Here is a 56,311-nt window from a genome sequence, read left to right as displayed (position 1 = left end):
CCCCCCATTACTTGCGCTAATAGTGCGCCTTCTGCGTAGCCAAAAGACGCTGCAATCATTGCCCCCAATAACGCTAAATCTCCTATTTGCAGGTGTCCCGCCCCAGAATAGACAGCAAAACTAACTACTGTAGCGCTACCTAATATACTTGCTAACCAAAAACCTATTGAAGGGCGATCGCCTGTACGGAGTGTTCCAGAGATCGCCGTAGCTAAAGGCGCAATTCCTAAAACAATTGCTCCGTGAGAAGCGGGTAAATTTACCATTGCCCAAGCTGATAGAATTGGAAACCCAATTACTACACCCAAAGCTACAACTATTAAGCTTTTTATTTGCCTGCGACTTGGGGTTTTTTGATCACTAATTCTCAATAATATTGCCGCCAGCATCGCCGCCACCATAGATCGTCCCAGCCCAACTATAACGGGATCTAAGTCTGCTACCGCCGCCCGTGTGGCGGGTAAAGTTAGGCTAAAGCAAAGTACGCCCAAAAAACCGTAGACTAAGCCAATGGTTTCCTTATCTAAGGCAGAAAAAGGCGATCGCGCCAAAACTATCCTCCTCTAGTAAATTTGTACTAAATTAAACAAACAATCCGTCCCCTGCTCCTTTATCTTAGTAGGAGGGAATGTATTAAAACTAATGTCTTACGAGCCGCTACATCACAAATATCGACCACAAACTTTTGCTGATTTAATTGGGCAAGAGGCGATCGCAACTACGCTCACTAATGCTATCCGCAAAAGCCAAATAGCCCCGGCTTACTTGTTTACAGGCTCAAGAGGGACGGGTAAAACTTCTAGCGCCCGGATTTTATCTAAATCTCTCAATTGTCTTAGTAGCCCCGCGCCAACAGAAAAGCCTTGTGGCAAGTGCGATGCTTGTCAAGGAATTACTAAAGGTATTGCTTTAGATGTGATTGAAATTGACGCTGCTAGTAATACAGGTGTAGACAACATTCGGGAAATTATCGAACGCGCCCAATTTGCTCCCGTACAGTGTCGTTACAAAGTTTATGCGATCGATGAATGCCATATGTTATCGAGTGCGGCGTTCAATTGTCTGTTAAAAACTCTGGAAGAACCGCCGAAAAGCGTGGTATTTATCTTAGCAACCACCGATCCAGAGCGAGTTTTACCGACAATTATTTCTCGCTGTCAAAGGTTCGATTTTCGCCGCATTCCGATTCAAGCAATAGCCGATCATTTGCGCTATATTGCCACCGAAGAAGGCATTAGTATCAACGCCGAGGCTTTGCAATTAGTAGCTCAACTAGCTCAAGGCGGCTTGCGGGATGCAGAAAGTTTGCTCGATCAGTTGAGCTTGTTATCGGGGGAAATTACTATTGAGCGCGTGTGGGATTTAGCAGGCTCAGTAAGCGAAAAAGATTGCTTAGAATTGTTGAATGCGATCGCCCAAAACCACCCCGATACTATTTTAGAAAGCGCTCGAAAAATTATGGATCGAGGGCGTGAACCCGTGATAGTGCTACAAAATCTCGCTGGATTCTACCGAGACTTACTCATTGCTAAAACTGCTCCCACTCGTAGCGATTTAGTTTCTCTTACTCCCGCAACTTGGGCAAAACTAGGTGAACTAGCCCTGAAGTTAGAAATTGCTACTATTATCAACGGACAACAGCACTTAGCAAAAAGTGAAGTTCAAATCAAAAACTCTACTCAACCGCGTTTGTGGTTAGAAGTAACATTATTAGGATTATTGTCTGCTAATACTCCGCAAAAACCTGTAGTGGCAATTCCTCAGCAAATAATTAGCGCCCCAATTCCAGAAACTAAACCAACTCCAGTTATTGAGCAAATAACTAGAGTTGAACCCACACCTACGCCCATTGTACCGCCAGATATAACTTCTCAGCCTTTAGAAGCAGAACCAACCGTAGTCGCTGGAGATAGCGACTTATGGCAACAAGTAGTTAAAGAAATTCAACCTTATTCCGCCCAAGCACTTGTAAGTCAACAGTGCCGCTTGCTATCTTTTGATGGGAGTTTGGCGCGAGTGGGGATTGCCTCTCAACCATTGCTGGCTATGGTACAAAATAAAATTCCTAATATTGAGGCTGCTTTTCAAAAGTTAGGATCGCAGAAAGTAAAAGTAACTGTAGAAGTGGGGAAAGAAGCCAAAACTACACCACCGCCAAAAGCGCCTATCTCCCCTCCGCCTCCACTAGCCCCAGAATTGCCCGTCGTCACGCCACAACCAACCCCAGTAGTTGCTACACCTAGCACTGATACCACTTTTGAAATAGCTGACAATCAATTAGAACTTGCATCTCAACGTTTAGCTGAGGCTTTTAAGGGTGAAACGGTCAACTTTAACTTAAAACCACTTGTTAGCTCAAACTCTCCCCCAGTAACGCAAGCGGAAACTTTGGGGGGCGAACGCTCCGTCCCTAAAGGTTTTCAAGAAATTTCTACTTCTGCTAGTGACTGGGATGAGGAAGATGATGAGGAAATAGATTTTTAATCAATAACGCCTTCGTGTACTGTCTTTACCCACTTCAGCCGCTTTTGCCTAACCGATATTCGTGCAGTGGTGCTAACCATAACAACTACCCAGTGGAGCATATAAATAGTACCCCGGAGAGTTTGCAAGGCGATCGCCAAAAATGCCGATGGGTTCAACGATTCTTGTTTGCCTACCCTTTTCAAACCCATAAACATTGATACTACTGACAAACTTAGAGTGATACCAGTTAAGGGAGCCATTACTGGCGCTCGATTACGGGCTAAAGACATCATCAAATCGGGTACAGAAGCGATCGGTAAAATTTGCTGTATTAACAAAAACATCGCCAAATCAAAGGTTTTTGCCCTTCCCAACCGATTGCTAAAAATTGCTTTCCAGTAATCTAAATAGCGCTGAGATTGTCCTTCAGCCCAGCGATTGCGCTGATGCCATAAAGAAATTGCTGTAGTTACGCCTTCTTCCATCACTGCGGGAAAGCTCAAAAACTCAATATCCCACTGGTCTAGGTGCAAGCGTAAAGCCAAGTCCAAGTCATCGGTAATTGTCTCCTCATTCCAGCCTCCGCAGCGCACTAAAGCCTCTCGGCGCACAAATTGACCGTTACCACGCAAATCACCGATCCCGCCCCTAGCAATGCGCTGTTGCTGCATATAGCTATCTAAAGCCATTTCTGTACTTTGCCCTTTTGTCCAGAAATTAATCCCAGCATTGGCGATTACTTTCCGTACCTGTACAGCCCCTACAGTTTCTCGATCAAATAAAGGCAATACTTGACGAAGCAAATCGGGCGACACTTGAGCATCGGCATCAAATACCCCTAAAAATGCCCCTTTTGTCAATGGCAATACGTCATTTAACGCCCCAGATTTACCGCCACTGGTTTCGGTGCGCCGCAATACTTTTAGCTGAGAATATTTTTGCGCCAGATTTGCCAGCAATTCCGGCGTTTTGTCGGTGCTATGATCGTCAACTACCCAGATTTCGTATTTACTTAACGGGTAATTGATACTACAAAGCATTTTGACCAAATTGCTAATTACCGCTTCTTCGTTTTTAGCAGCAACTAGCAAGGAAACTGTGGGACAACTTGCTAAGTCCCCCGATAATGGTGCTGGTGCTAGGCGGGGACGAGTAAAAACAAGTCCCAAAGCATGAATCCCAAAAATTGTTGTCATGCCTAAAACAAACCACGAACCCCAGGAAACCAAGTTTAGGGCGATCGTACCGCCCCAAACTATTGTCAAAACTACCGCCGCTTTGCGTCTGCGTCCTTGGTAGTCAAAAGTTAGAGATGTTGCTGATACCTCTAACATTGACTCCTCAACACTTTCTTCTGATTCCTCTGGTTCAGAGAACTCAGACAACAACGAATTAAGCGCTTCAAGCTCGTTGTAAGAATCGTTTTCTTGCCAAAAATTCGCTGGCATAAGTTACTGTATTTAGCCACCAGTATTTGTCTACACCCATATTGAAGCTGGGGATCAAATAACACCATACTGTACAGCCTTCACAGACTGATAGCTTTCCTTGAGAAGCGCGATACTTCTCCACTTCTTCCGATTCACGGTAAAGCTCGTAAAGCTTACCGTTAATGGGTACGCCTGATTGGGCAAAGTGGTAACAAGGCAACAGCAGTTGGTCGTCAGGAGAAATTGCAATTACCGCATCTACCGCTTTACAACGGGGGTTTTTGGTATCATTGCCGCCAGCTTCAATAAAAGCCAATGCAGCTTTATTGTATCCGACATTCTTATACTTCTTCCCGCTAGCTTGAATTGCCGCCACCATGTCAGGAGTGGGGTTTTTTTGGGAATTATAGTTGTCATAGGCGGTAAAAGCTGGGTTTAGCCACACTCTCGCCCCTAAACGCAATCCTAATTCGCCAATTTCGTCAATTCGCTCGTAGTTTTGGGCTGTAACGGTGTGGTTGAGTACGGGGTATTCGCCTAAAGATTGGGCAAGTTTTACCGATTCTACCAAGTTGTCAAAAAGTCTTACTCCTCGTGATCTGTCATGAGTTTCAGCATCCGCACCATCTAAGGAAAAATTTAAAAAGTCTACAAGTCCTTGAACTTCTTTCGCTTTTTTGGGATACAAAATCGTGTTTGTCGTCATGCTAGTCATAAACCCAAGGCGTTTTGCCTCTTGGTATATTTGACCAACATCGGCGCGTAACAATGGTTCGCCCCCAGTAAAATCAATGTAATTTACACCTAGCTTGCGTAAATCAACCAAATTGTGCGCGATCGTTTGATAATCGGCTTCCTTTGGCGGTTCCAATGCCCAAATGTTACAAAAGTGACAGCGAGCATTGCAGCGATAGGTCAAGTAATAGTTGGCAACCAGTGGAGCCATAGAATTTGCTCACCAGAATTTTCTTAAGACATCTTCAGCCCATAATAAACCGTGAGTCAATCATTTTGACTTTGAGTAAAAAGAATTATGCAGCAAATTACTTTATTTCTGTGTAATAAGTAGGTCGTTTTTGGGAATATTATGGTCAGCAGCCTAGATTAGCCATCATTTTACGTAAATTTAAGGAATATTTAATCATGTCTCTCGCTCAACTACAGCCCGCCAATCCTCAAGATGTCCGAGTGTATATGCCCTATTTTCAGGGAAACAAGCGTAATATTCTGCCTTTAGCTATTAGTTTGTATAAAAAAGGAGTGCTACAAGGACAGCGTAAAATTGAGGGGGGAGAAAGTATTCCTTTTGTTGCTACTTGGAACGTTTCGACGTTACCTGCCGATTTAGTCCGGTGTCGGATGCAGTTTGACGGGAACGCCGAGCTAAGTTACGAAATTATGATGGCAAGTTCGGTATTAGTAGATTTTTTAATTGATGTAGTCGTTACTTTTCAACTAGCGCAAACTACTGATTTTCCTAAAGGGTTTTATCGTAAACTTCTGCGTAAAGACGACTAATCTTTAAACCTAGTCTAAAAATTTTCCTGGGATTGGCAATATTATTGTTAGCCTGTAAAACTAAATTTCGACTTAAGATAAACAAAAAGTTGCGCTTAAGTAACGAACCAGTGGAGACTCCTGGGTCTACTGCCAAAGATAAAATAAGGAGCAAAGCGTGCCAATATCGGCTAAATATTTACTAATTGGGTCAACAGAGGCTTACAGTGGTAAGTCTGCTACTGTAATAGGTCTAGCTGATCAACTGCAAAAAAAAGGCTTAGATATTGCTTACGGCAAGCCCGTAGGGAGTAATTTTAGTGAAGACCAAGGAAAAGTAGGGGAAGCAGATGTTGAATTTATTAAGCAAATACTTGCTCTGTCTCCTCAGCGATTATTACCAACACTACTAAATTTGAATGGTACTACGGTAAAAAAACGTCTAAGCGGTGAAGATAAAACTGATTATCAACAGGAAGCTAGGCAATACCTGCAAACTTCTAGCGGCGATTTAGTATTGCTAGAAGGCGCTGGGAATTTAGCAGAAGGAATGTTATTTGACCTCAGTTTGCCCCAAGTAGCACAAGCTGTTGGTGCGTCTGTATTGTTGGTAGTGCGCTACCAATCGGTTTTGTCAATGGAGGCATTGTTAGCCGCAAAGTTTAGCTTGGGTGAATCTTTAGTTGGCGTTCTGATCAATGATATTCCCGCCGATGAATTAGAATTTGCCCGTAACCAAATTTGTCCATTTTTAGAGCAGCAAAATATCCCCGTACTTGGAATGCTACCAAAAAATGCTTTGCTGCGTAGTGTCAGCGTTGCAGAACTTGTTAAGCAATTGCAAGCAGAAGTGCTTTGCCGGGGCGATCGCCTTAACCTAATGGTAGAAAGTCTCGCTATTGGGGCTATGAATGTCAATTCGGCGCTTAAATACTTTCGCAAACGGCGCAATATGGCAGTAGTAACCGGAGGCGATCGCGTAGAAATTCAATTAGCAGCATTGGAAAGTTCTACTCAATGTCTGATTCTCACTGGACAAGTACCACCACCGGATTTTATTCTCAATAAAGCAGAGGAATTAGAAATTCCGATTTTATCGGTTGATCTCGATACCCTTTCTACAGTGGAAATTGTTGATCGCGCTTTTGGACAAGTCCGCCTGCACGAACCAATCAAGGTAGATTGTATCCGTCAATTAATGCAAGAGCATTTTGATATTGACCGTTTGTTGTCTATATTGGGCATTGAAGCGGCGGTGGCTTTGCCTTAAACAGCTAAGAGGAAGTTGATCTCAAAACGATATCTTTGAGGATTTACTAAAAATCGGTGATCGCATTCAATAGCGGTACTCTCTGCTAAAATAACGAGGTTGTTTTGAAAAACGCGATCGCGCCAATTTGAGTCAGTCCATAGACATACCCAAAATCGATACATTAGCGCAAGAATTAGCAACAATCCAGCAAACAGGCTCTAAACGGATTGCTTTACTAGGTTCGCGCCATGTCCCCCTTACTCATCAACACTTAATCGAGATGATGAGTTATGCCTTAGTTTTATCAGGAAATCGGTTGCTAACTTCTGGTGCTGCTGGTACTAATGCGGCAGCAATTCGCGGCGCAATGCGTGCCGATCCCAACTTATTAACGGTAATTTTGCCGCAAAGTTTGGAACGTCAACCCCAAGAATCTCGCCAGCAGTTAGAACAAGTCATGCACTTAGTTGAAAATCCTGGCAATGATCGCCTATCTTTAGCTGAAGCTAGTTCATTGTGCAATCAAGAAATTGTTTCCCGTTGTCAGCAACTCATCTGTTTTGCCTTTCATGACAGCCGCACTTTGTTACAAACTTGCCAAGAAGCCGAAGATCAAAGAAAAGTGGTTACATTATTCTACTTTGATTAAAATATGACATCGCTATTCACCGCGCCGACAGTTTTTTTAACTAGCATTGTGGCGGCAGCAGTCTTAATTTATATTCCCTATTTAGCGGTCGCTTACGGGCGATTCCAGGTAGGTTATGACATGGCTGCGCCGCGTGCGATGTTTGATAAGTTACCGTCCTATGCTCAACGGGCTAATTGGGCGCATCAAAATACTTTAGAAGCCTTCCCCATTTTTGCCGCCGCCGCTTTAATGGCTTACATTACAGGACAAAATTCCCAGACAGCAGAAATTGCGGCAATTACCTTTGTAGTAGCAAGGTTGCTGTATTCAGGGTTTTATATTGCTAACATACCGCTAGGACGGAGTTTGATGTTTGCTATTGGTAATATTTGTGCGGGTACGCTGTTTGTTTTGAGCGTTTCACATGGCTAATAGCTACTAAGCTTGAATATACTATTTACCTTTTAAGTTTTATGGCCTCTAACTATTCTTTCGATATTGTCAGCGACTTTGACCACCAAGAATTAGTCAATGCGATCGATCAAACTGTGCGAGAAATCAAAAGCCGCTACGATCTCAAAGATACTCAAACAACAGTAGAATTGGGCGCTGAAGCAATTGATATCAGCACCGATAGCGAATTTACTTTAGATGCTGTTCACTCTATCCTTCAGCAAAAAGCCGCTAAACGTAACCTTTCTCTAAAAATATTTGATTACGGCAAAATTGAATCTGCAAGCGGTAATCGCATCCGTCAAGAAGTTAAGCTAAAAAAAGGTATTAGTCAAGAAATAGCTAAACAGATTAGTAAGCTAATTCGAGATGAGTTTAAAAAAGTACAGCCGTCAATTCAAGGCGACACAGTAAGAGTTTCTAGTAAAGATAAAGACGATTTGCAAGTAGTAATTCAGCGCTTGAAGCAAGAAGAATTGCCTGTAGCATTGCAGTTTACCAACTATCGCTAGTAAACTGCAAAAAATAAGCATAATAAAAATTTATTTATAGTAATTTTACAAGTTACTAACTATTTATAATTACCTGCAAAAAGTTAATTTCTGGCGATCGCATTAGTCAAAACTCGACAATTACTGGTGCATGATCGCTAGGTTGGGTAAGTTTTCGCACGGTAGTATCAATAATGCAGCTAGTCGCCTGTTTGTAAAGGTCAGAAGTTAAATAATGATGATCGATTCGCCAACCTAAATTACGCCGAAAAGCCGCCGCGCGATAGTCCCACCAGCTATAATTTCCGCCTTCAGTAGTAAACTTGCGAAAGGCATCAGCAAAACCCAAATCGATAATCTCTCGCAAAGCTTGACGTTCTAATTCTGTTGCCATAGTCTGACCTGTTAGTAAGGCGGGAGCGTGAATATCTTTGTCTTCTAAGGCAATATTAAAGTCGCCGCAAATACAAATATTAGAGATTTCATACAAAGCAAAGCGCAAGTATTCTCGTAATGCTTTTAACCACTGCAATTTGTAGAGGTACTTCTCACTCTCTATCGCGCCACCATTAGGAACGTATACGCAGACAATCTTCACGTCGTCAAGAGTCCCCGTAATTAATCGTTTTTGCTCGTCTAGGTCATTTAAGCCAATTAGCGGCGCAAAACCTGTACTAACGTTCTCTAAAGGCTGTTTGCTAATAATTGCTACGCCGTTGTAAGATTTTTGACCAAAAGCATAGATGTGATAACCTAGGTCTGTAAAGAGCGATTGCGGAAAATCTGTATCTACAACTTTAGTTTCTTGCAAACACAATACATCTACCGGATTCTCCTTTAGCCAATTTATTACCGCATCTTCGCGAATCCGAATCGAATTTACATTCCAAGTAGCAACAATCATTGACTATAGTTGATTAATTTGTTAGAAATAGCTGTAGCGAAAATGATTGTACTAATTAATTCTTTATGATCCTAAATATTTAAGTTATTTTGAATAAGAATAGTTGTATTTATACTTAAAGGTTATTACTTAGAACTTAAATGTTGATATTGTTTAAATTTACTTTTGAAGCAAAGGAATAATTATTTATTCTATCTAAGGGAAGATAATAGTTATTGTATTTGAATAACGACTCTGGTAATATAGGCTTTTTGCTGCTACTCTTTATGCCCTACTACATACATGATTAAACAGTTAATTATAGGCTTCATACAGGGATTTAATACATCTTGGTGGATAGAGATTACAACTGTTAAGCCCCGTTGCGTGTATTACTTCGGCCCATTTAAAACCTCTGCTGAAGCCAAGGCTGCCTATCCAGGTTATGTTGAAGATTTGAATAATGAAGGAGCGGAAGGAGTTGTAGTAGTTATTAAACGTTCCAATCCAAAAGAACTAACTATTTACGATGAGTAGTTAATTAAGATTATCTTAAATAGTCCAGATATATAAAAGATTGAGCAAGAAAAAGTAATCTTTGATTGGATTATCTTATTGCCCAATCCAAACATTTATAATTAGAGCTTATTTGAGCATAAGCTTACAATTTACAATTTAAGTCGCCAGATTTTTGTGTAAATCGAGAGTTTTCGCGGTAATCTACCGGGCAATCAATAACTGCTGGAACATCTTGGGCTAAAGCAGTTTTCAAGATGGGAATAAAATCTGTAGCCGATTCTACGCGATAGCCTTTCAAACCCATACTCTCAGCTAGTTTGACAAAATCTGGGTTGCCAAAATGGACATAGGAGGAGCTACCAAATTGATTTTGCTGCTTCCATTCAATTAAGCCGTAACCGCCATCATTGAAAATTAAAGTTACAAAGGGCGTACCTACTCGCAAGGCAGTTTCTAATTCTTGGCAATTCATCATAAAACCGCCGTCTCCGGTTGCTGCAACAACTTTACGGTTAGGATGAACGACTTTTGCTGCTACTGCGCCAGGAATTGCGATCCCCATCGCTGCAAAGCCATTAGAAATTAGGCAAGTGTTCGGGCGATCACAATGATAATGACGAGCAATCCACATTTTATGAGCGCCGACATCAGAAATTACAATGTCTTCAGGCCCCATTACCTGACGCAGATCGTAAATTAGTTTTTGAGGTTTAATCGGAAACCCGCTATCGTTGGCGTATTCCTCGTAATCTGCCCGAATTTCGGCGCGTAATTGTAAGGCGTAGGGTTCGGGTTTGCCAACCCTTTGCGATCGCCCTAAAATCTCCTCCAAGGAATCAGAGATATCGCCGACAACTTCTACTATTGGCACGTAACTACTGTCAATCTCGGCGGACATCGCATTGATATGGATGATTGGAATATTGGCACTAGGATTCCAATTTTTGGGCGAATACTCAATTAAGTCGTAGCCGATCGCAATTACCAAATCTGTATTATCAAACCCGCAATTGATATAGTCTCGCTGCTGCAATCCCATCGTCCACAAAGCCAAAGGATGAGTATAAGGAATCACCCCCTTACCCATAAAAGTATTAACTACAGGAATATTTAACTCTGTGGCAAATTTGGTCAAGATATCGCTGGCATTAGCTCTAATCGCCCCATTGCCGACTAAAATTAGCGGGTTATTAGCTTCAGAGATAGCGGCGGCGGCGGCGCTAATACTTTGAAAACCCGCATAGGTTTTTTGCAAAGCCCTGTTATTTAAAGGTTTCCCCACCGCAGGCATAGCGGCAATATTTTCGGGTAAATCGATATGTACTGCCCCAGGTTTCTCACTTTGGGCAGTTTTGAACGCCCGTCGGACAATTTCGGGGGTATTGCTGGGACGAACTATTTGGCTATTCCACTTAGTTACAGGCGCAAACATCGCCACTAAATCAAGATATTGGTGCGCCTCAATGTGCATCCGATCAGTTCCTACTTGCCCAGTAATGGCAACTAAAGGAGCGCCGTCTAAATTCGCGTCAGCAACTCCCGTCATTAAATTAGTTGCCCCAGGCCCTAACGTAGACAGACATACCCCAGACTTGCCCGTCAAGCGCCCGTAAACGTCTGCCATAAACGCTGCGCCTTGTTCGTGCCGAGTAGTGACAAATTGGATGGAAGATTTTTTGATCGCCTCCAAAACGTGCAGGTTTTCTTCTCCAGGTAAGCCAAAAATGTAACGTACACCTTCATTTTCTAGACACTGAATTAATAATTCTGCTGTATTCATCGATTTACGTCCTCCACACTCTATCTAAGGGGGATATTTGCGCTTTTCAGGTTAGGCATTGCGCCTTTACCTAATTAACTGTGACTTTAGCTTACCCAAACAGTTTTAATATTCATAAACTCATGAATGCCCTGGCTACCTAATTCTCGACCATAACCCGACTTTTTGATGCCACCGAAGGGCATTCGCACGTCAGATTTGACCATGCTATTGATAAATACCGCTCCCGCTTCGAGTTCGTCAATCAGGCGATCGCTCTCTTCGCCATTATTTGTCCATGCACTAGCACCCAAGCCAAAGGGCGTATCGTTGGCTAACTTAATCGCTTCATCAATATTTGCTACTTTAAACAACAATGCCACTGGCCCAAAAAATTCTTCTTTTTCTGCGGGGCTTCCGGGGGGAATGTCCGTTAATATTGTTGCCTCGTAGTAGTTTCCAGGGCGATCTAACTTTTGTCCACCTATCAGTACCTTTGCGCCGTCTTTTACCGCTTGACTAACTTGATAGTCTAAGTCTTTGAGAATATTCGGCGTTGCCAAGGGGCCCAAATCTGTATCTAGCTGCGTGGGATCGCCAACTTTTAAAGCGGCAAATTTTTCTACTAACTTTTGCCCGAACCCGTCAGCAATTTCTGCAACCACTATAAAGCGTTTTGCAGCGATGCAAGATTGACCATTATTGAGCATCCGCGCCTTTACGGCGGTAGTTACGGCGGTTTCCAAATCGGCGCTACTCAAAACTATAAACGGATCGCTGCCTCCCAATTCTAAAACTACTTTTTTAATTTGTTTTCCGGCGGCGGCAGCTAAACTTGCTCCCGCAGCTTCACTTCCGGTTAAAGTTGCTGCCGCAATGCGATCATCGTTAATTAAATCGCTAACTTTGTCAGCGCCTACTAGCAAAGTTTGAAATACTCCAGGAGGAAAACCCGCTTGCGTAAAAATATCTTCAATTGCTAAGGCGCACTGCGGTACATTAGAAGCGTGTTTGAGTAAACCGACATTTCCCGCCATCAATGCAGGTGCAGCAAAGCGAAATACTTGCCAAAAGGGAAAATTCCAGGGCATTACTGCTAAAATTGCTCCCAAGGGTTGATAGCGAATAAAACTAGAACTCGCGTCTGTAAATGTGGGTACATCAGCGAGAAATTTGGCAGCGTTTTCGGCGTAGTAACGACATACTACAGCACATTTTTCCACTTCTGCAATCGCGCCTTGAATTGGTTTACCCATTTCTAAAGTCATAATTTGCGCGTATTGAGCTTTATTTTGCTCTAATAGCGCGGCGGCGGCTTGCATCCATTCCGCACGTTTGCTTAGAGATGTTTTACGTCCTTTTTCAAAGGCTTGCTTTGATAATTCAAGTTTAGTTTCAATTTCGCTATCTGTTAGTGCAGTGAAGGTTTTGAGCGTTTCTCCGGTAGCGGGATTGATTGACGAAATCGCCATTACTTTTCTCCATCTAGTCAACGCAGGTGATCGCATTAATCGCCCATTTTCTTCTATTCTCTCGCTACAATACTGCTTTTGGGCGATCGCACTTTTATTTACCTACTCAGAAACTTAACAAAACTCCTTACTTTGTTAACCTAACTACAGCTTTTCCCCGAAAGTTGAGCTATTGTTAAAAAAGTATTAAATTTATTAAGACTGCACTCGGTTCAATTTGAGAGTATTGTATTTTTTGCTACCAGTGATTACAACAATAATACTTAAGTAGCTTTTTGCTTTGACATTTTTCGTCAGCCAAGTTAGAGCCAGTCCAAACAAGCGCCGGATGCGCCGCTTAAGGAATGCCTCAATTACGATTTAGGGCAAAAATGCTTTTGTCTATTGATGGATTCCTAAGAATGGAGGGAAAAATTGGAAGTTTTAGCCAAAAGTGTAGCAACCACCGCTAAACAAACACGAATCTTAGCAGTAGATGACAATGAAGATAATTTGCTGCTACTGAGTGAAGTATTAAATGTCTTTGATTGTTCGTTACTTACTGCAACTAGCGGACAAATAGCCTTAATTATCGCCCAAATTTACAACCCAGACTTAATTTTGTTAGATGTAATGCTGCCAGACCTAAACGGTATAGAAGTTGTTTTTCATTTGAAACACAACCCAACTACAGAGAACATTCCTGTAATTGCTGTAACAGCCTTAGCTAGACAAGAAGACCGCGATCGCTTATTAGCCGCAGGTTGTAGTGATTATATCAGCAAGCCTTACATGATTGAAGACTTAGAAGCAATTGTGCGTCGGGCATTGGGGCAAATTTGAGGAGGCAATTACTTATCCTTCTGAAAGTTAGGATGCAATCTAATTGAAGTTGTTAATAAATCCTTCAACAGCCGTTAAATCATGCCTCCAGACAATGTGTCTACGTTGAAATAAGTTGTTTATAGCAGTTATGCTAAGTTTTATCAAGCATAATAATTACTAAAACACTATGAGTCTGGAAATTCCCACAGAAATCAAACCTTGGCTAAATATTTTTCACCCGCTTTTAATGTTTGCTTTGCTAGGAGTTTCAGTTTACGCACTCTACCTAGGCGTAAAAGTGCGACAGACAAGGTATGCAGTAGGTGAAGTTAAAAAAGAGCTAATTAAAGGCAAATTTAACAATAGACATTATCAAATCGGTTCAATACTTTTAGGCTTAATGGTGGTAGGTACGTTAATCGGGATGGGCGCTACCTATATCAACAACCAAAAGCTATTTCTCGGCCCACATTTGTTAGCGGGATTAGGGATGACAGGGATGATTGCTGTTTCTGCTAGTTTGTCGCCCTATATGCAAAAAGGGCTTGATTGGGCAAGATATACGCATATTGTGTTAAATTCGACGCTTTTAGCTTTGTTTGCGTGGCAAGCTGTAAGCGGAATCCAAATTATTTTAAATATTCTCAGTAAGCTGTAGTTAGCTTGATCCGCCTTGCCCTTCTCAGTCGCTAGTGGCATTTAGACTTAGGGGGTAAGGGCAAACCCAAAGACTTGTAAAAATCTGCCTGTACCTTGGCGGTTAGACGGCGAGATACTTGGCGGACAATTTGGTCAAGCAAGCGATCGCCTGTATTCTTAATTACAGATTTAGGTAAGCGATAAATAAACTTAGGAAACTGGACATCAACGTTCAAGTCTAGCGTCCACTCTACTTTTGTGACTAATTTGCCTTGACTATCGGCGGGGATTTCTACTAACTCCATTACCGCCTTAAAATCTACATCGTAACCTGGGGCAACATAACTTGGAATAGCGATCGTTTTGATGCGATATACGCCATTATCGGGGGGTAAAAGCTCTAAACCAATTTTTGGCTCAACATCATAACCAAAAGCGCCAAAGCGACCAATTGCCAACGCATAACCATTGACAGACAGTGATTCTACCTTCATAGGTTGAGCGCAACGACAAAACCACTCTTGATGAGTATTGAGATATTCCGCCACTATGGGAGCAGGGGCATACATTTCCATGCACTCAGCAAATTGACCGGAAAAACGCATTGAAGTTGGCGCTAATACCTCCGTATCCCCTTGTGACATTGCTCCTTCCCAAACTGTAACGGATTCTCTAGATTGAAATTCGTGTTGCGACAACATAAGCTTGATTATTGTGTAACGGTGCTTGGCTCTAAATTTAGGATTCCCACAATTGAAGGCAATGTTTCACTAGAAGCTAACATCTTCATGAAATCTAAAAACTTTAAGGTTTTATTCAGTAAATCTACAATAGGGAAATAGAAAGGTTGAAAATTTATTTATAGTGTAGGCATTTTGAGATGAAAGCATTTGTAGCAGGGGCAACAGGCGAAACTGGGCGGCGGATAGTTAAGGAATTAGTAGAACGAAATATTCCTGTCCGGGCTATGGTTAGGGACTTAGAGCAAGCTAAGGCTATTTTGCCAGATTCTGTCCAGTTGGTGGTTGGCGATGTGTTAAAACCAGAGACTTTGCGCGAAGCTATAGGTGATAGTACGGTAATTTTGTGTGCGACAGGTGCTAAACCAAGTTTCAACCCCTCCAGTCCTTATAAAGTGGATTATGAAGGAACTAAAAATTTGGTCGATGTAGCTAAAACTAAAGGAATTGAGCATTTTGTGTTTGTATCTTCTTTATGTGTATCTAAGCTACTTCATCCGCTAAATTTGTTTTGGTTGATTTTGGTGTGGAAGAAGCAGGCTGAGGAGTATATTCAAAAAAGCGGACTTGTTTACACCATTGTGCGTCCTGGTGGTTTGAAAAATGAAGACAATAATAGTTCCGTTGTCATGTCTTCAGCAGATACGCTGTTTGAGGGCAGCATTCCTCGTACTAAAGTAGCGCAAGTCTGTGTCGAAGCGCTATCGCAATCGACTTCACGCAATAAAATCGTGGAAATTGTGGCGAAGGAAGAAGCAGCAAAACAGAGTTTTGAGCAGCTATTTATAGGTGTAGCTTAGTTACAATCTTGAGGATGGCAAATTGGCTCGTTTTTCACTCCCAAAGGCTACTTTTAGTAAGCAAGTTCCGGCAATTGCTCTAAAAAAGATTACTCCAGTTAGCATCGCTTTAATGGTGTTAACTTTGTTATTGCATAATTTGCCTCCACAACCAGAAAAATCGCGCCTCCATCCCAATCTTGGATACTTACCCCCTTTAAAAATGAAAGGGGGCGATCCTTATATTCGAGCCTTAATGCGGACGATTTCAGCCAGTGAGGCAAACGATCCCAAACCTTACTCAATTTTGTATGGGGGCGGACAAATTGACGACTTGAGCCGTCATCCAGAGCGATGTATTACGATTGTTTCTGGCCCGAATAAAGACAACTGCTCGACGGCGGCGGGACGCTATCAGATGATTAATATTACTTGGTACGAAAAGGCGGCGTTATACCATCCCCAGCCACCAGGAATCATGTTTTGGAAATCTTATAGCTTTGAGCCAGAGTATCAAGATGCGGTAGTTTATGCTTGGTTGAGCGATCGCCAATTTTGGGGTGAAGACTTGTCGCAGTTATTACAGCAAGGTAAACTAAATAGAGTACAAAAGCTACTTTCGGGAACTTGGACAAGTTTAGGCTACGGGATAGAAAACAATTCTCTAACTGGACGTTTGCCCAAAGTTTATCAAAAAATGCTCAAAGAAGAATTAAAAAACGCCGCCTAATATTAGGCGGTTAAAGGAATATGGCGTTGCTCAATTGGATAAAGACGTTGCAATGCAACGTCTCTACACGCAATTATTTTTAGCAATGCAACGTCTCGTTGCCGCAATTACTTTTTAGCAATCGTAATACAGCGAAAACTCGTAGGGGTGAGGACGCAAGCGCATTGGATTAACTTCTTTATCAAGCTTGTAAGTAATCCAATTTTGAATAAAGTCTTTCGAGAAAACGCCACTTTCTGTTAAAAAGTCGTGATTATGCTCCAAGCTTTCTAAGGCCGCTTCCAAAGATCCAGGCGTAGAAGGTACTTTACTTAATTCTTCAGGACTAAGTTCGTAAATATCTACATCCAATGGTTCCCCCGGATCGATTTGATTTTTGATCCCATTTATACCCGCACACAACATCGCTGAAAACGCTAAGTAGGGGTTGCAGCTAGGATCGGGACAACGAAATTCTAAGCGCTTTGCTTTAGGATTGTCGCCCGATAGGGGAATCCGAATCGAAGCGGAACGATTACCTTGAGAATAAGCTAGGTTTACTGGAGCTTCGTAACCCGGTACTAATCGCTTGTAAGAGTTGATACTAGGGTTAGTAAAAGCCAGGATTGAAGGCGCGTGCTTAATTAATCCACCAATAAAATACAACGCCATTTGACTTAATTGGGCGTACTTGTCGCCGCCAAATAAAGGTTGTCCATCTTTCCAAATAGACATATGGGTGTGCATTCCTGTACCGTTGTCGCCATACAGGGGTTTGGGCATGAATGTTGCCGTTTTGCCATATTTTTTAGCAACGTTTTTGACAATGTACTTGTACGTCATTACATAGTCAGCCGCAGCAACTAAGGGCGCAAACCGAATCCCTAGTTCGCACTGTCCGCCAGAGGCTACTTCGTGGTGATGTTTTTCAATTGGTACGCCGCACTTGCCCATTGTTAGCAACATTTCTGAACGAATGTCTTGCAAGGTGTCGGTGGGCGAAACGGGGAAGTATCCGCCTTTGTTGGCGATTTTGTAACCTAAGTTGCCGCCGGGTTCTTTTCTCCCAGCATTCCAGCCGCCTTCTACCGAATCTATAAAGTAATAGCCTTCGTGTCCGGTTTGATCGAAACGGGCATCGTCAAAGATAAAAAACTCTGGCTCTGGGCCGCAAAAAACTGTATCGCCAATGCCCGTGGAGATGAGATAATCAATTGCTTTTTGAGCAATAGAGCGAGGATCGCGATCATATAATTCCCCGGTACGAGGTTCTACAATCGTACAAATCATGCTTAAAGTTGGCACTTCCATAAATGGATCGATCCAAGCTGTGGTTGGGTCGGGTCGCATTGCCATGTCCGAATTGTTGATTGCTTTCCAACCCCGAATACTAGAGCCATCGAAAGCAACACCATCGGTAAAAGAGTCCTCATCAATTAGGCTGCGATGGAAAGTGCAGTGCTGCCAAATACCCAGCATATCAACAAATTTTAGATCGATTAGCTCGATGTTATGATCTTGAATCATCTTCAAGACTTCTTGGGGGGTTTCAGCCATTGATAACTCCTTGTTTAGCCAATGCACTCAAATTTATAATGGTATTTCTCTTTGCTGCTGTTGCAGACAATAATTAATTATGCCACCTCTAGATCATCCTCAAGATATTGGGGCAGTTTTGTAGCTTATTATACAAAATTTTGTTTTGATTGGTTAGACTTGGGATTAAATGTCGCTTGCTTATGTTTAACCAGGCGACGAGCGAGCGCGTTTTTGGCTTAAGATCGGTAGAGAAGGGCGAAATAAAGCCTCAACGTTACACAAATTTATAACAAGTGCGATCGCACCCCTGTTAAAAATATTAAATATCAGAAAAAAAACTTGGGAGAACAATTTTATGCGGGATGCAATCACAAGCTTAATTGGTACTTATGACGTGGCTGGTCGCTATTTTGACCGCAATGCCATCGACACTCTCAAGTCTTACTTTGAGACGGGAACTTCTAGAATCCAGGCTGCCGCCGCAATTAATGGCAATGCGGCTGCTATAGTCAAGCGTGCTGGCTCTCAGTTGTTTGAAAATTTGCCTGAATTAATCCGTCCGGGTGGCAATGCTTACACCACAAGGCGTTATGCAGCTTGTTTGCGGGATATGGACTATTACTTGCGTTATGCTACTTACGCGCTAGTTGCTGGCAATATGAACGTGCTAGACGAGCGCGTATTGCAAGGCTTGCGCGAAACTTACAATTCTTTGGGTGTACCTATTGGGCCGACAATCCAAGGTATCCAAATTATGAAGGATATTGTTAAGCAGGAAGTAGCGGCGGCGGGTGTAGCGGATACAACTTTTGTCGATGAGCCTTTTGATTACATGACGCGAGAATTGAGCGAAAAAGATATTTAGTTAATTATCCACAAAAAGAAGCGGGAAGACAGAATCATCTCCCCGCTTTTTATTATTGCTATGAGCTTCTTCGAGCTTTTGCCGCATCATCTGCGTTTGTTTTTTCAACTGCCTAGCTCTAGCGCTACCTTTATGGTTTCTGCCCTCTTTGCGCGGCGATTGCTATCGCTTTAAGTGCTGCATAACCAATATCTCAACAATCAGATGTTTCAGTGGGCAGGAGGAGACTCGAACTCCTACGGGTTTCCCCGCTGCATTTTGAGTGCAGTGCGTCTACCAATTCCGCCATCCGCCCGAACCTGAAGCTTTGCTAGTATAACCTGTAGTCCGCTCTTTTAGCAAGGATTGATATTCTTGACTTGTTGCCCATAGATCGATCTCTTTAGCTCGTAATACAGGTACAGGATGGCTTAACTGCGCTGTCCGGGCTGTAACCAGCATTTCTCCTAATTCAGTCTTGCTGATGTCGTTGTAGGCGCGCGCTTGATCGATAAATGCCTCAAGGTTTAGTTGGGGTGCAAGAATTGGCGAACCTCCAGCTAGTTTCATTAATAGAGACATGACGACTTTGGGGTTTTGGGTCGCAAGTAACGCCGCGCGATCGCACGTAAACTCAGCACAGCGTACCCATTGCAATAATTGCGTTTGTATGCTTTGCGCCAAAACTTCGCCCCAAGTCGGTATTTGACTGGCGGCGAGGATAAGTAAATTTATCGGTGTGAGATAAACGCTGTGATCGCACTTGAGATGTCCTAATTCGTGAGCAATTACTGCTTGAATTTCCTCTGGTGTGAGTAAGTCAATCAGGGAAGTATGCATCACTACAAAGGGTTGTTTCCCGCGCATGGCGAAGGTGTAGGCGTTAGGAACAGGATGCTGGCGGATATATAGCTGGGGTGGCTCCAAATCCAAGATTGCACAGGCTTCTAGCAGCAACTGGTGGTATTGTGGTAACTGATGCTTGCCTACTAAAACACTGGACGCTATATTTTCTACATAAAAAAACTGCTCGGCTAAGGGCCCTAGCAGATTCCGCACCATTATATCTATCCCAGGTATCTGTTTAATCGCCTTGGTTGCTTCTAAGTCTAGGGGGTGACGAAATTCGTCAGCTTTCAAACCAATTAAAGAATTTTTAGATAAAGACATAAAATCGCAGCTATAAAACAGACGGGTTTCTCTAAAAGCCATGATAGCGAATCTGTTGCCCTTGCCACGCGCTGACGTTTGCCGATAAGTTAGAATAAAGTTGTAATGAGTTTACTTTAAACAAATAACCAGCGCGTAAGTTTAGCTTACAGACAGATTTAGCAAGCAAGTCTAAAGCATAACCGCGCCTAAACCCACGTTTTAATTACTAAAATGGTTGATAAATTATAATTATGCAAAAAGAGGCGGCAACAATAAAACCAATTCGCTCCCTTGAAGATGCTGTAAATCGGTGTCAAAATTTGGGTATGCGTTTGAGCCGTCAACGTCGCTTTATTTTAGAGCTACTTTGGCAAGCAAAAGAACACTTATCAGCAAGAGAAATTTATGATCGCCTAAATCACCAAGGTAAAGAAATCGGTCATACATCAGTTTACCAAAACCTAGAAGCGCTTTCTAGTCAAAATATTATTGAGTGTATTGAACGCTCAGATGGTAGATTGTATGGAAACATCAGCGATTCTCACAGTCATGTAAATTGTTTGGACACTAAGCAAATTTTAGATATTGAGGTTGAGTTACCCGCAGATTTATTAGCGCAAATTGAGTTACAAACAGGCGTAAAAATTACTGATTACAATATAAACTTTTACGGCTACAGACAAAAACAAGATAACTAAAAGTTGGAGAATTGGAGTAAGAAAATTGAACAGTTGTAAGTTTTTGCTCCAATTTTTTCTCAAGGGTTAATTGCCGTATGAGCAATGCTATCCTCAAACTACTGTTAATTGACCCGGACGCGATTTATCGAACTGGACTGCGCGTACTACTTGAAGAATTTGCTGATATAGCAGTAGTTGCAGAAGCTGACAACGAAACCGTTGCACTTCAAATATTAGAAACGAGCGATCGCACATCGGTAGATTTAGTAATTTTGGCATTAAATACGCCTAGTAGCCAAACTAATCAAATCTTAGCTTTAGAACTAGGTAAGCAAATAAAATTTTTGTATCCTAGCTTACCTGTATTACTAATTAGCACAGTTAGAGAACCTACGCAGTTATCTATAGGAAAAGCCGTAGGTATTGATGGTTATTGTTTTAAAGACACATCTATTTCTGAGCTAATAGTCATTATTAGACAAGTAGCAAATAGACAATTTTCTTGGTCAATAGAGCCAACCTTTAACATCTTCAGTACAGTTAAAGAAAAGCTGCGCTTGTCTGGATTGCAGCAAATTGACGGGACTTTACAGGAAGTAAACACGCAGTTACAATTTCCCGGATTAACAATATTAGAAAAAGCTATATTTGCCGGACATAGGAGAGAATTATTAGTTTCTCGTTGGTTGGTTAATCGGCTGTTAAAGCCACGAGCAACTATTATTAATAATGGGGCTTATCCTCAAGTTATTGAGAGTGGGAAGTTACAAGTTAAACAAAGTTATTTAGTATCAAACAATCAAAGTCTACTCGAATATTCGTCACCTACTATCTTTGTTTCAGTCCGGGATAAATTGCAATTTAGCTTAGATAATTTAACTGATGTACCGCTAGAAATCGATGTTTTAAGAGCAGATAAAAAGCGAGAATTGCTAGAGATAGTTTTAGGAAAAATTGAAGGGATTATTATTCAACTAAGCACGGCTCAAGTACAGATAGAGCAATTACCAAAAATGCGAGAGGTAATTTTAATAGATTTATGGCAAGCTGCAATAATAGGCTTTTTTGGCAAGTATTCGACTATTCAGTCAGAGGAGCAAAATATAGAAATTGCTAACTTTTTGTTGGAAGACGCGGAAGTTGTAAAGACTGAAATATTGCCGAAAATTCCTTTGGTGCGAAGTCTTTTTTCTTACTGTTTGTTTTCTACACCTTTAGTTGTTGACAATGTTCCTTATTCTGCTCCTACTCCTGAAGCAATGGCAAGAGCAGAAATTCTCTTGCAAAACTTACTAATTCACTTAGCTAATGCTGTAATTCAACCGTTACTAAATAAGTTAGGAGATGTAGAAGTAATTAAACAAAGCTTTTACGATACTAACTTAATTTCTACTCGTGAAATAGAGCGATTTAGAAATAATTTATCTTGGAAATATCGCCTAAAAAAATATATTATTGAGCCAAAATTAATGTTTGAAAGTCGTTATGAGTTATTTGTACTTGCTAGTAGAGGAATTGCCAAAGTATCAATTTATGCACCGCGAAACCAAGAATTAAAGCAGCTTACTGGTATTCGTTTAGTAGTGACATTAGCTCTAGAATTTAGAGATGCGATTTCTCCACGATTGCGAGGAGCCGTAGCATTTTTAGGTAGCAGCGTTGTTTACGTGCTTACACAAGTAGTCGGTAGAGCTATAGGCTTGATTGGACGCGGCGTTTTACAAGGTATTGGCGGCTCGGTTACAGCTAATAAATTTGGCAAAGATAGCGAGAAATTTAAGTGAATATTTATACATAAGCTTCTAAGTTTTTTAGCAAGCTTACTTAGATTTTAAACTAAGTTTAACGGCTATGCTTTGCAGGTTGACTGCTACGCATATTTTGCCTTAATTAACGGAGTTTAGCTATATAAATCTTTTATTGGGCGCATAATCATTACCTTATAAATCAAGATTTGGAAAACAAAAATTAAAAAGCTTTACAAAAATTATTAGTTAGGATACATTCATTTACATAGCTGGCGCGAAGCCCTGCGTGCGTGCTTGCGCTATCGCGCTTTCTACGTTTAGCAAACACCTTTGCTGTAAGCTACAAATCAACAGACTTTTTAGCCGCAAAACGACAGGTTGAGAAGTCCAAATTTGACACGAATTTTAAGTCAAACAGCTTTCCTTGTAAACTTTCAAAGTAGTTAGTAATTCTGGAGTTCCAATCATGACTTATACAATTGAGTCCGCTCAAAATATATTTTCAAGCACTCAAGTTCCCAGTCAAATTCCAGCTATTATCGCTCTATTCGACCAACTGAGCGTAGATGATCGCCTAGCATTGTTGTGGTACGCTTATACCGAAATGGGCAAAACCATTACTCCCGCCGCTCCTGGAGCCGCCCGTCTGCAATTTGCCGAGCGGATGCTTAAAGATATTCAGGAAAAGTCTAACGAAGATCAAATGCAGGTAATGCGCGAACTAGCTACACGCGCTGATACGGCTATTAGCCGTACCTATGGCTACTTTAGCGTCAATACTAAGTTGGCTTTTTGGTACGAATTAGGGGAATTGATGAAGCAAGGGTTAGTAACCCCTGTACCTACAGGCTACCAAATGTCTCCCGGCGTGCAGATAGTGCTAGATGCTATCAAAAAAATTGATGCTGGACAGCAAATTACTGTACTTCGCAATACCGTGGTAGATATGGGATTTGATACAACAGTAGCTTCTAGCAGTGAACCAAGAGCCGCCGAGCCGATGTTTGAACGCGATGCTCCCGCACCTACGGCAATTAAAATTGATGGTATTAACGAGCCTGCGGTATCGAGCTACGTTACTGCAATGAACGCTGACGACTTTAAGAGCGCTGTGGAATTGTTTACACCCGATGGTGCATTGCAGCCACCTTTCCAAAAGCCAATTGTAGGACGTGAGGCGATCGCAAAATATATGCGTGAAGAAGCTCAAGGACTCAATATGATGCCCCAACAAGGTATCTCAGAAAAAACCCCAGATGGCTCTAAGCAAGTCAAGGTAACGGGTGTAGTTCAAACTCCTTGGTTTGGTGTCAATGTCGGGATGAATATTTCTTGGCGGTTTTTAATCAATCCTGAAAACAAAATTTTCTTTGTGGCGATTGATATGTTGGCTTCTCCTCAAGAGTTGCTCAACTTACGTCCTACTAAGTAAAAATAAGGTAGGAGCGATGGCATACATCGCTCCTATAAGTTTTGAATCTGCTCCCGGATCTTTTGCCGAAACTCAATAACTGCATCCATTGGTTCGGAAAATATTACATATTCAGCTAATAAACTTAAATCTAGTCGTGGCAACAACTTACTTCTAGCTACAATTTGATAATTTTCGTCATCTAAGCAATATAAAGTAAAACTATTACTTTCCCAAAACCATACTTCCGGGACTTGTAAACCTCTATAAATCTCTAGTGAATTTATCCCGCCACTGGTAACAACTACCTCAATGGCAATATCTGGGACTGGTTTTTCGGAATTAATGCAATAACACTCATCAGGCTCAATTCCTCTGGCTACAGTTTCTTGACGAAAAGTTGTTGAACCTAAACCATAAAAACGGGTTCGTGTTTCTTCAAGGTAAACTTCTAGAAGTCTGCCTATGTTAGTTTTAATGAACTCGTGGCGACGGCTGGGCGACATTATTTCTAAAATTCGCTCTAAATAAGCAATTCTCAAATGGGAATTATCTTCTAAATCAGCTAGTAAACTTTCGTACATCTGCCAGCTAATATCATTAATAATTAGCAGTTGCTCGGAATCGGTGGTATGTCGCTGCAAATCGTCAATTTTTTCAGCAATAGATAACATATTTCCTACCTAATAATAAATATTTTTCCCCTTTTTTAAGGGGGGATATATGGTGTTGAAAGTTACACTTTAATTACTTGCACTGCGAAGCTCGTCTATTTTTGCCTTAACTAATTGAATATCTTGCCACATTAACCATTTAGGACTACCTTGTTCGCGGGAGGCATTTCTTAATAAATAGGCTGGGTGCAAAATTGGCATACATAAACGCCCTTCCCACTCAATCCAAGTACCGCGAATCTTAGTAATCCCGGTTTTATTTCCCGTTAATCCTTTTACCGCCGTCGCCCCAGTTAATAAAATAACTTGGGGATCTACTAACCGAATTTGCTCTAATATGTATGGCTTGCAAGCTGCTACTTCCTCTGTAGTCGGGACGCGGTTACTAGGCGGACGGCATTTGATAATATTGCATACATACGCATCTTCTTTAGCATTTAAACCTACTGAAGCAAGGATTTTATCTAATAATTGTCCGGCTTTACCAACAAAAGGCAATCCCGTTTCGTCTTCATTTTGCCCTGGCGCTTCGCCGACAATCATAATCGGCGCTTTTAAGTCTCCTTTTCCCACCACTGCATGATTGCGAGTTGCACCCAAAGGACAGCGATAACAATGATTGCAATGCTGCGCTAACTCTGTCATGTCAGAATACGTACCGGGAAGAATCGGAATTTTGGCATCAGTAGGAATTAAATCGGGCTGAGATACTGGCGCGGTTGGGTTGTCAAAAAGGCTGAGTTGTTCTTCGCTATTCATGGAGATTGATTTGCTTACGTAGCGCGATCGCATCCTACTTTAGTGTGCTTTAATTTTAAACTCATTGCGTTCCCCGCACTCTGTCGAGCAAACTATGTCAAAAGTAGCAATTCTGCTAACTTTTCTCCCAAATCCGTCAATATCAAAAGTAAGTCCGCTACATTTATTTAGGCGCACTTAATTTATGTCAACTCCACTTTTTAGCGATCGCACCGATGCCGGAATTCAGTTAGCTAGAGCAATCTATACTACTATTACCGAAATGTCGGCATACACAATTATGCCGCCCCAAGTAGTCTATGGCTTACCACGAGGGGGATTACCTGTAGCTTTACCTGTCGCTCGTTTGCTAAAATGCCCAATGAGCGCGATTGTTGCTAAAAAAATTACTCGTCCCAAAAATCCCGAACTTGCTATTGGTGCGGTAACTGCCTTTGGAGATGTCTTATGGGAGCAAAGCCAAGTACCTAGAAAGCCTCAACATAGACAAGCTGTACTAGATACGGCTTTAACTACAGCTAAGGCGCAAAACGAGCAATTCAGCCCCGCTTGTCCTGATGTTAATTTAACTGGTGCGATCGCTATTATTGTTGATGATGGCATTGCTACTGGGCTAACTATAGCTGTTGCAGCCCAATCGTTAAAAATCTACCAACCTGCGGCAATTTGGCTGTGTGCGCCCGTTGCTCCCTTTTCCTTGCTCCCTTGGTTACAAAGTCGCGGCGATGTCTTGATTACACTCCACACCCCCGAACCTTTTTTTAGTGTTAGTAATTTTTACGAGCGCTTTGAACAAGTCCCTACCGATGAGGCTATTGCTTGTTTGCATCAACAAAATGAATGGTTAAGTCATTAAAATTAACAAAAACTTTACAAAAAACCTACTTTATGCGTTAGCAATTTTGTGATAAAAAATGCTATGGTAGATTGCAAGTACAAAGAAGTATTCTGTTTGATACAGATTAACTAAAACCGGAGTGCAACTTTTTTTAGGCTATCAAAGTTTGAAAGAAGTATACTGCCAATGGTTAATTTTTTCCGAGCTTGAATTGAAGCTAGGTCATTAACAAACAGTTGCTATTAAATCTTAACACCAGTGATAGAAAAAAGAAGAACACGCGATTTACCCCAAATAAACGAAAGAATCCGCTTCCCGGAAATTCGAGTAATCGACAGTGACGGGGCGCAGCTAGGAATTATTACCCCCACCGAGGCGATGACTATAGCCGAAGAAAGAGGGCTAGACTTAGTATTGTTGAGCGATAAAGCCGAACCGCCAGTTTGCCGAATTATGGACTACGGCAAATATAAATTTGAGCAAGAAAAGAAAGCGCGAGAGGCGAGGAAAAAGCAACACACCGCCGACGTAAAGGAAGTAAAAATGCGCTACAAAATTGAGGAGCATGATTACAAGGTGCGGATAAATCAAGCCGAGCGTTTTCTTAAAGACGGCGACAAAGTAAAAGCAACAGTCATGTTTCGCGGTCGAGAAATTCAGCATAGTGACTTAGCCGAAACGTTGCTAAAGCGCATGGCGACAGATTTACAGACTTTTGGAGAAGTGCAGCAAGCACCCAAAAAAGAAGGGCGCAATATGATGATGCTAATTTCTCCGAAGAAATAGAATAATTAAATAATTTATAAAGAGACGTTTGTAGAAGCGTCTCTTTATTTTATGGAGAAAAGTTAGCCTTACTGGTAGCCTTCAACAGTGAAACCAGCCGCGACAATAGCTTGCTTAATAGTTTCTTCGGAGGCGGCAGATTCTACGGTAACAGTTTTTGCTTGAACATCTACTTCAATTTTGGCATCGGGTTCCATTGTGTGAATAGAGTCAGTAATTGTTTCGCCACAACCATCACACATGATATTGGGGACTTTGAGTTTAAGCGCCATAGTAAACCATTAAATATATTTCAGGCTTTAATTCTAAGGCTTAGAGAGGCGATTGCTCATTACCCTACAGTTGGATAATGGAAAATCTGGCAAAATGCGAAAATAGTAGTTACAAAATGTCACCATTGTAGAAACGAGACATTTTGTTATGCACCGTAAAAGCAAAACTTTTTGTCAAATACACACAAAAATATTGATTCACGTTCAAACCTAATTAAATTATTATGGCTGCACTTCTCCAGTATCTTAGCGGTAACGACATTCGGACAAAATTTCTTGAGTTTTACGCCCAAAAGCAGCATCAAATTTTACCTAGTGCGTCTCTCGTACCAGAAGATCCGACTGTACTGCTAACGATCGCCGGAATGTTGCCATTTAAACCAATTTTTTTAGGACAAAGGCAGCCGGAATATAAACGGGCGACTACTTCTCAAAAGTGCATCCGTACCAATGATATTGAAAATGTAGGACGTACAGCAAGGCATCACACGTTTTTTGAGATGTTGGGCAACTTTAGCTTTGGAGACTATTTTAAGGAACAAGCGATCGCCTGGGGATGGGAATTATCAACACAAGTATTTGGACTCAAACCCGAAAACTTAGTTGTCAGCGTCTTTGAAGATGATGATGAAGCTTATGCTATTTGGCGCGACAAAATCGGCGTTGTAGAAGCGCGAATCAAGCGGATGGGTGAAGATGATAACTTTTGGGTATCTGGCCCTACAGGCCCTTGCGGCCCTTGTTCAGAGATATATTACGACTTTCACCCCGAACGCGGCGAAGATAATATTGATTTAGAAGACGATACACGGTTTATTGAGTTTTACAACCTAGTATTTATGCAATACAACCGGGATGTAGAAGGCAATCTAACACCGCTATTAAACAAAAATATTGATACGGGTATGGGACTAGAAAGGATGGCGCAAATCCTTCAGCAAGTCCCGAATAACTACGAAACTGATCTAATTAAGCCAATTGTTAAAACTGCGGCGGAAATTGCCGGGATTGATTACGTTCAAAGTGACGAACAAACTAAGATATCTCTTAAAGTAATTGGCGATCATATCCGCGCTGTAGTTCATATGATAGCTGATGGAATTACAGCTTCTAATGTTGGACGTGGTTATATATTGCGCCGCTTGATTCGTCGGGTAGTACGTCACGGGCGATTGATGGGGATACAAGGAGAGTTTACAACTCAAGTAGCTGAAAGTGCGATCGCACTCTCTGAAGTTGCTTACCCCAATGTCCGCACCAAAGCCACTGTAATTAAAAATGAATTGCAACGAGAAGAAGCTAACTTTCTTAAAACTCTAACTAAAGGGGAAAAGTTATTAGCCGATATATTGGCTAAGTCGCCTACAGAGATTTCTGGTAAAGATGCTTTTATTCTCTACGATACGCACGGTTTTCCTTTAGAACTAACTCAAGAAATTGCTCTTGAACACAATGTACCCGTTGATGTACAGGGCTTTGAGGATGAGATGGAAATTCAAATCGGCACTTCTAAGGGAGCGCACGAAACTATCGATTTGACTGCAAATTCGCTCAATCAACTAGCATCGGGAATCAATGCTACTCAGTTTCTCGGTTATACTCAGCCTTCAACTCCTGCTCAAGTTATGACATTAATTGCGGGCGGTCAGCAAGTAGAAGTCGCAGAATCAGGAAGTGAAGTACAAGTATTGTTAGATCAAACCCCATTTTATGCGGAGTCTGGCGGACAAATAGGCGATCGAGGTTACTTATCTGGAGATAGTGTAGTCGTTGTTATTAATGACGTTAAGCAGCAATTGGGTATTTACATTCATTACGGACGCATTGAACGCGGTACGCTTAAAATAGGCGATCCTGTGATGGCGCAAATTGATCGCACTTGTCGTCTTCGCGCTCAAGCAAATCATACCGCTACTCACCTATTACAAGCAGCTTTAAAAAAGATTGTCGATCCTTCTATTTCGCAAGCGGGATCGTTGGTGGATTTTGATAGACTGCGTTTTGACTTTAATTGTCCACGTCTGATTACCCTAGATGAGTTGCAGCAAATAGAAGCCCAAGTAAATACATGGATAGCTGAAGCGCATCATGCAGACATAGAGATAATGCCCATAGCAGAGGCTAAAGCCAAGGGTGCGATCGCTATGTTTGGGGAAAAGTACGGCGATGTCGTGCGAGTAATTGATTTTCCTGGCGTATCGATGGAATTATGTGGCGGTACTCACGTGCGAAATACGGCGGAAATAGGCGTATTTAAAATAGTTTCTGAAACCGGGATTTCGTCAGGAGTTAGGAGAATTGAAGCTGTTGCAGGGGCGGCGGTGTTGGATTATTTAAACGTCCGCGATAAAGTAGTTAGGGAACTAAGCGGATTCTTTAAGGTAAAACCAGAAGAATTGCCAATGCGAGTCACAGTTTTACAAACAGAACTTAAAACCGCCCAAAAGCAACTAGAATCACTCAAAGCCGAACTTACCCTACATAAATCGGAAACTTTACTAACTGAAGCGCAAACCATTGGCGACTACAAAATTATTGTTGCCCAAATAGGAGAAGTTGAGCCAGACTCTTTAAAAATTGCGGCGGAAAGGTTGCTGCAAAAAATCGGCAAAGGCGCAGTAATATTAGGTTCTGTTCCGGAAATTGACAAAGTTAGCTTAGTTGCAGCGTTTAGTCCTGATGTGAATAAAAAAGGCTTGCAAGCAGGTAAATTTGTGGGAGAAATCGCTAAAATTTGTGGCGGTGGCGGTGGTGGAAGACCAAATTTAGCCCAAGCTGGAGGAAAGGACGCAAGTAAATTACCCGAAGCCCTAGAATACGCTCGTACTCAGTTGAAAGCTACGCTAAGTCAAGCTTAAGTCATAGACCAATTACTTAACTTTAAGGAGTAAGGCAATGGTTACACAAATACAATCTACCCATCAAACTGAGATAGTTTATCCAGATTGCGACGGCGAACCAATGTCAGATAATACTAAACAGTTTCGCTGGATAGTTACGATTAAAGAAGGTTTGGAATGGCTGTTTAAAAACGATGAAAATGTATTTATCGCTGGGGATTTGTTGTGGTATCCCGTAGAAGGTAACAATGTTATCCGCGCCGCACCAGACGCTATGGTAATTATGGGTAGACCAAAAGGTGATCGCGGTTCTTATCAGCAGTGGAAAGAAGGAAATATTGCACCACAGGTGGTATTTGAAGTTCGTTCCCCCGGAAATACGCAAACAGGATTAGACAAAAAGCTCGTATTTTACGATCGCTACGGTGTGGAAGAATATTATCTATACGACCCCGCTAAGGGCGATTTAAGCGGTTGGTTGCGTCGTGACGGACGATTAGACGTAATCGAGGAAATGCTAGATTGGGTTAGCCCTAGATTAGGAATCAAATTTAATATGTTGGGTACAGAGTTGCAATTGTACGGACCCAATGGCGAAAAATTTGCGACTTATGTAGAATTAGCAACTTCTAGAGAACAAGAAAAACTCGCCAAAGAACAAGCACAGCAGGAGTTAGAACAGTCGCAGCAAGAGTTAGAACAATCGCAGCAGGAGTTAGAACAAGAAAAAGTGCGATCGCAGCAATTAGCAGCTAAACTCCGAGAATTAGGCATCGATCCCAACTAACTTTAGAGGAAATTATGGGTAGATTAAATCCTTACACGCTCCAAATGCAGATTACCCGAATGTTTGAACAAGGGCAATCATTATTTGCCACTACAAAGGTACAAGATTGGCTCAAGGAGCGCAATCACAACCCGGCGGATTACAATGTTAAATTTCTGCAAAAACCCGCGCCTCCAGGCTCCAAAGAGGTGATGGTAGTAGAAGTCCAATTGAGTCGCCGCGATGGAGAACCCGTCGATCCTTGGTTGCAGGAACAAGCAAATCTTCACGCTTGATATTTGTCATTCACATAGAAAAGAATTTTGTGCGATCTAAAAACTAATGCTAGAGACGTTGCATTGCAACGTCTCTACACCTAAGAATATAAATATGGTTAGTGAAAAGTCTTCAGCCCAAAATAGCATTAATACTCACTGGTACAAAAAGATATTTGCTTGGTTAATGGCGAATGGAACGGTGGAATATGAAAAAAAGATCCGCGATCGCAAATTAGCTCTATTTACAAACTTACAAGGCACTATATTAGAAATTGGCGCTGGTACAGGTGCTAACGCTCCTTACTATCCGACTGATATTCGCTGGATTGGAGTTGAACCTAATCCGTTTATGCACTCTTACTTGCAAAAAACCGCCGAAAAATTAGGCTTGAGTGTTGAAATTCAAACAAACTCCGCCGAAAACATAAACGCACTCGATAATAGTATCGATACTGTTGTCAGTACATTAGTTTTGTGTTCTGTACCTAGCTTAGATAAGACGTTGCAGGAAGTTTTAAGAGTGCTAAAACCCGGTGGACGTTTTTTATTTATTGAACACATTGCTGCGCCAAAAGGTACTTTTTTGCGCCAGGTACAAAATACAGTTAAGCCAGTTTGGAATATAATCGGCGATGGTTGCAATCCCAATCGAGAAACAGGGTTAGCTATCAAAAATGCTGGTTTTGCTAAGGTTGATTATCAAGATTTTCAAGCGCCAGTTCCCCTTGTCACCCCGCATATTATTGGCGTAGCAACAAAAGCTAGTTAAAAAGATTTGCTTAATTACCAATTCCCCATTACCAATTACCAATTACCAATTCCCCACGTTAAAAAGACTTACTCATTTGCAACCCTACTATTGTTCCCCCTTCGTTATCGCTACCAATAATCGGAAACAAAAGTAGTCCGTTAGGTTGACTCAGTTCTAATTTAGCAATGCCGTAACCAATAGCTGCACCCGCTAATACTTCCGTCCAACGGTGGCGATTAAGATTTACTCTTGAATAGGCGATCACACTTGCCCCCGCATACCAAAGCAACGTATATTTAGGCTGAAACTCACTTTGCATGGTCGCCACCGTAAAAGCTAAGGTCGCATGACAGCTAGGAAAACTATCGCGCTCGTCAGAATCAGGACGTTGAACATCAGTTACAGCCTTTAATCCTTCGCACACAAGTAAGCTCGTACCAAGGGAATCTACCACCCTTAAAGACTGGTTTTTACCATTTTTGCCATCTAAGAGCAAAGGTAAAACTATCCCCGTTCCTAAGTAGATAATCGTACCTTCATCAGAAATAAATTGCGATACATCTTGGTCAAAAGAATCAGCGCTTGCAGTATTAGCTATAGTTGTACAACAGAGCATCGTAAGGACGGGTACGAGATTTTTTACCCAGGACATGAGAAACCTTTGTTAACTTGTATAGATGTACAGCTTTAGTAGCGCAAAGCGCAAGCGCGCTCGCAGAGCTTCGCAAGCAAAAAATGTAATTATTCCCTATAAAGCCTAATTGTCGCTCTCGCGTTCAATCTAAAATAGAAATATGACTACAGATACTCCTGTTAAAACTCAATATGAAGCTGTAATTGGTTTAGAAACCCACTGTCAGCTAAAAACAAACACTAAGATTTTTTGTAACTGCTCAACCGAATTTGGTACACCGCCAAATACGAATATTTGTCCTGTCTGTATGGGTTATCCCGGCGTTTTACCCGTTTTAAATGAGCGCGTACTCGAATACGCCGTTAAAGCGGGACTGGCTTTAAATAGCCAAATTGCCCCCTATAGCAAATTCGACCGCAAACAGTATTTTTACCCCGATTCCCCCAAAAACTACCAAATTTCTCAATTCGACTTGCCTATTGTCGAGCATGGCTATCTGGAGATTGAATTAATTGATGCTGATGGCAATCCTGTAAGGAAAAAAATTGGCATTACTCGCTTGCATATGGAAGAAGATGCAGGCAAGCTAGTACATGGAGGAAGCGATCGCTTATCCGGTTCTACTTACTCCTTAGTAGACTTTAATCGCACTGGTGTACCTCTAGTCGAAATTGTCTCCGAACCAGATATGACAACAGGTGTAGAAGCGGCAGAATACGCCCAAGAATTGCGCCGGGTAATGCTGTACTTGGGTGTCAGCGATGGCAATATGCAAGAAGGATCTCTGCGTTGCGATGTCAATATCTCCGTGCGTCCGGTGGGACAAAAAGAGTTTGGCACAAAAGTAGAAATTAAAAACATGAACTCGTTTAATGCCATTCAACGAGCTATTGAGTACGAAATCGAGCGCCAAACCAAAGCAATTGAAGCCGGAAGCCCCATTATTATGGAAACGAGGCTGTGGGAAGAAGGCAGCCAACGTACTATTAGTATGCGTGTCAAAGAAGGTTCTAGCGATTATCGTTATTTTCCCGAACCAGATTTAGCACCAATTGAAGTCGCGAAAGCCACCTTAGAAAAATGGCGCTCCGAATTACCCGAACTTCCCGCCGCCAAACGCCGCCGATACGAAAATGATTTTCAACTTTCCGCTTACGATGCACGGGTTTTGACCGATGAAAGAGCCGTTGCTGAGTATTTTGAAAGTACAATTAATGCGGGTGCTAACGCTAAACAAGCTGTTAACTGGATTATGGGCGATATTGCGGGTTATTTGAATCAAAATAAACTCAATATTACCCAAATTGCTCTTAAACCGCCAATTTTAGCCGAATTAATTAATTTGATTGAATCAGGGACAATTAGTGGCAAAATTGCTAAAGATATTCTGCCAGAATTGCTAACTAAAGGCGGTTCAGCAAAAGAATTAGTAGAAAGCAAAGGTTTAATCCAAATTTCTGATACTGGGGAATTAGAGGTAATTATTGAGCAGGTGGTCGCTGCAAATCCCAAGGAATTAGAACAGTATCGCAATGGCAAAACTAAGCTAATTGGCTTCTTTGTAGGACAAGTGATTAAACAAACTGGAGGACGCGCCGATCCAAAGTTGACTAATCAATTAATGGCTAAGAAGTTGAATAGTTAACGGTAATCTGCCGTAAGAGATCCCCCCAAGAACACGTCAACAAAGCGGGAAGCCAAGCTACACCGCTTTTTGACTCCCCTTGAAAAAGGGGGGAAAATATGATAATTCTCCTGTTTTTGAGAGAAATAGAGATGGGTGGCTACCTAGTGAGAGATGTCAAATATGCTCTTAAAGCAACCTTTAAAATCTGTAATTATTGTGGGTAGAAATGCGTGAAAGTACAGTTAAAGCCCGGATCTCAAGGGCAGGAAAAGAAGCTACATTTACAGCAAAATTGCCTCTAATCGCCGCGACTAGAAAAATCAAAATTAACTGACAAAAGGTCGATACCGCGCTATGGCTAAACCCGTAATCATGACCGTTGACGATGATCCAGAAGTCTTGAGAGCAATTTCGCGTGACTTACAAAAAGAATATGGAGACAAATTTCGCGTCTTGCGTGCCGATTCTGGGGCAACAGCACTGGTCGCATTGCAGCAAGTCAAACTCCGCAACCAGTCTGTAGCCTTGTTTTTAGTCGATCAACGCATGCCGCAAATGTCGGGGGTAGAATTTCTCGAACAAGCACTAGAACTTTTCCCCAACACGAAACGCGCTCTACTTACAGCTTATGCCGATACTGATGCAGCGATTCGCGCCATCAACAGTACCCAAATTGATTACTACTTGATGAAACCTTGGGATCCCCCCGAAGAAAAGTTGTTTCCCGTTTTAAATGATTTGCTCGACGATTGGTTAGCAAATTTTTATCCTCCCTTTGAGGGCATCCGCATCATTGGCAATCGCTGGTCGCCGCGCTCTCACGAGATTAAAGACTTTTTAGCTCGTAACCAAGTACCCTATCAATGGTTAGATATAGAGTCTTCAGAGGAAGCCCAACAGCTAGTTAGTTATGCTGAGTGCGATCGCCTACAACTGCCTTTGGTACTATTTACTGATGGCTCTAGTATGTCGCAACCTACAAACATTCAAGTAGCCGAAAAAATTGGCTTGCAAACTAAAGCCGGAAATCCCTTTTATGACCTAATTATTGTTGGGGGTGGGCCAGCGGGTTTAGCGGCGGCTGTCTACGGGGCATCCGAAGGACTAGATACAGTCATGATTGAACGAGAGGCTCCAGGGGGTCAAGCGGGGACAAGTTCGCGCATTGAGAACTATTTGGGGTTTCCAGTGGGTTTAAGCGGGGCAGATTTGGCACGACGGGCGGTAACTCAAGCTCGGCGCTTTGGGGTAGAAATTCTCACGCCTCAAGAAGTAAAAGGAATTCGCGTAGAAGATCCTTATCGCTTTGTCCAACTAGCCGATGGTAGTGAAATTAGCTGCCACTCCTTAATTTTGGCTCTTGGGGTGTCTTGGAAACGCTTAGATGTACCAGGACTTGAAAAATTAACGGGCGCTGGGGTGTACTATGGTGCAGCCCAAACTGAAGCAATATCTTGTCAAGGAGAAGAAGTTTATATTATTGGTGGAGCAAATTCTGCCGGACAAGCGGCAATGTATTTTTCTAAGTACGCCAGCCAAGTAACAATTTTAGTCCGGGGTGAGTCTTTGACTAAAAGTATGTCTCAGTACCTAACTGCCCAAATTAATGAGACACCAAACATTAAAGTCATGGTGCATTCTAGCGTGATTGAGGCAAAAGGGGAAACAAGCTTAGAAGCTATTTCTATTGCTAATTCTCAAACGGGCGAAACCCTAACTGTGAGCGCTACTTCGCTATTTATCTTTATCGGCGCAGTCCCGCGTACAGATTGGCTAGAGGGTGTTTTAGAAAGAGACAATCGCGGTTTTATTTTAACAGGACAAGACTTGAAACCTAACGGAACTCGCCCGAAAGGATGGACTTTAGAGCGCGACCCATTTTTATTAGAAACTAATATTCCTGGAGTTTTTGCGGTGGGCGATGTTCGGCATAATTCTATTAAGCGCGTAGCCTCTGGTGTGGGCGAAGGTTCAATTTGCGTTCAATTTGTGCATCAATATCTCAGCAAAGTTTTGTGATACGTTAGACACTAAATAAACTTGTAAGACTAAGTAAATCAAACTAAGGCTATAACCATGCAGAAAACAGTTATCACATAATAAAATCAATCCTGCCATAGGTTTTTAAACCTATATCTAAAAGAGTAATAAAAATAAAAAGCTCATATTGAATAAGTTTTTTATTTTAAACGAACTAAAGTCTAGAACTTATCTTAAACTGTCGTAAGAATAACCAAGATTATTATAATTTAATATTTGATTAGGAGTAATATCCCAAGGAAGCATAGGGTCATTTAGATTATGTCTAAAAGGTCCACCACTATTAGGAGCATAAGCAGTTAAGCCATTACCAGATTGCCAACGACACCACATTCTATCAATCATTGAATGATGTAAATAAAATAAAGGATCATTAGGCGCACCAGAAGTTCTCATTGTTTGACCAACCCAACGATGAACTCTATTATGCAATTGAGTATTAATAAATCCTTCAATAGCATTACGCGCTGAATTATTACTTGTTCTGTCGTAAGGACTGTCATCATAATTACGAATCCAAACAGCATTATTTACTTCAGTAATTGTGGGAAGACTGCCAATGTCATTACCAAACCTACGTTTAAGTCCACCAGTAAATCTATTATCAGGATAAGTAACAGGATTGCCCGCTTCATTTATAATTGTCCACTGAGAAAATCTAAATGGTCCTGTTTTTACAACATAAGAACTATCACTTGTATCTCCATTACCACCCATTAAATCATCACTCCATAAAGGAGCGTTGAAAGGATTGGTTGTATCTTGCGTCCAGTCCCAATAAGGAACCCCTATATTTGAGTTGCCTGAGACTTGTTGTAAGGCTAATTCAAGTAGGTGTAGGTGGTACCTATGCCAAGCTAAGAAAGCAGGTCCTCCGTGAGGCTGCGTTCTACTAGAATTAGATGGCGTAAAAATTGTAGAAGTTTGTGAATGAATTAAAACAAACTCATTCCACTTATTACCAGCTTTATTGTTATCTTTTAAAGCTAAGCAAGCGTTAACAAAGTTTGCTTTTTCTGTAGTAGTTAAAGAACGTATATTTTTGCGGATAGCCATATAATCTCCTATTAATCTAAATCTAGTTGACCTGATTCTATTACTTCAGCAGTTAATTCCTCTAATGAAGTAAACTCATCTCCAAAAGGGAAATAACCTGTAACAAATTTGTTGTTTTTCTTCTTAATTTGAAAAGAGCGGTCAAATTTCTTGCCTTTAACCTTCACTTGCGTTGTGTTAGGTTCATCACTATCTTCAACAAACTCTATAGACTTATTTTTAATAAAAGCTTTTTTTACTTTTCTAGTTGCACCGGAAGCTTTGGGTACCAACAAAGCTACTCCACTTAAAGGGATGGCAAAGCCTAGAATACGAAGTAGATTTCTACGTTTCATTTTAATAGTATTAAACTCCTCAGTTAACTACTTATGACTATTTTACACATACAAAACACAAACAATCAAAATAAGTAGAGTAGCTATTTCTAGCACGTTTTCTACCTCTATAACTATAGAATATACCTTTATTTGTATTTATTGAATCAAATACATAATTTCTTTATTTAAACTTTATTGAGTCTTTACAAAACCTCCGAAGAAGATAATTCCCCAAGAGTGTGGGAGGACTTGTTTAATAAGTCCATCAATATCAGAAACAATAAACTGTGCCAAAATTAGCCAACTCAATTGGCGGTATTTTGCGTTCAGCCTAGCTACCTGCTTCACTGCTAAGACAGCCACCAATCCAGTATTTGAACCATTGGCGACTCCAACTAACATTTCACCAGTTGCAAAGCACAGACGAGTCCATAGGCAAAATTGCTGGCTAAGTAGGCTAGGAGTCAGAAGCCGCATTTAAAGCCTTTAAGCGGTATGTGGGTAGCCTCTTGATGTTTGGCGCAATCGTCGGGGATAGATTTATTTCTATTTAACGCTTTGTTGATTCCATTCAAGCTACACACTGGTGCATCATTACTGTATCCCCGTGGTAGCGCCGATTGTGCCTTTGATGACTATCAAATTCAACGATTATTTTAAGTAACTTGCAACAAGTATTAAAGTGCGATAATTTTTTATATTTGAATACAAAAGATTGTCTTCGCTAACAGTCTTTTATTAGATTTAGGTTTTGCCATGCTACATGATCCAAACCAAACTACACTATTTCCTAAGTTACCGGATGAAGCTTTGCAGCAAATGCGATCGCATGGGACAGAAATTCAGTTGGCGGCGGGGGAGATTTTATTTACTGAAGGTGAGGAAAATTACGGCTTTCACGTTGTTTTAGCAGGGGAAATTCAAATTACAAAAGTAGTAAGTAACGAAAAAAGATTGCTTGCTATTCACCATCAGGGCGAATTTATGGGCGAAATCTCAATGTTGAATCACTCAGCATCAATTGCCAGCGCTCATGCTACGATTGCAAGCCGCGTCCTTCGGATTGAAATAGCAGCTTTTAAACGACTATTGATTGAATGCGCTTCTGTAGGCGATACAATTTTGGCGGCAATGGTGGGAAGAACTATCGATGTTGAAGGACAGCTAAGACAGCAAGAAAAACTAGCAGCCTTGGGTAAAATGTCCGCAGGTTTAGCCCATGAATTGAACAATCCCGCCGCCGCCGGAAAACGGGCAGCTAATGCTTTGAAAGAGCGCTTTACTAGCCTGCAAAGGTTGACAGTACAGCTAAATCAGCATTGTTTGACTACCGAACAATTAAAGTTTTTAGCAAAGGTGCAAATAGACGCAATTTCGTACTGTGCTAATTCTCCTCAGTACGATACTTTAACTCAAAGCGATCAAGAAGACGAAGTTACAGACTGGCTAGAAAACCATGATGTAAGCAAAGCTTGGCAACTTGCGCCTACCCTCGTAAACTTCGGTATAGATTCGCAAAAATTAGCGGAGATTAAGAACAATTTAGACAGTCAATCTCTAAATGATGCCCTAATTTGGTTAGAGGCAAACTTAGCCACTTCAGGATTAATTAACGAAGTTGAACAAAGTACAACGCGAATTTCTGAATTAGTCAAAGCTGTAAAAGGCTATACCTATATGGATACCGCGCCTTTACAAGAAATAGATATTCATGAGGGAATTGATAATACTTTACTAATACTCGGTCATAAACTTAAACAGGGGATTGTTGTAACGAAGAACTACGATCGCACTATTCCCTTAATTAACGCCTACGGCAACGAACTTAATCAAGTGTGGACGAATTTAATTGATAATGCCATCCATGCTATGGGTAGTAAGGGCGAACTAAAAATTCGCACCTTTCAAGATAATAACTGTGCGATCGCCGAAATTGTTGATAATGGTACAGCTATTCCCCCTGCTATTCAATCGCGGATTTTTGAACCATTTTTTACAACTAAAGGTGTGGGGGAAGGGACGGGTTTAGGCTTAGAAATTGCTTACCGCATAGTTGTAAATAGACATGGCGGCAATATTTACTTTGAATCTCAACCGGGAAAAACTTGTTTTAGAGTGCATTTACCTTTAGCAAAAAGCTAAATTAACGTACTGATTCCATCCAAGTTACACATTGTTGCATTTGCTGGTGCATTGTTGCTGTATCTGCATGGTAGCGCCTGCCGTGACCAGGCAAAACCCACTCAAAAGAGTAATCGAGTAATTGACGCATTGATTCAACTTGCTTTGACCACGAATACCAACAAACATCGGGAAAGCCTCCTAATTGCTGTAAGCCTTCTGACCATGCTAAATGATCTCCGGTAAATAGGAAGTTTTTGTACAGCAAAACTGTATGGCCTTTACTATGTCCGGGTACGGGGATGATTAACGAATCGCTATCTAAGGCAAAAGGTTCTAAACCAGTTAGCTGAATTTCAACATTGCGAGTATCTGTTGTAATATCATCGCTGTGGAGAATGCGATCGCATAAAAAATGTTCATGAAACTTTTGATGATCGGCGACATCATCTCTATGGGTTAAATATAAGTAACGAATACCGCCCATTTCCTCTAAACGTTTAACTAATGGTGGTGCAAATCGAGGCGAATCTACTAAAACATTACCTTCTGGACGCACAATTAAATAACTCGCCGCGCCATAGGAGTTTTTAGAGTGATAGCCGCAATGGTAGACATTTTCTGAGACGGGAATCGGGAAAGATGCGATCGCACCAGTAATATCTACAGGCTTTTCAACTGTCCCAATAGAACTTGTCGGACAAGCTAAGAGCGCTTGCAAGCTTCTTAATCTTTCTGTTTCATTTGTTGGCTGATGATACACTACCGACTGTCCCCCAGCGCGATTAAATACTGATGGAGTCATCCAACGGCAAGTATCGCAGTCAATACAACTACTATCAACATAAAAATCGCCGCTAATATTTTCAGCTAGGCGGAGGCTTGATTTAGCCATAATTCCAGATCCTCCAAAGTATAGATATCTTTTGATATTAATTAACTAAGTCTGGGAACACCTCTCGCACCGCCGGATGTACCAATTGATGCTTAGTTACATTTACTCCCAACGCCAAAGCTGAGTTGATTTCTAAAGCTTTCTCTCCGAGATTAGCTAATTGCAAAACATAGGGTAATGTACTATTATTTAGCGCCTGGGTTGCTGTCCAAGGAACTGCACCGGGCATATTAGCAACTCCATAATGTACTACTCCTTCATCTACATAGGTAGGCTGCGTATGCGATGTTGGGTGCATGGTTTCGACACAACCCCCTTGATCGACGGCAACATCAACAATAACTGAACGCGATCGCATTTGTTTAACTAAGCTGCGAGATACAAGAATCGGTGCTTTACGCCCCGGTACTAAAACCGCCCCAATGAGCAAATCGGCATCCCTTACCGCCGCTTCAATCTGGGCAGAATTGCTGTAAAGTAGCTCTACTCTAAAACCAAATATAGTTTCAAGATATGCCAAACGCTCGACATTTACATCAATGATTTGTACCGCCGCACCCATTCCTACAGCAATTCTCGCCGCTTCTGTACCGACAATTCCGCCACCTAAAATTACTACTTTCCCTGGTTTAACACCTGGTACGCCCCCTAAAAGAATCCCTCTACCGCCTTGTTGACGTTCGAGATACCGCGCCCCAAATTGCACCGCCAAACGTCCCGCAATGATGCTCATGGGCGTAAGCAGAGGTAGTTTATTAGCGCCAGAAAGTTCTACAGTTTCATAGGCGATCGCAGTTATCCCCGAATCAATCAATTGTTCGGTCAAGGGGCGGTTTGCGGCTAAATGCAAATAGGTAAACAACAACTGCTCTTTAGCTAAAAAATCGTACTCTGCGGCTACGGGTTCTTTAACTTTGATTACTAGCTGACGATTCCAAGCATTTACAGCATTAACAATTTGCGCCCCAGCTTGCTGATACTCCTCGTCTGTAAAACCTGAACCCATACCTGCAAGACTTTCTACAGCTATATTGTGACCGTTTTCTTTGAGTACGCGGACGCTACTAGGACTTAAACCTACGCGAAACTCTTGGTCTTTTGTCTCTTTGGGAACGCCTATTTCCATGTTTTTTCTCTTATTTCTATCTTTAGCTTAAGCCCCAAATTGAGTAAGAAAGCGGACGGCTTTCACGACTAACACCGCACATTCTCTAGGAGAAGTGTTGTAAAAAGACTTCCACGCGGCGGCTTTATATTCATCATAGCGATCGCCTTTTTCAGCATTATTGTCTAGCCATCCTAAACGCACCGCATGACCTACCAATACATCTAGTACAATATATTCCTCAATTTGTAATTTTGGGTTGCGCTGGGCAATTTCTGCAAGTTCCATTAAGGCTTCTACATTCACTTGTCTATACTCTGGCGCTTCAATTTTGTTTAGCAAATGCTCGACTTGCAGGGCAAAATTTTTCTCTCCCGGTGTCATTGCTAAAATTAAATCGCTATCTAAACGATTGCGTCGCTCTAATTTATCGCCAATAACTACACCTTTACAGTGGTGCAATAATTGCCATACACCTTGATAAAAATCCTTTGGTACGCGGTTTGTAGAACCGTCCCATTGCCTTTGTTGATGCCAACTTTCTGTAGGCATTTGATTGTCTGGCGCTGGCACAACTACCCACTCTATATCGCTTTCTTGTTGCTTGACGTGCAGAGATTCTTGCTGGCGCAATAGTTGATTCATACCTTCATAACCAACTAATACTTGACGCAATCGCAACTTGACTTCAAAGGGTGAAAGCTGCATTAAATGCTCGTAAGCTTCATCTTGAGTCACGCCCAATTCACGGGCAAGATCGCTAGTCATTAGTAAAATTAGATAGCCTACCTTTAAAGTTAGTAAACCGCTAAACAGTTGGGGTTCTGCTCGAATTAGTAAACCGCAATAGATAAGGATTTCTTGAGTCAAAACGCGATCGCGTATATCTTCCCCACAAAAGCGATCAATTTTTGAGGCAATCTCGTTACTAGATACCGGACGCGAAATTAGCGAATCTATACTATAAGACTTGCCTACAGCGATTTGCTTGCCCCGTACTAGCATTTTCGTCACTTGGTCGGATAAACCAATATCTACCATTTGCCGCAAACCCGCCGCTCTGCGTACTACTGCCCAAATTCCGGCTTTTCCTGCTTGGGTATAAACTTCATCTAATAAGTTGGCGATTGCTACCTTTTGTCCCTCACCGCCAAAACCTGTATCAAATTCTATTCCCTGCAAGCGTTTTAATGTCTGCAATAACTCAATTTGCTCGTAAATATTATGAGAATCACGCAAACAATCTAATAAAAAGTTTAGGTTAGTTTCCCGCTCTATCTGAAATTCTTGAACTTTACCTAGGGGCTGATTTTTTTCTGGGAGACAAGCTAAATAATATTTTTTCGGGGTAGCGTCGGTAAGTGGTGATTGGGCAAAATTAAAGTCATGGATAAAATCTATCCGCTCGGTAGTCGCCGTTAGCATCAACTGATTTAACCGCCCCAACTTTACTTTTACACCATTACAAAGTCCGGCTTGGAGTTCCTGCATGAGGGCTAGAATTGCCTCGCTACCTGTTTCAAACATAGTATGAGTCAGCTTCCAAGTCAGAGTCGGACGACCCAATTCGCGCCAATGCTGCTGGATGTAAGCTAATTCATTTTTAAACTCATCTACCAAAAAATGATAGTCAAGGGTTAAATAAAACTGTTGCACGTCTAAAAATGAAGGTAAAAATACAATCGTTTCGCCGCGAATACGAAAGATTCTAGACGCAATCAAACTCCTCAATCGCCGCACCGGACGACCTGTTAAGCCTAATTTATCGTTGCGTCCAATTTGGGTAAAAATTGCCGAAAGATCCCCCGCGAATCTCACCTGAATCGGCTCTAATTGCTGGGGTGTCTGGGTTTGAATCCCATAGACTTCTAACTGGGCTTGCAAGTCTTCATCCTCCGCTAAGAGGGCAATTTGTACTAGGGCTTGGCGATCGCGTCCCAATCGTAAATGCTGCCCCAAGGGGTCAATATCTCCCACTGACAACAATTTTTCACTCAGCATTTGACCGAGTAAATATAAGCCTTGCGCCCAAACTAAGGGGACATTCTCGTTAGGTAAACGTCTTTGAGAGTGGGGGGCTTTTTTCTCCGCTTCAACGTTTTCTTGGGGAACATAATAGAGTTCTGGTAACAACTGCAATCCATCTTGCTCAATTAGTAAAGGTTGTAAAAGCTGCTGATATTCTTTAACTTGCTCCGTATCTCCCCGAAAAATGCCATCCAACAGTAAATAAGTGAAAAATAATGGCCATTCTGACTCTATATGCTCAAACTGTTTGAGTTCCCAAGGTTCGTAATGCAAGCGATGGCTGTCTTCTAAAACGGTTTGATGACCATCGCGTAAAAAGCGCTTGCAGCCATACTTTCCTTGTAACTTATTAATAATGTCGTTTCTGGTGCGATCTACTAATAAAACATCTTCCACCGCAAACGCCGGAAAGCTAATTATACTTAGCAGTGCAGCGTCAATTTCTTTTGAGCCAGATTCTCGCGGTAACAGGTTTTCTAAAGTAATTCGGGCGCGGGCAATTTCATCGGGTAAAACGTGAATTACTGATGCTTGGCTACCCCGTACCCCAAATAAATCTAGTCCTGCGATCGCTTCTAAGGCTGCTTTAGACATTCCCACAGAACTTGCATTTAATTCCGAATTGCCGTGATTAATCTTATTTCCCCGCTCCCAAATGCCGTAATCAGGAGTACGGTAGGCTCTCCCAATGTAATAAACCAGGTTTTGAATAAAATTAACTTCGTCCAGGCTAAAGACAATTTGCAACCCCGAAGCGGTCATTTGCGCCAGCATCAGGATAAAAATTGAAGTAGCGTCTAGTTGCAAGTGTCCCCAATCGCCATCACCGACAACAATATCGCCCGTCTGCGTGTTGTATTTGGCGTGCAAAGCATCAATTGAAGCTTGACTGTGTTTGAATTGCTCAACTTTACTTGCTTGGCGCATCATGGCAAACAATAGCCCACGCATTAACTTAATTACGCTATGTTCTAGTTCGTAGGTGCGCCCTTGATCTTCATCTATTTTGCGATAGGCGATCGCTAATCCCCACACGGCTAAAATACTATAAACATTATCTCTAACCCAAGCATCAGTATAATCGCCGTGAGCAGTAACCGCCGTACTAGCTGGGAGCAAGCCTGTAATCGGATTTTGCCGAGCCAGAATAATAGTTTTAATTTGGGTGTAGTAGTAATTTAGGCAGGAAGGGGCGGCGGGTTTATTCATATTTTTAACTATTAAAACATTCAATTAGATAATGACAGATGAGACAGGAGTGTTTCTGTAGTCCAAGTTGGTAAACCACAGCCCAAAAAATCACCATCATTCGTCCAAATTCCTGTGGGTAAAACTAACGCTAAAGCGACAGTAAACCAATCATTGGGATCGCGAGGAATACGAAGTCTAGCTATAGTTTCCCATGAAGCGTAAATTTCATGAGGTACTATAATTAATTTAGTCTCAGCAAGAGTAATTGCATCACTCAATAAATTTTGCCCAGCTTCCTGAGAAAATACTTCCTTGCGTACCATCTTCTCGATGCGTTTACCCAACTCATGACAAGTTTCTTCCCAAGCCATCTGTGCTATGTATAGTTCTAAACTTGGATGAATAATTAACTCTCGTCCCCGTTTGCGCGTCAACTCAGAAACCAAAATATTTGTATCGACAACTAAGCGCATACTATTCAGGTTGGGACAAGTCTAAGGCAATACTTAGTTTTTCCTCATCCCAACCGCTCTGTGTCAATACTTCATTCACTGATTGAGAAAGGCGTGTCAATGCTGCTTGAACTTCTGTTTCATCTGACTCTTTAACTGGAACGTAAAAGCCGACTATCTTACCGTGACGTTTGACGGAGATCGTTTCACGACTTTTTAGATAGTAAGCAGCCTTATCTCTAAATTCATGTATGCTTATACTTTTCATCTTTAACTCCAAATATGCGATCGCACTTTGCCGTCATAAGTTTATTATGGCTTTGTAGTCGTAAGGACAGTACAACCCTAGATCGCCCAATGACTCAAATAAACAACATTATCAAACTCGACCAATTCTTGAAATGGGTGGGAGTAGCACCCACTGGCGGACAAGCCAAGCTGATGATACTTGACGGCAATGTTTTAGTTAATGGCGAAATTGAAACTCGGCGGGGACGAAAATTAGTTACAGGCGATCGCGTTACCGTAGGTAATGAAACTTTTACGGTTGAATTAGATAAGCCTTGAATATTTCCAGACTAATACCTAATTTAGCAATGGCTAGTTGGGTACTCTAAATGTAAAGCCTACTAAAAAATTATCATGGCTACATTAGAAGAACTCCAGCACATTGCGTCAAAACTATCGCTAACTCTCGATAATCCTAAATCCGTCAAGCTACAGATTAAGCAAATTAACTTACTCCAAAAGCAACTAAGAGCTATTAAAAAAGAATTAAGTGTAACTATAAGCAGTATTAATCAGGATGCAGCCCAATCTAGCCCTGATAGTCTGGTTTCATTTGGTTTGGATATTTTCGGGAAACATAAGTGGGCGGGGAGACTTAGGGCAGAAACTCGACGAGAAACCGAACGAGAAAAGAAGTTGGCTAGACAGCCTTACATGGAAATTAAGCAAGAAATTGATAATTTGATTTTGGAAGGCGATCGCCTTAAGTTAAGAGCAGAGGAGTATCTTCTTAGCTATCAAATTTAGATTTTTAACAAGATTTTCCTAGGTTTATAACAATTATTTGAAATAGACCTAGACTTCGATATCAGCTTTAATATCTTTGGTTCGCGGATCTCCGTAAGTCCTCTACTGCTCCCTGATAGTCTCCCAAAGCAGAACTAGCTTTACTACGTCTGTGGTAAACTTCAACATCGTTAGGGTTGATGCGTAGTATTTGAGTATAATCATCAATTGCGCCTCGCTTATCTCCTAATTCAGCACGAGCAATAGCTCGTTTTTTGTAAGTATTCGCATCGTTAGGATTGATTCGTAGTATTTGGGTATAGTCATTAATTACGCCCTGCTGATCTCCTAATTTATAATGAGCAATAGCTCGGTTTTTGTAAATATCGACATTGTTAGGATTGATTTGCAGGGCTTGATTATAGTCATCAATTGCGCCTTGCTTATCTCCTAATTTATAACGCGCATTACCTCGGTTGTAGTAACCCTCAAAATAGTTAGGATTAACCCGTAGGGCTTGGGTATAGTCGTCAACTGCGCCTTGGTAGTCTCCTAATTCGTAGTAAGCATTACCTCGTTTGTTATGAGCATCGGCATCGTTAGAATTAATTTGCAAAGCTTGGGTATAGTCATAAATTGCGCCTTGATAGTCTCCTAATTCAAAACGAGCTTTACCTCGGAGGTGGTAACCGTCACGTCTTAAGGAGTTATCTATAGACATAATGGAGTCATTAGGAGGACAAACCCGTCGTAGTATTTGGGTACAGTCATCAATTGTGCCTTGTCTGTCTCCTAATTTGTAAAGAACCTCACCTCGGCTTTGGTAACTCCAACAATAGTCAGGATCAATTCGCAGTGATTGGGTATAGTCATCGATTGCGCTTTTGTGGTTTCCTAATTTAGCACTAAGCTCACCTCGGCTGTGGTAACTTGATGCGTCGTTAGGATCAATCCGCAGTGATTGGGTGTGGTCATCGATTGCGCCTTGGTAGTCTTCTAAATTCTCACGAGCATTACCTCGCTGGTGGTAACTTGATGCGTCGTTAGGATCAATCCGTAATGCTTGGGTGTAATCATCAATTGCACTTTGCAGATTGTCCTCTACACACTCACGAGCAATACCTCTCATATAATAAGCTTCGGCATAGTCAGGAGCAATTCGTAGTGCTTGCGTATAGTAAAATATTGCGCCTTGATAATCGTCTTTACAGAATTTCTCATACCCACAATTCAATAATTCCTTAGCCTCCACTTGAATAATAGGCGCTTGCGGTGGCTGTGAGGCTTTGCTATTAACAGCTTGGCTTTTATTTGCTAAATCCAATCCTCTTTTAATCAAATCTGACGAATATCTTGATAGTTCCGGCTTCTCTGATGGAACAATGTTTTTGTCGCTATCGTTGCTCATTTCTATAAACCTAATTTAGTTTTCAATTCTTTTAACTGTTCTTTTGCAGTAGTAATCTGCTCATCTACCTGCAATGCCATTTCTGCTAGTAAGTCGCTTCCTGCTTCTTGGGCGGTAATAACTTGGTTTCTCAACTGATAAAGGTCAGTCTGTTCTAAAGCCTCAATTTCCTCCCCAATTGCCTTTAAGCGCATCTGGCTTTGAGCAATTTGGCGAATAGTGCGAATGAGTTTAGCCACAACTCCCTCACCTTGAATAGACTCCGGGCTTGTTTCCCAACCGTGTAAAATCGCCTTTAGTCGCTCCTCATCCTGATTTTCATAAGCAAGATTTGCTTCAATCATGAGATTTTGCCTGCGTAGACGCTCGTTATCATCGGTTGCCAAATCCGGGTGAATCAGTTTTGCTACTTGTCGATAAAGTTTTTTCAAGCTGTCTGAGGGCTTAAAGTCTTTAGCTGATTCCAAATAAGTCATATACTCAGCAATTTGAGCCTCTAGCCGATCAATTTCGGTGTATCGACTCCCGACAATTCGCAGATATTCCCGCTCGAAAGCGTGTAACTAGGCTTGATTTGTTGCCAAATCTAACTCACGCCCTGCTAGTGCGGTTTCTAGTGCAGCTAATTCGGCTAACTTCTTTTCTAATTCTTGTTCTTCAGGGGTTTGGGTAAAAGCGATCGCATTTTCCATTTCTGACGCTGTAACTTTAATTGTCATAACTTCAGGATTCCCCAAAAACCCCCAAGAATCTCTATTAGCTACCTTGGGCGATCGCAATCGTATAAATTATCATCAAAATAATATTATTTTCCGACTCATGACTCAACCCGTTAGCAAACAACGAATCTCAATTACTGTTGATGCTAAACTGCTTCAAGATATTGATCGCATAACAGAAAATCCTTCTGCGGCGGTGGAAGCAGGCTTGCGATTGTGGTATCGACAGCAGATAGAAAATCAGTTACGCGCCTTCTACCAAACTCAAAAACCAACAGATAGGCAATTTGACCGAGACTGGGGAGAATTTGCTCAAACCCAAATGACAGAAATTTTAGACTCCGAAGGACTCCAATAGTTACCCCGCCAAGGAGAAATCTATTTAATATGGCGCAATTTTCCCGGAATTTTTACAACTAATCCAACAGGGCATTCAAATTGCGATCGCACTTATTTTAATCGGCTAAAAAAGTTAAACGATTAGCAGACTAAGCATAATAGCAAATAGAGACTGCAAATCCTAGTGCGATCGCCTATCACCAAATTATGCCAATTATCGAGGCTGAAAACCTCAGCAAAGTATACCCTGTCGCCATCAAAGAACCCGGACTGCAAGGAACCATTAACCACTTTTTCCACCGTACCTATCGCTCTGTAGACGCTGTAAAACAAGTTTCCTTTCAAATTGAGTCGGGGGAAGTAGTAGGCTTTTTGGGGGCAAATGGAGCCGGGAAAACCACTACATTAAAAATGCTCACTGGGCTAATTCATCCCTCATCCGGCAAAGTACAAGTTGCTGGATATACCCCCTTTGGGCGCAAAACTGCCTTTTTGCAGAAAATTACCCTAGTTATGGGGCAAAAACAACAGTTAATCTGGGATTTACCCGCTTTAGACTCCCTAAAAATCAACGCTGCTATTTATGGCATTTCTGACCGAGAATATAAAATGCGTGTAGGAGAGCTTACAGAAATGTTATCTCTGCAAGATAAGCTCAAGCAACCCGTGCGTAAACTTTCTTTGGGCGAACGCATGAAAGCCGAATTTCTCGCCGCCTTGTTGCACCGTCCCCAAGTGTTATTTTTAGATGAACCCACTTTAGGGCTTGATGTCAATGCTCAAGTAGGAGTAAGGGATTTTTTGCGCGACTACAATAGCAAATATGGGGCAACAATCCTTTTAACCAGCCACTATATGGCAGATATTACCGCTTTGTGCGATCGCGTCCTCGTTATTCATCAAGGACAATTAGTATACGACGGCGGCTTAAAGAAATTAATTGATAACTTTGCTCCTTGTCGGGAAGTAAAAATAGAACTTGCTCATCCAATACCAGAAGCCAAACTATTACCCTACGGTGAAATCAAAGCTTTAGACGGGCAATCGGTAAGATTTTTAGTAGAGCGTGACGAACTAACTCGCAGTGTAGCTAAGATGTTAGCCGAATTAGAAGTAGTAGACTTAACCGTAACCGATCCCCCAGTGGAGGAAATCATCGGGCGAGTTTTCAACGCTGGGGGTGTGTCATGAAGGCAGTTTTGCGAAAAGCAAAGGTTTTATCTTTGGTTTACTACGCCTACATGATGGAATATCGCGCCGAGCTATTTTTATGGGCATTATCTGGTAGTTTGCCGTTAATTTTGATGGGCGTGTGGTATCAAGCAGCCCAAGGCGGACAATTTGGGCTAACTCCTGTAGACTTTACTCGTTACTTTCTCGCCGTGTTTGTAATTAGGCAATTTACAGTTGTTTGGGTAATTTGGGAATTTGAAAAAGAAGTCATTGAAGGGCGACTGTCACCACGCTTATTACAGCCGATAGATCCCGTATGGCATCACGTCGCGGGGCATTTTTCCGAAAGGTTTGCCCGTTTACCCTTTGCTTTAGCACTGATAGCCCTATTTTTCGCTGTCTATCCTCAAGCTTTTTGGATTCCCAGCTTAAGTAATATTCTGCTTTTTGCTTTAGCGGCAATTTTTGCTTTTGCCTTGCGCTTTATAATTCAGTATACCTTTGCTTTATTTGCTTTTTGGACGGAAAGAGCTAGTGCAATCGAAAGCGTGTGGTTTTTGCTGTATTTGTTTCTTTCGGGGCTAATTGCGCCCTTAGAGATGTTTCCCCAAGGCGTGCGCGAAGTATTACTGTGGACACCATTCCCTTACTTAGTCCATTTTCCCGCCGCGCTGCTAATTGGCTTAAAAGATGTAAATATAATCCAAGGATTTTTAGTAATGCTTGGCTGGGGCGGATTCTTCTTCCTTTGGAATCGCTGGTTATGGCGCAAAGGACTTAAGCAATACTCAGGAATGGGAGCTTAGTTTAGATAATTTGCTGCAATTGCTCTAAAGTATTTGCAGTCATTACTTCTCGTTGAATTGCTTTTAATCGCTCTAGAGCGGAAATTTGGGCTATTTCGGGTAATAATGCTAAACCTTCAGCCCCAAATTTAAGTTCTAAACCCGTTTCAATACTTAATAGTATTCCCCGTTATAGCCCTCTTTGCTCTCCTTGTTGGATACCTCTTTGTTCGCCCTCTTGTATGCCTTGCTGAATGCCTTGTTGGATACCTCTTTGTTCTCCTTCTTTCAAAATTTGTTGATACCAGGGCGACTCGCTAATTATTGCCATATCCCACCTCATTATTTGCTGAATTAACGCGCTATCTAGTACAAAACTAGCAAAAAAAGCCATAACTGTCTCAAGTTCGCTCAATTGGCGATCGCTGCGTAAAATTTGCAAGGCTCTTTGCACTACTGATTCTTCTGCGCCACCTTTAAGTATAGGAACAAACGGAATTAGAGCCGAAATTGGTTCTTGAAAGGCGATTTCTACATCAACCTCCCATAAATTAATTACGCGATAATCTTGACGGGCTTTTAACCCTGCAAAGTCTGACTGATAGCAAGTTGGAATCTCAGTATTACCTGCTTTTAAAATATTAATTAATACAGGATAGGTAGGCAGATTGTACTTTTCTTCGGCTAAAGCGGACTTTGAGCGCGAACTAAAACATCGCTTTCTCGGCTCACCCACTGAAATTGTGGATCGAGAATATCAGAGGTAACAATATCAGGTATTTGCGTTACCCACTTTACCCAATTGTTAGGAGCCAAACTAATTAAACGTTTAGTACCAATGTCGGCGGGTTTGGGCATGGATTACAGCGATTTAATGGATAAATCATTTTAGGGCTTTTTGAGTTATAAAGCGATCGCTCCTAGCTCTACCCCCTGGGTAATCGCACCTCAAATGCCAACCCAAACGCTTATTTAGGGCGATCGCGCCTTAACTTATAATTTACCCAATTGTGGCTCTATAGGCTTAGTAGTATCCAATGTCTGCACGTAGGGCTGCTCTTGGGGCGTAAAGGCTTCAGCAAGTGCTATTTGAGACTCTAACAAGTCGGCGGTGGCATCGGCAATATCACCCTGACGAGCCGCCAAGCGATCGCGCAATACCTCTACAGGAGCCGTACAGTGGATAATTTGCAACGGTAATTGTTGAGAAATAGCAGTTTCAACAGCATTAGTTCTTAAAGCCGCGCGATCGTATTTGGCATCTAAAATCACTGTAAAACCTTGATTAGCCAGCATTACCCCTAATTCCAACAAGCGATCGTAGGTTTTTTTGGTCATTTCGGGGCTATAAAGCTCCTCGCCGCCACGCTCTGATAAAGGAATATTACCTAAATGTTTGCGTACCGCATCCGATCGCAGATGAATAGCATCTAATTTCCGCGCTAAAAGCTTTGCAGTGGTACTTTTACCCGCTCCCGACAAGCCCGACATCAAAATTAACTTGCCTTGACGGGGTTTAGTATACTCCCAAGCCAATTTGTAATAACCACTAGCTGTCGCCGCCGCTTCTACTTTTGCCGCCTCTGGTATCCCCGGATCGTCTAGTAAAAAAGATGTTACTTTGGCTCTGACGTAAGCTTGACGGCTCAAATACAAAGGCAATACTTGCAATCCTTCCCAATCGCCCGTTTGCTCGGCGTAAGTGTTTAAAAAAGCATTGCCAAAATCTGGGCGCTGTCTTGCTTGCAAATCCATGACTGTAAACGCTACATCGTACATGACATCGACAAAGCGAAACGGCTCGTTAAATTCAATGCAGTCAAATAAGAGAATTTTGTCATTCCACAAACAAATATTTCTCAAGTGCAAATCGCCGTGACACTCCCGAATTTTATTGTTTTCAATGCGACTACTAAATAATTCACTCCGTCCGACAAAGAAATTATCTGTATATTCCTTTGTTTGCGCGTACTGCGCCTCAGTTTGCGGATTGCCAATATAGTTTTTGGTTTGTTCGTAATTCTCATCAATGGCTTGGCGCACTTGAGCAACTTCACCAAAAGTCCGAATGCGATCGCTACTTTGCGATTGCTCGTGGTATTTTGCCACTACCCGCCCTAAGTCTTCCATATGCGACTGGGTTAGCGTCCCATTTTCAAACATCTCGCTGAGTAACGCCCCTTGAGGAAACTGGCGCATTTTTAGCACGGATTCTACCGCTTCCCCGGTTCCACTCAAGTTAAACTTATCCCCAGTTTGAGTTATAGGCAATACCTCTAAATAAAGCTCCGGTGCGCCGCGCTTATTCATCTCCAACTCTTGAAGGCAAAAATGCGATCGCAAGTCCAACGTTGAATAATCCAAAAACCCAAAATTTACAGATTTTTTCACCTTATAGGCATAATCCCCAGTCAAAAACACATAAGAAACATGAGTTTGAATTAGTGTTATTGGCTCAATAACTTCATGGGGATAGAACCCCGGCTCTAACATCTGCTCAATTAATGTCATTATTTCTCTCACTTTATAAACAAAAAACCAGGAGTTAGACTCCTGGTAGTAAAATACGGCAAATCTAATTATTTAAACTGATGGAGTAGGAGCCGAAGATCCAGACTCTGCTACTGCTTCTTCGATAATTGCTTCTGCTTCGGCGCTAACTGTAGACTGCATTACACTAGCAACCGCACGTCCTGGATCGCCTACAACAACAATTCCTGCGGGTAAAACAAGTTCGCTGACATACAAAATATCTTTGAGATGAAGCCCAGAAATATCAACTTCAATCGCATCGGGGATATTGTCAGGGGCGCATTTGATTTCAAGCTGCATCAACACCAAGTCTAAAACGCCACCTTCTACCTTTACTCCCGGAGCTTCGCCCACAAAGTGAACAGGTACTTCTACTTCTACACTTGCTTGCTCCGACAAAGCAAAAAAGCTGACATGATAAGCCCATCTTTTAACTGGATGAATCTGCACTTCGCGCAACAAAGTTTTACCACGCCAAGACAAATCGGGAATATTTAGATCGACGACGGTACTATTTACCCCAGCCTGTTTTAACAATTTTTCTAGGGTTTTCGCTTTTACTGTCAACATCATTGACTCTGTACCTTTATGCCCGTACAAAGAAGCGGGAATTAAACCCTCGCGGCGTAAAGCTCTAGGTTTGCTGCCTTCAGCGCGTTTTTGACACTCAACTGTAATTTCCATGATCCACAACTAAAATAAACGATTTGACTAACTAAATTTAAGATGCTACGGGAGTACCATTAACATCTAATAACGCTCGTTTGGGCCCGTGAATCGGATCTTCAACAATAATTGTTTGATCTCGACTAGCTCCCAACGAGACGATCGCAATTGGCACATCCATCAATTCGGCTAAGAATTTGAGATAGTCCAAAGCTTGACGGGGCAAGTCTTCTAAAGTGCGACAATCCTCTGTAGATTGTTTCCATCCGGGGAGAACTTTGTAGATGGGGCGACACTCGGCAAAACGGCGGGAGTTGCGGGGAAAGTCTTTAAACTCTACTCCATCAATTTCGTAGGCAATACATACTTTGATTTCCTCTAATTCATCAAGGATATCTAACTTTGTAATTGCCAAACAATCCATGCCGTTGATGCGGACGGCGTAACGCCCTATTACCGCATCAAACCACCCGCAACGGCGCTTGCGTCCGGTGGTAGTGCCAAATTCTGCCCCGCGATCGCATAGTTGTTCGCCGATTTCGCCTTTAAGTTCGGTGGGAAATGGCCCTTCGCCGACGCGAGTTGTATAAGCTTTGGCTACTCCAATTACCCGATCTATGGCTGTCGGCCCTACTCCCGTACCGATACAAGCTCCCCCAGCTACGGGATTTGAAGAAGTAACGTAAGGATACGTCCCATGATCTAAATCTAACAGCGTTCCTTGGGCCCCTTCAAATAAAATATTGCGGCGGCGTTTAATTGCATCGTAAATTTTTAAAGAAGTATCGACAACGTAAGGGCGCAACACTTCTGCATACTGCAAATACTGCTCAATTACAGCTTCTGGATCTAAAGGTGCTATTTCGTACAGCTTCTCTAAAATGACGTTTTTATATTCAATCGCCCACTTTAGCTGTTTGCGTAATCCTTTTTCGTCCATCAAGTCTAAAACTCTAATCCCTGTACGTTCCGACTTGTCGGCGTAGGTTGGGCCAATTCCCCGCCCCGTTGTGCCAATTTTATGTTCTCCTCGCCTTTGTTCGGCGGCTACATCTATGAGCCGATGGTAGGGCATGGTAACGTGAGCGGTTTCCGAAATTTGCAGATTTTTGGTAGAAATGTTTAGTTTTGCTAATTGCTCTAGTTCGCCGATTAATACTTGAGGGTCAATAACCGTGCCGCAACCAATAATACAATCGGTATCAGGATATAAAATACCTGAAGGAATTAAATGCAGTTTAAAGGTCTGCCCCTCTACTACAATCGTGTGTCCGGCATTTACACCCCCTTGGTAGCGTACAACAATATCTGCTGACTTACTTAGCAAATCGGTGATTTTGCCTTTTCCTTCATCGCCCCATTGGGCCCCAATTACTATGACGTTAGCCAAGGGTTTTTCTTAGATGTAATGTTTTCACAAACTATAATTATCAGCACATAAAGTTAGGCTTGTCAAGAATATAAAAAAGTGCGATTACCCAGGAGATAGCGCTGGCAGCGATCGCGCGTATAGTAAGGTACAGTTCACCCTTTTGTCTATTTCACACTCCAAATTTTAATAGTTTTATCTCTACTACCACTCCCCAAAGCTTGGTCATTAGGACTAAAAGCTACGGAGGTAATACCATCTAAATTATCTTTTAAAGTGCGGATAAGTTCGCCTTTATTTGGATTCCAGAGCTTGATAGTGCGATCGTCACTACCACTTGCAAGGGTTTGACTATTGGCACTAAAGGCGATCGCATTTACCGCGCGAGTATGCCCTAAAAGTGTGTGGCGTAACTTGCCATTTTTGGGGTTCCATAGTCTAATTTCTCCCTGATTGCTGCTACTGGCAATAGTTTTGCCATCGGGGCTAAAAACTACTGCATAAATTGGTCGCAAGTGTCCAGAAAGAGTATGCAACAATTTACCATTACTTTGCTCCCACAGCTTAACAGTGTTGCGATAACTGCCACTTGCAATAGTTTTACCATCAGGACTAATAGCTACAGAAGTAACCCCCCCTTGATCTAGTAGTGTGCGAATAAGTTGCCCATTTTGGGCATTCCATACTCTAATAGTTTTATCGCCACTACCACTAACAATAGTTTTACCATCGGGGCTAAAAACTACCGAGCTTACCCAGTCTGAGTGTCCCGAAATAGTCCGAATTAGTCGCCCATTTTGTAAATTCCAGAGCTTGAGAGTGCGATCTCCACTACCGCTTGCTAACATTTTGCCATCGGGGCTAAAAGTTACAGAATTTACCCACTTAGAATGTCCCGTCAAAGTGTAAACCAGTTTTTTTTGATTCAGGCTCCAAACTTTGATTGTTTTGTCGCCGCTTCCACTGGCGATCGTTTGA

59 protein-coding genes and 1 tRNA gene (2 of these 60 only partly in view) are annotated in these 56,311 nt (G+C 41.8%); 29 read left to right on the top strand and 31 right to left on the bottom strand.

The genetic code is table 11. The annotated features are described in order from the left end of the window. Window positions 1-551 carry the 5' portion of a DMT family transporter gene (locus C7B70_RS01080; protein ID WP_106367211.1) on the bottom strand. The gene continues 349 nt to the left of window position 1, outside the view, so 551 of the gene's 900 nt are visible here — the first part of the coding sequence; its start codon is at window positions 549-551; its stop codon lies beyond the left edge, outside the window. A 91-nt stretch (window positions 552-642) separates the two neighbouring features. On the opposite strand from C7B70_RS01080, the gene C7B70_RS01075 reads away from it, so the two are divergent. After that, window positions 643-2,484 carry a DNA polymerase III subunit gamma/tau gene (locus C7B70_RS01075; RefSeq protein ID WP_106367210.1) on the top strand — a complete coding sequence of 614 codons (1,842 nt, stop codon included), beginning with the start codon at window positions 643-645 and terminating at the stop codon, window positions 2,482-2,484. Here C7B70_RS01075 and C7B70_RS01070 read toward each other — a convergent pair. After that, a complete protein-coding gene (locus C7B70_RS01070) occupies window positions 2,481-3,914 on the bottom strand; it encodes a glycosyltransferase family 2 protein (protein WP_106367209.1) in 1,434 nt (477 codons plus the stop codon). The two genes, C7B70_RS01075 and C7B70_RS01070, sit on opposite strands and share 4 nt — an antisense overlap. After that, window positions 3,868-4,842 (bottom strand): radical SAM protein, encoded by a 975-nt coding sequence (locus C7B70_RS01065; protein WP_106367208.1) that lies wholly within the window; start codon window positions 4,840-4,842, stop codon window positions 3,868-3,870. Before C7B70_RS01065 ends, C7B70_RS01070 begins: the two co-directional genes overlap by 47 nt. A 197-nt stretch (window positions 4,843-5,039) precedes the next feature. On the opposite strand from C7B70_RS01065, the gene ebsA reads away from it, so the two are divergent. The 5 genes from ebsA to C7B70_RS01040 all read left to right on the top strand — a co-directional run bounded on the left by ebsA (window position 5,040) and on the right by C7B70_RS01040 (window position 8,241). Beyond that, window positions 5,040-5,414 (top strand): type IV pilus biogenesis protein EbsA, encoded by a 375-nt coding sequence (gene ebsA, locus C7B70_RS01060; RefSeq protein ID WP_106367207.1) that lies wholly within the window; start codon window positions 5,040-5,042, stop codon window positions 5,412-5,414. Window positions 5,415-5,571: 157 nt separating this feature from the next. Continuing rightward, a complete protein-coding gene (locus C7B70_RS01055; RefSeq protein ID WP_106367206.1) occupies window positions 5,572-6,663 on the top strand; it encodes a phosphotransacetylase family protein in 1,092 nt (363 codons plus the stop codon). A gap of 127 nt (window positions 6,664-6,790) precedes the next feature. After that, window positions 6,791-7,294 (top strand): DNA recombination-mediator protein A, encoded by a 504-nt coding sequence (locus C7B70_RS01050; RefSeq protein WP_106367205.1) that lies wholly within the window; start codon window positions 6,791-6,793, stop codon window positions 7,292-7,294. Between the two features lie 3 nt (window positions 7,295-7,297). Beyond that, entirely contained in the window at window positions 7,298-7,708 is a 411-nt protein-coding gene (locus tag C7B70_RS01045) for an MAPEG family protein (protein WP_106367204.1), read from the top strand. A gap of 41 nt (window positions 7,709-7,749) precedes the next feature. Continuing rightward, entirely contained in the window at window positions 7,750-8,241 is a 492-nt protein-coding gene (locus C7B70_RS01040) for a YajQ family cyclic di-GMP-binding protein (RefSeq protein WP_106367203.1), read from the top strand. 106 nt (window positions 8,242-8,347) lie between these two features. Here the strand turns inward: C7B70_RS01040 and xth are convergent, their stop codons facing one another. Next, on the bottom strand, window positions 8,348-9,124 hold the full coding sequence (gene xth, locus C7B70_RS01035; protein ID WP_106367202.1) for an exodeoxyribonuclease III: 777 nt from the start codon (window positions 9,122-9,124) through the stop codon (window positions 8,348-8,350). A gap of 282 nt (window positions 9,125-9,406) precedes the next feature. Between xth and C7B70_RS01030 the strand changes: the two genes are divergently transcribed. Then, window positions 9,407-9,640 (top strand): DUF1816 domain-containing protein, encoded by a 234-nt coding sequence (locus tag C7B70_RS01030; protein ID WP_106367201.1) that lies wholly within the window; start codon window positions 9,407-9,409, stop codon window positions 9,638-9,640. Window positions 9,641-9,764: 124 nt separating this feature from the next. Here the strand turns inward: C7B70_RS01030 and C7B70_RS01025 are convergent, their stop codons facing one another. After that, window positions 9,765-11,402 carry an acetolactate synthase large subunit gene (locus C7B70_RS01025; RefSeq protein WP_106367200.1) on the bottom strand — a complete coding sequence of 546 codons (1,638 nt, stop codon included), beginning with the start codon at window positions 11,400-11,402 and terminating at the stop codon, window positions 9,765-9,767. 86 nt (window positions 11,403-11,488) lie between these two features. Further along, window positions 11,489-12,853: an NAD-dependent succinate-semialdehyde dehydrogenase gene (locus C7B70_RS01020; RefSeq protein WP_106367199.1), complete on the bottom strand. Its 1,365-nt coding sequence runs from the start codon at window positions 12,851-12,853 to the stop codon at window positions 11,489-11,491. 414 nt (window positions 12,854-13,267) lie between these two features. On the opposite strand from C7B70_RS01020, the gene C7B70_RS01015 reads away from it, so the two are divergent. Both C7B70_RS01015 and C7B70_RS01010 read left to right on the top strand, forming a co-directional pair. Then, window positions 13,268-13,675, top strand: coding sequence for a response regulator (locus C7B70_RS01015; RefSeq protein WP_106367198.1), 408 nt, complete (start codon window positions 13,268-13,270; stop codon window positions 13,673-13,675). Window positions 13,676-13,844: 169 nt separating this feature from the next. Beyond that, the gene (locus C7B70_RS01010) at window positions 13,845-14,315 is read left to right on the top strand and encodes a DUF4079 domain-containing protein (RefSeq protein WP_106367197.1); all 471 of its coding nucleotides are present in this window, start codon (window positions 13,845-13,847) and stop codon (window positions 14,313-14,315) included. 31 nt (window positions 14,316-14,346) lie between these two features. Here C7B70_RS01010 and C7B70_RS01005 read toward each other — a convergent pair whose 3' ends face one another. Continuing rightward, window positions 14,347-14,997 (bottom strand): DUF1997 domain-containing protein, encoded by a 651-nt coding sequence (locus tag C7B70_RS01005; RefSeq protein WP_106367196.1) that lies wholly within the window; start codon window positions 14,995-14,997, stop codon window positions 14,347-14,349. Window positions 14,998-15,176: 179 nt separating this feature from the next. On the opposite strand from C7B70_RS01005, the gene C7B70_RS01000 reads away from it, so the two are divergent. Beyond that, entirely contained in the window at window positions 15,177-15,836 is a 660-nt protein-coding gene (locus tag C7B70_RS01000) for an NAD(P)H-binding protein (RefSeq protein ID WP_106367195.1), read from the top strand. A 22-nt stretch (window positions 15,837-15,858) separates the two neighbouring features. Next, the gene (locus C7B70_RS00995) at window positions 15,859-16,545 is read left to right on the top strand and encodes a glycoside hydrolase family protein (protein WP_233220777.1); all 687 of its coding nucleotides are present in this window, start codon (window positions 15,859-15,861) and stop codon (window positions 16,543-16,545) included. Between the two features lie 114 nt (window positions 16,546-16,659). Here C7B70_RS00995 and glnA read toward each other — a convergent pair whose 3' ends face one another. After that, window positions 16,660-18,081 carry a type I glutamate--ammonia ligase gene (gene glnA / locus C7B70_RS00990; RefSeq protein ID WP_106367194.1) on the bottom strand — a complete coding sequence of 474 codons (1,422 nt, stop codon included), beginning with the start codon at window positions 18,079-18,081 and terminating at the stop codon, window positions 16,660-16,662. Between the two features lie 337 nt (window positions 18,082-18,418). Here glnA and apcB point away from each other — a divergent pair, with 337 nt between their 5' ends. Further along, window positions 18,419-18,928 (top strand): allophycocyanin subunit beta, encoded by a 510-nt coding sequence (gene apcB, locus C7B70_RS00985; protein ID WP_106367193.1) that lies wholly within the window; start codon window positions 18,419-18,421, stop codon window positions 18,926-18,928. A 213-nt stretch (window positions 18,929-19,141) separates the two neighbouring features. Here apcB and C7B70_RS00975 read toward each other — a convergent pair. Beyond that, window positions 19,142-19,223 (bottom strand) — tRNA-Leu (locus tag C7B70_RS00975). Beyond that, the gene (locus C7B70_RS00970) at window positions 19,202-20,077 is read right to left on the bottom strand and encodes a M48 family metallopeptidase (protein WP_106367282.1); all 876 of its coding nucleotides are present in this window, start codon (window positions 20,075-20,077) and stop codon (window positions 19,202-19,204) included. Before C7B70_RS00970 ends, C7B70_RS00975 begins: the two co-directional genes overlap by 22 nt. A 233-nt stretch (window positions 20,078-20,310) precedes the next feature. On the opposite strand from C7B70_RS00970, the gene C7B70_RS00965 reads away from it, so the two are divergent. The 3 genes from C7B70_RS00965 (at window position 20,311) to C7B70_RS00955 (ending at window position 23,919) form a co-directional block, all read left to right on the top strand. Next, window positions 20,311-20,757 (top strand): Fur family transcriptional regulator, encoded by a 447-nt coding sequence (locus C7B70_RS00965; RefSeq protein WP_106367192.1) that lies wholly within the window; start codon window positions 20,311-20,313, stop codon window positions 20,755-20,757. 77 nt (window positions 20,758-20,834) lie between these two features. Further along, a complete protein-coding gene (locus C7B70_RS00960; protein ID WP_106367191.1) occupies window positions 20,835-22,523 on the top strand; it encodes a DUF3685 domain-containing protein in 1,689 nt (562 codons plus the stop codon). Between the two features lie 430 nt (window positions 22,524-22,953). Continuing rightward, window positions 22,954-23,919 carry an orange carotenoid protein N-terminal domain-containing protein gene (locus C7B70_RS00955; protein WP_106367190.1) on the top strand — a complete coding sequence of 322 codons (966 nt, stop codon included), beginning with the start codon at window positions 22,954-22,956 and terminating at the stop codon, window positions 23,917-23,919. A 32-nt stretch (window positions 23,920-23,951) separates the two neighbouring features. Here the strand turns inward: C7B70_RS00955 and C7B70_RS00950 are convergent, their stop codons facing one another. After that, complete coding sequence (locus tag C7B70_RS00950) at window positions 23,952-24,572, bottom strand: Uma2 family endonuclease (RefSeq protein ID WP_106367189.1); 621 nt, start codon at window positions 24,570-24,572, stop codon at window positions 23,952-23,954. Between the two features lie 69 nt (window positions 24,573-24,641). Beyond that, window positions 24,642-25,331, bottom strand: coding sequence for a uracil-DNA glycosylase family protein (locus C7B70_RS00945; protein WP_106367188.1), 690 nt, complete (start codon window positions 25,329-25,331; stop codon window positions 24,642-24,644). 184 nt (window positions 25,332-25,515) lie between these two features. Here C7B70_RS00945 and C7B70_RS00940 point away from each other — a divergent pair, with 184 nt between their 5' ends. Both C7B70_RS00940 and infC read left to right on the top strand, forming a co-directional pair. Continuing rightward, entirely contained in the window at window positions 25,516-26,187 is a 672-nt protein-coding gene (locus tag C7B70_RS00940; protein WP_106367187.1) for a phosphoribosyltransferase, read from the top strand. Window positions 26,188-26,427: 240 nt separating this feature from the next. Beyond that, the gene (gene infC, locus C7B70_RS00935) at window positions 26,428-26,955 is read left to right on the top strand and encodes a translation initiation factor IF-3 (RefSeq protein WP_009634604.1); all 528 of its coding nucleotides are present in this window, start codon (window positions 26,428-26,430) and stop codon (window positions 26,953-26,955) included. A 68-nt stretch (window positions 26,956-27,023) separates the two neighbouring features. Here infC and C7B70_RS00930 read toward each other — a convergent pair whose 3' ends face one another. Then, complete coding sequence (locus C7B70_RS00930) at window positions 27,024-27,227, bottom strand: heavy-metal-associated domain-containing protein (RefSeq protein ID WP_106367186.1); 204 nt, start codon at window positions 27,225-27,227, stop codon at window positions 27,024-27,026. A gap of 224 nt (window positions 27,228-27,451) precedes the next feature. Here C7B70_RS00930 and alaS point away from each other — a divergent pair, with 224 nt between their 5' ends. The 4 genes from alaS to C7B70_RS00910 all read left to right on the top strand — a co-directional run bounded on the left by alaS (window position 27,452) and on the right by C7B70_RS00910 (window position 31,880). Then, window positions 27,452-30,085, top strand: coding sequence for an alanine--tRNA ligase (alaS, locus tag C7B70_RS00925; protein WP_106367185.1), 2,634 nt, complete (start codon window positions 27,452-27,454; stop codon window positions 30,083-30,085). A gap of 37 nt (window positions 30,086-30,122) precedes the next feature. Further along, window positions 30,123-30,854 carry a Uma2 family endonuclease gene (locus tag C7B70_RS00920; RefSeq protein ID WP_106367184.1) on the top strand — a complete coding sequence of 244 codons (732 nt, stop codon included), beginning with the start codon at window positions 30,123-30,125 and terminating at the stop codon, window positions 30,852-30,854. A gap of 14 nt (window positions 30,855-30,868) precedes the next feature. Continuing rightward, a complete protein-coding gene (locus C7B70_RS00915) occupies window positions 30,869-31,129 on the top strand; it encodes a hypothetical protein (protein ID WP_106367183.1) in 261 nt (86 codons plus the stop codon). 94 nt (window positions 31,130-31,223) lie between these two features. Continuing rightward, window positions 31,224-31,880 (top strand): class I SAM-dependent methyltransferase, encoded by a 657-nt coding sequence (locus C7B70_RS00910; RefSeq protein WP_106367182.1) that lies wholly within the window; start codon window positions 31,224-31,226, stop codon window positions 31,878-31,880. Window positions 31,881-31,938: 58 nt separating this feature from the next. On the opposite strand, the gene C7B70_RS00905 is transcribed toward C7B70_RS00910, so the two are convergent. Further along, complete coding sequence (locus C7B70_RS00905; RefSeq protein WP_106367181.1) at window positions 31,939-32,514, bottom strand: phosphatase PAP2 family protein; 576 nt, start codon at window positions 32,512-32,514, stop codon at window positions 31,939-31,941. 142 nt (window positions 32,515-32,656) lie between these two features. On the opposite strand from C7B70_RS00905, the gene gatB reads away from it, so the two are divergent. After that, window positions 32,657-34,141, top strand: coding sequence for an Asp-tRNA(Asn)/Glu-tRNA(Gln) amidotransferase subunit GatB (gatB, locus tag C7B70_RS00900; RefSeq protein ID WP_106367180.1), 1,485 nt, complete (start codon window positions 32,657-32,659; stop codon window positions 34,139-34,141). Window positions 34,142-34,477: 336 nt separating this feature from the next. Next, window positions 34,478-36,142, top strand: a complete 1,665-nt coding sequence (locus C7B70_RS00895; protein ID WP_106367179.1) for a response regulator — start codon at window positions 34,478-34,480, stop codon at window positions 36,140-36,142. 189 nt (window positions 36,143-36,331) lie between these two features. Here the strand turns inward: C7B70_RS00895 and C7B70_RS00890 are convergent, their stop codons facing one another. The 3 genes from C7B70_RS00890 to C7B70_RS00880 all read right to left on the bottom strand — a co-directional run bounded on the left by C7B70_RS00890 (window position 36,332) and on the right by C7B70_RS00880 (window position 38,013). Continuing rightward, entirely contained in the window at window positions 36,332-37,219 is an 888-nt protein-coding gene (locus tag C7B70_RS00890; protein WP_106367178.1) for a tyrosinase family protein, read from the bottom strand. A gap of 11 nt (window positions 37,220-37,230) precedes the next feature. After that, window positions 37,231-37,554, bottom strand: a complete 324-nt coding sequence (locus C7B70_RS00885; protein ID WP_106367177.1) for a hypothetical protein — start codon at window positions 37,552-37,554, stop codon at window positions 37,231-37,233. Between the two features lie 174 nt (window positions 37,555-37,728). Then, window positions 37,729-38,013, bottom strand: coding sequence for a hypothetical protein (locus C7B70_RS00880; protein ID WP_233220776.1), 285 nt, complete (start codon window positions 38,011-38,013; stop codon window positions 37,729-37,731). Window positions 38,014-38,292: 279 nt separating this feature from the next. On the opposite strand from C7B70_RS00880, the gene C7B70_RS00875 reads away from it, so the two are divergent. Continuing rightward, complete coding sequence (locus tag C7B70_RS00875) at window positions 38,293-39,678, top strand: sensor histidine kinase (protein ID WP_106367175.1); 1,386 nt, start codon at window positions 38,293-38,295, stop codon at window positions 39,676-39,678. Between the two features lies 1 nt (window position 39,679). Here C7B70_RS00875 and C7B70_RS00870 read toward each other — a convergent pair whose 3' ends face one another. The 5 genes from C7B70_RS00870 to C7B70_RS00850 are packed head-to-tail and all read right to left on the bottom strand — an operon-like array spanning window position 39,680 to window position 45,596. Further along, window positions 39,680-40,552: an MBL fold metallo-hydrolase gene (locus tag C7B70_RS00870; RefSeq protein WP_106367174.1), complete on the bottom strand. Its 873-nt coding sequence runs from the start codon at window positions 40,550-40,552 to the stop codon at window positions 39,680-39,682. A gap of 37 nt (window positions 40,553-40,589) precedes the next feature. Beyond that, window positions 40,590-41,678, bottom strand: a complete 1,089-nt coding sequence (gene ald / locus C7B70_RS00865) for an alanine dehydrogenase (protein ID WP_106367173.1) — start codon at window positions 41,676-41,678, stop codon at window positions 40,590-40,592. A 27-nt stretch (window positions 41,679-41,705) separates the two neighbouring features. Continuing rightward, window positions 41,706-44,894, bottom strand: coding sequence for a glycoside hydrolase family 15 protein (locus C7B70_RS00860; RefSeq protein ID WP_106367172.1), 3,189 nt, complete (start codon window positions 44,892-44,894; stop codon window positions 41,706-41,708). A gap of 20 nt (window positions 44,895-44,914) precedes the next feature. Beyond that, window positions 44,915-45,349, bottom strand: coding sequence for a PIN domain-containing protein (locus C7B70_RS00855; RefSeq protein WP_106367171.1), 435 nt, complete (start codon window positions 45,347-45,349; stop codon window positions 44,915-44,917). Between the two features lies 1 nt (window position 45,350). Beyond that, the gene (locus C7B70_RS00850) at window positions 45,351-45,596 is read right to left on the bottom strand and encodes a hypothetical protein (protein WP_106367170.1); all 246 of its coding nucleotides are present in this window, start codon (window positions 45,594-45,596) and stop codon (window positions 45,351-45,353) included. Between the two features lie 14 nt (window positions 45,597-45,610). On the opposite strand from C7B70_RS00850, the gene C7B70_RS00845 reads away from it, so the two are divergent. Beyond that, window positions 45,611-45,895, top strand: a complete 285-nt coding sequence (locus tag C7B70_RS00845; protein ID WP_339376690.1) for an RNA-binding S4 domain-containing protein — start codon at window positions 45,611-45,613, stop codon at window positions 45,893-45,895. A gap of 75 nt (window positions 45,896-45,970) precedes the next feature. Continuing rightward, complete coding sequence (locus C7B70_RS00840) at window positions 45,971-46,363, top strand: hypothetical protein (protein ID WP_106367169.1); 393 nt, start codon at window positions 45,971-45,973, stop codon at window positions 46,361-46,363. A gap of 67 nt (window positions 46,364-46,430) precedes the next feature. Here the strand turns inward: C7B70_RS00840 and C7B70_RS00835 are convergent, their stop codons facing one another. From C7B70_RS00835 to C7B70_RS27505, 3 genes are all read right to left on the bottom strand, one after another. Next, window positions 46,431-47,750, bottom strand: coding sequence for a tetratricopeptide repeat protein (locus C7B70_RS00835; protein WP_106367168.1), 1,320 nt, complete (start codon window positions 47,748-47,750; stop codon window positions 46,431-46,433). A gap of 2 nt (window positions 47,751-47,752) precedes the next feature. Further along, a complete protein-coding gene (locus C7B70_RS00830) occupies window positions 47,753-48,226 on the bottom strand; it encodes a hypothetical protein (RefSeq protein WP_233220775.1) in 474 nt (157 codons plus the stop codon). Window positions 48,227-48,313: 87 nt separating this feature from the next. Further along, window positions 48,314-48,469, bottom strand: a complete 156-nt coding sequence (locus C7B70_RS27505; RefSeq protein ID WP_233220774.1) for a hypothetical protein — start codon at window positions 48,467-48,469, stop codon at window positions 48,314-48,316. A 100-nt stretch (window positions 48,470-48,569) separates the two neighbouring features. On the opposite strand from C7B70_RS27505, the gene C7B70_RS00825 reads away from it, so the two are divergent. The 3 genes from C7B70_RS00825 to C7B70_RS00815 all read left to right on the top strand — a co-directional run bounded on the left by C7B70_RS00825 (window position 48,570) and on the right by C7B70_RS00815 (window position 50,787). Further along, on the top strand, window positions 48,570-48,827 hold the full coding sequence (locus C7B70_RS00825) for a type II toxin-antitoxin system CcdA family antitoxin (protein WP_106367167.1): 258 nt from the start codon (window positions 48,570-48,572) through the stop codon (window positions 48,825-48,827). 188 nt (window positions 48,828-49,015) lie between these two features. Then, the gene (locus tag C7B70_RS00820; protein ID WP_106367166.1) at window positions 49,016-49,999 is read left to right on the top strand and encodes an ATP-binding cassette domain-containing protein; all 984 of its coding nucleotides are present in this window, start codon (window positions 49,016-49,018) and stop codon (window positions 49,997-49,999) included. Further along, window positions 49,996-50,787 carry an ABC-2 family transporter protein gene (locus C7B70_RS00815; protein ID WP_106367165.1) on the top strand — a complete coding sequence of 264 codons (792 nt, stop codon included), beginning with the start codon at window positions 49,996-49,998 and terminating at the stop codon, window positions 50,785-50,787. The genes C7B70_RS00820 and C7B70_RS00815 overlap by 4 nt, the downstream gene beginning before the upstream one ends. Before the next feature lie 169 nt (window positions 50,788-50,956). Here C7B70_RS00815 and C7B70_RS26770 read toward each other — a convergent pair whose 3' ends face one another. The 6 genes from C7B70_RS26770 to C7B70_RS00785 all read right to left on the bottom strand — a co-directional run. Then, the gene (locus C7B70_RS26770; protein ID WP_233220773.1) at window positions 50,957-51,502 is read right to left on the bottom strand and encodes a hypothetical protein; all 546 of its coding nucleotides are present in this window, start codon (window positions 51,500-51,502) and stop codon (window positions 50,957-50,959) included. Beyond that, window positions 51,451-51,624, bottom strand: coding sequence for a hypothetical protein (locus C7B70_RS27500; RefSeq protein ID WP_233220772.1), 174 nt, complete (start codon window positions 51,622-51,624; stop codon window positions 51,451-51,453). Before C7B70_RS27500 ends, C7B70_RS26770 begins: the two co-directional genes overlap by 52 nt. 135 nt (window positions 51,625-51,759) lie before the next feature. Beyond that, on the bottom strand, window positions 51,760-53,277 hold the full coding sequence (locus tag C7B70_RS00800) for an AAA family ATPase (protein ID WP_106367164.1): 1,518 nt from the start codon (window positions 53,275-53,277) through the stop codon (window positions 51,760-51,762). Window positions 53,278-53,349: 72 nt separating this feature from the next. Beyond that, a complete protein-coding gene (locus C7B70_RS00795) occupies window positions 53,350-53,982 on the bottom strand; it encodes a 50S ribosomal protein L25/general stress protein Ctc (protein WP_106367163.1) in 633 nt (210 codons plus the stop codon). A gap of 37 nt (window positions 53,983-54,019) precedes the next feature. After that, window positions 54,020-55,354: an adenylosuccinate synthase gene (locus tag C7B70_RS00790; RefSeq protein WP_106367162.1), complete on the bottom strand. Its 1,335-nt coding sequence runs from the start codon at window positions 55,352-55,354 to the stop codon at window positions 54,020-54,022. 146 nt (window positions 55,355-55,500) lie between these two features. Beyond that, a protein-coding gene (locus tag C7B70_RS00785; RefSeq protein WP_106367161.1) for a WD40 repeat domain-containing protein crosses the window boundary here: on the bottom strand, window positions 55,501-56,311 show its 3' portion. Its footprint extends 209 nt past the window's final position; 811 of the gene's 1,020 nt are visible here — the last part of the coding sequence; its start codon lies off the right edge, out of view; the stop codon is at window positions 55,501-55,503.

This window comes from Chlorogloea sp. CCALA 695 (assembly GCF_003003885.1).
Lineage (GTDB): Bacteria > Cyanobacteriota > Cyanobacteriia > Cyanobacteriales > Chroococcidiopsidaceae > Aliterella.
The sequence above is the reverse complement of the archived record's forward strand: the minus strand, read 5'-3'. Positions and strand labels throughout refer to the sequence as shown.

What these genes read in the sequence shown, in the direction of transcription:
- C7B70_RS00905 (WP_106367181.1), bottom strand. Translation starts at nt 32,514, where the DNA reads ATGTCCTGGGTAAAAAATCTCGTACCCGTCCTTACGATGCTCTGTTGT.
- C7B70_RS27500 (WP_233220772.1), bottom strand. Translation starts at nt 51,624, where the DNA reads ATGCCCAAACCCGCCGACATTGGTACTAAACGTTTAATTAGTTTGGCT.
- C7B70_RS00910 (WP_106367182.1), top strand. Translation starts at nt 31,224, where the DNA reads ATGGTTAGTGAAAAGTCTTCAGCCCAAAATAGCATTAATACTCACTGG.
- xth (WP_106367202.1), bottom strand. Translation starts at nt 9,124, where the DNA reads ATGATTGTTGCTACTTGGAATGTAAATTCGATTCGGATTCGCGAAGAT.
- C7B70_RS00895 (WP_106367179.1), top strand. Translation starts at nt 34,478, where the DNA reads ATGGCTAAACCCGTAATCATGACCGTTGACGATGATCCAGAAGTCTTG.
- C7B70_RS01025 (WP_106367200.1), bottom strand. Translation starts at nt 11,402, where the DNA reads ATGAATACAGCAGAATTATTAATTCAGTGTCTAGAAAATGAAGGTGTA.
- C7B70_RS00820 (WP_106367166.1), top strand. Translation starts at nt 49,016, where the DNA reads ATGCCAATTATCGAGGCTGAAAACCTCAGCAAAGTATACCCTGTCGCC.
- C7B70_RS00825 (WP_106367167.1), top strand. Translation starts at nt 48,570, where the DNA reads ATGACTCAACCCGTTAGCAAACAACGAATCTCAATTACTGTTGATGCT.
- C7B70_RS00930 (WP_106367186.1), bottom strand. Translation starts at nt 27,227, where the DNA reads ATGGCGCTTAAACTCAAAGTCCCCAATATCATGTGTGATGGTTGTGGC.
- C7B70_RS00945 (WP_106367188.1), bottom strand. Translation starts at nt 25,331, where the DNA reads ATGAATAGCGAAGAACAACTCAGCCTTTTTGACAACCCAACCGCGCCA.
- C7B70_RS00940 (WP_106367187.1), top strand. Translation starts at nt 25,516, where the DNA reads ATGTCAACTCCACTTTTTAGCGATCGCACCGATGCCGGAATTCAGTTA.
- C7B70_RS01045 (WP_106367204.1), top strand. Translation starts at nt 7,298, where the DNA reads ATGACATCGCTATTCACCGCGCCGACAGTTTTTTTAACTAGCATTGTG.
- C7B70_RS00850 (WP_106367170.1), bottom strand. Translation starts at nt 45,596, where the DNA reads ATGAAAAGTATAAGCATACATGAATTTAGAGATAAGGCTGCTTACTAT.
- C7B70_RS00840 (WP_106367169.1), top strand. Translation starts at nt 45,971, where the DNA reads ATGGCTACATTAGAAGAACTCCAGCACATTGCGTCAAAACTATCGCTA.
- C7B70_RS00800 (WP_106367164.1), bottom strand. Translation starts at nt 53,277, where the DNA reads ATGACATTAATTGAGCAGATGTTAGAGCCGGGGTTCTATCCCCATGAA.
- C7B70_RS01040 (WP_106367203.1), top strand. Translation starts at nt 7,750, where the DNA reads ATGGCCTCTAACTATTCTTTCGATATTGTCAGCGACTTTGACCACCAA.
- C7B70_RS00890 (WP_106367178.1), bottom strand. Translation starts at nt 37,219, where the DNA reads ATGGCTATCCGCAAAAATATACGTTCTTTAACTACTACAGAAAAAGCA.
- C7B70_RS01020 (WP_106367199.1), bottom strand. Translation starts at nt 12,853, where the DNA reads ATGGCGATTTCGTCAATCAATCCCGCTACCGGAGAAACGCTCAAAACC.
- gatB (WP_106367180.1), top strand. Translation starts at nt 32,657, where the DNA reads ATGACTACAGATACTCCTGTTAAAACTCAATATGAAGCTGTAATTGGT.
- C7B70_RS01010 (WP_106367197.1), top strand. Translation starts at nt 13,845, where the DNA reads ATGAGTCTGGAAATTCCCACAGAAATCAAACCTTGGCTAAATATTTTT.
- C7B70_RS00855 (WP_106367171.1), bottom strand. Translation starts at nt 45,349, where the DNA reads ATGCGCTTAGTTGTCGATACAAATATTTTGGTTTCTGAGTTGACGCGC.
- C7B70_RS00870 (WP_106367174.1), bottom strand. Translation starts at nt 40,552, where the DNA reads ATGGCTAAATCAAGCCTCCGCCTAGCTGAAAATATTAGCGGCGATTTT.
- C7B70_RS01075 (WP_106367210.1), top strand. Translation starts at nt 643, where the DNA reads ATGTCTTACGAGCCGCTACATCACAAATATCGACCACAAACTTTTGCT.
- C7B70_RS01030 (WP_106367201.1), top strand. Translation starts at nt 9,407, where the DNA reads ATGATTAAACAGTTAATTATAGGCTTCATACAGGGATTTAATACATCT.
- C7B70_RS00950 (WP_106367189.1), bottom strand. Translation starts at nt 24,572, where the DNA reads ATGTTATCTATTGCTGAAAAAATTGACGATTTGCAGCGACATACCACC.
- C7B70_RS00875 (WP_106367175.1), top strand. Translation starts at nt 38,293, where the DNA reads ATGCTACATGATCCAAACCAAACTACACTATTTCCTAAGTTACCGGAT.
- C7B70_RS00830 (WP_233220775.1), bottom strand. Translation starts at nt 48,226, where the DNA reads ATGACTTATTTGGAATCAGCTAAAGACTTTAAGCCCTCAGACAGCTTG.
- C7B70_RS01065 (WP_106367208.1), bottom strand. Translation starts at nt 4,842, where the DNA reads ATGGCTCCACTGGTTGCCAACTATTACTTGACCTATCGCTGCAATGCT.
- C7B70_RS00920 (WP_106367184.1), top strand. Translation starts at nt 30,123, where the DNA reads ATGGTTACACAAATACAATCTACCCATCAAACTGAGATAGTTTATCCA.
- C7B70_RS00965 (WP_106367192.1), top strand. Translation starts at nt 20,311, where the DNA reads ATGCAAAAAGAGGCGGCAACAATAAAACCAATTCGCTCCCTTGAAGAT.
- C7B70_RS00885 (WP_106367177.1), bottom strand. Translation starts at nt 37,554, where the DNA reads ATGAAACGTAGAAATCTACTTCGTATTCTAGGCTTTGCCATCCCTTTA.
- C7B70_RS00815 (WP_106367165.1), top strand. Translation starts at nt 49,996, where the DNA reads ATGAAGGCAGTTTTGCGAAAAGCAAAGGTTTTATCTTTGGTTTACTAC.
- C7B70_RS00960 (WP_106367191.1), top strand. Translation starts at nt 20,835, where the DNA reads ATGAGCAATGCTATCCTCAAACTACTGTTAATTGACCCGGACGCGATT.
- apcB (WP_106367193.1), top strand. Translation starts at nt 18,419, where the DNA reads ATGCGGGATGCAATCACAAGCTTAATTGGTACTTATGACGTGGCTGGT.
- C7B70_RS00955 (WP_106367190.1), top strand. Translation starts at nt 22,954, where the DNA reads ATGACTTATACAATTGAGTCCGCTCAAAATATATTTTCAAGCACTCAA.
- C7B70_RS00860 (WP_106367172.1), bottom strand. Translation starts at nt 44,894, where the DNA reads ATGAATAAACCCGCCGCCCCTTCCTGCCTAAATTACTACTACACCCAA.
- alaS (WP_106367185.1), top strand. Translation starts at nt 27,452, where the DNA reads ATGGCTGCACTTCTCCAGTATCTTAGCGGTAACGACATTCGGACAAAA.
- C7B70_RS00845 (WP_339376690.1), top strand. Translation starts at nt 45,611, where the DNA reads ATGCGATCGCACTTTGCCGTCATAAGTTTATTATGGCTTTGTAGTCGT.
- C7B70_RS00880 (WP_233220776.1), bottom strand. Translation starts at nt 38,013, where the DNA reads ATGCGGCTTCTGACTCCTAGCCTACTTAGCCAGCAATTTTGCCTATGG.
- C7B70_RS01070 (WP_106367209.1), bottom strand. Translation starts at nt 3,914, where the DNA reads ATGCCAGCGAATTTTTGGCAAGAAAACGATTCTTACAACGAGCTTGAA.
- ebsA (WP_106367207.1), top strand. Translation starts at nt 5,040, where the DNA reads ATGTCTCTCGCTCAACTACAGCCCGCCAATCCTCAAGATGTCCGAGTG.
- C7B70_RS01005 (WP_106367196.1), bottom strand. Translation starts at nt 14,997, where the DNA reads ATGTTGTCGCAACACGAATTTCAATCTAGAGAATCCGTTACAGTTTGG.
- C7B70_RS00915 (WP_106367183.1), top strand. Translation starts at nt 30,869, where the DNA reads ATGGGTAGATTAAATCCTTACACGCTCCAAATGCAGATTACCCGAATG.
- C7B70_RS00835 (WP_106367168.1), bottom strand. Translation starts at nt 47,750, where the DNA reads ATGAGCAACGATAGCGACAAAAACATTGTTCCATCAGAGAAGCCGGAA.
- glnA (WP_106367194.1), bottom strand. Translation starts at nt 18,081, where the DNA reads ATGGCTGAAACCCCCCAAGAAGTCTTGAAGATGATTCAAGATCATAAC.
- ald (WP_106367173.1), bottom strand. Translation starts at nt 41,678, where the DNA reads ATGGAAATAGGCGTTCCCAAAGAGACAAAAGACCAAGAGTTTCGCGTA.
- C7B70_RS01000 (WP_106367195.1), top strand. Translation starts at nt 15,177, where the DNA reads ATGAAAGCATTTGTAGCAGGGGCAACAGGCGAAACTGGGCGGCGGATA.
- C7B70_RS00970 (WP_106367282.1), bottom strand. Translation starts at nt 20,077, where the DNA reads ATGTCTTTATCTAAAAATTCTTTAATTGGTTTGAAAGCTGACGAATTT.
- C7B70_RS27505 (WP_233220774.1), bottom strand. Translation starts at nt 48,469, where the DNA reads ATGACAATTAAAGTTACAGCGTCAGAAATGGAAAATGCGATCGCTTTT.
- C7B70_RS00795 (WP_106367163.1), bottom strand. Translation starts at nt 53,982, where the DNA reads ATGGAAATTACAGTTGAGTGTCAAAAACGCGCTGAAGGCAGCAAACCT.